Below are 56,145 nucleotides of genomic sequence, written 5' to 3'. Positions count from 1 at the left end.
GGAAGAGGTCTTGGCCGAGGATAGGGCCCTCAGGCTAGTCCGTGAGCAGATCACGATCTGCCGCCGAGACATCTGCAAGATGATCGCGACGGGCATGGAGGAGGGGGTGTCAACTCACTCTGAAGGCCAGGGCCCAGCCGACTGGACCGAACTGCACGAGCTCTATCGCAACATTGTCGGCCGGATTCCGCGTTCCGCCCCGCGAACGGTTCTCGAGGGGATTGCAACGGAGCTGTCACTGCTCGCCGATGAAATCCTCAGCCTTCTGGAAAATCATATTAAATCCCAGAATCCGAGCGGCAATGAGTCTCATTCTGAGCGCCACATACAGAATTCAAAACCAGACTCCCTCATTGATCTTGATCCTCGCTCTCCAGAGAGCCGGGGGGCGATTGTTGAGTTCGAACCTCAACCGGGGCGAATGCCAGACAGGGCGTACCCGTTGGGAATGGTTTTGGATGCCTGCCCCGATATCATCGATTACAGCCGGGGCGGCATCAGCAATTGGCGTGACTTCCAGGCAGCAGTAGCAGTCGTGCGGCCGATGCTTGGGATTAGCCCCAGCGCTTGGTTGGATGCGCAAAGCACCCTGGGTGAAACTGAGGCTGCGGTTGTGGTGGCGGCCATTCTGCAGCGCGCAGAGGCCATCACCAGCGCAGGAGGATATCTGCGCGGGCTGACACGAAGGGCCGAAGCAGGCGAATTCTCGCTCGGACCGATGTTGATGGCGCTGATCGGCAGCCGCAAGCGCGAGAAGCAACGTGCCTAGCCACGGCGAACCCGCAAACAGAACGTTTCATCGACGATGTGAATCGGTGGCGGCGGATCGATTCAGCCTTTGCGTTGGACGGGGGCTTGGACCAGGCGCGAGATGTGCGCATGGACAGCGTCATCGAGACGAACTCACCCCGCCTGCAGATGCTGGTGTTGGATCGCAGCGATCCGCGGCAGAACATGGCCTGTTTCTATGTGCTGGCCGTGGAACCAACGCTGTTCGGCGACGCGGCTCTGGTGCGCGAATGGGGACGACGGGGCAGCCTTGGCCGGCGCCGTCTTGATCTCTACGGAGATCTCGATGAAGCCGCTGAGGCGCTCGAGGTTTGGCTACTCAGAAAGACGAAGCGTGGCTATCGGATCGTGCTGCAGGCGGGGAGGGGCTGGGAGGATCTTGATCGAGCTCGACAGATCTAGGATTCCTCGGCCGCAGACGCAGGAAATGCGATTTGCCGCAACGGCAGCCGTGCTTCTTGATCGTGGTGATGGAGCAGCGATAGTAGCCTTTATGCCGTACCGCCTCCCACGCGTTGCCCGAAACGTGCTCTTGCACGGTCGCTATGCTCATTTGGGTGGGCGTAGCCTGGAACAGCGCGGTCAGAAGCTCAGCGAAATTGCCGCGGCCTATTCTCTGGGCGAATTGCTGAAGGAACCGGGTATTGGCCTGACCCGTGCACGCGAGATTGAGGCTTGGCTGAACCTGCAAGGCCTGGGGCTACGCACATCGGACCCGTCTGCAATGGCGGCATCCGCACCAGCGAACGTTGGGAGCTGAAAGAGGTCCCCGTCTCACTCTGGATGCGCTCATTTCGATCATCAGAGCAGGCTGACTCGCTTCAGCGAGAGGGATCAGGAGCCAATAATAAGGCGATAGTCCGGCTGCGGATTGTAACTAGGCTGAGGATGCCATATATTGCGTACAGATAATGTGGCAGTTGATATGGCGATAACGATGGCTCAAGCCATGAAGGCTTCATCTCAAAGCGAGTCGTTGGTCCTGTCCTATATGGATCGGGCTGGCAGGATCGCGATCGGTCAGCTCGCGGACGGCTTTGGGATGTCCAAGTCCCAGCTCGCGGAGACGGCTGGTCTTGCGCGGGAGACCCTCTACCGGGTCGAGCGCAGCAGTGCGCCAAAGGCCCAGGGGCGGCTTCGTGAAATGCTAGAGATCATCAGCCGCGTCACCGAATGGGCTGGTGGCAAGGAACAGGCTATGGCTTGGTATCGGGCTCAGCCATTGCCGGCATTCGGCGGGCGAACGGCCGAGGCCCTCGTCAAGGACGGCAAGGCTGCGGCCGTCCGGGACTATCTCGACCATATGGCTGTCGGCGGATTTGCGTGAGGTTCCTGGGGACCTGCTATCGAGCGCATGATCCGCGGTGGGGCTTCAAGCCGACGTTCGGGGACGGCGCGGCGATCAGGGGCGCTCGCTTCAACCCCAAAGGGGTTCCTGCGCTCTATCTCGGCTTGAGCCTCATGACGGCGATCAAGGAGGCCAATCAGGGCTTCGCGCATCGGATCGACCCATGCGTCCTATGCTCCTACGAGGTCGATTGCGAGGATATCGCCGATCTGACGACCGCGGAGGGTCGGCGGGAGCACGCGGTCGAATTCGATGAGATGGCTTGCGCCTGGGCCGACACCCTCGCCCATGGTCGTCGACCCTCGTCATGGTCGATCTATGATCGACTGTGTTCGCAGGGCATTGCCGGCATCTGCGTGCCCAGTTTTGCGCCAGGCGCGGAAGCGGATGATCTTAATCTGGTGCTGTGGAAATGGGGACCGGAGCTGCCGCACAACGTGACCGTCGTTGATCCAAGTGGTCGACTTCCGAAAGATCAGCTGTTCTGGCGTTGACCTGGGGACAGGGGAGGGGCTTACAACCCCGCAGCCTTGGTCAGGTTCACGCGGAAACGATCACGCCGTCGCTGATAGCGGCGAGTCATCTCGGCCGAGGCGTGGCCGAGCTGTTTTTGGACGTAGCGCTCTTCGACCTCGGCCGAGGAGGCCAGGCCGGCGCGCAGCGAATGCCCGGCAAACTTCGCCTCCCGCTCGCCTTCCGATAGATCGCCGCGGACGCCGGCGGCAAGGGCAGTGCGCTTGACCAGACGGGCGACCTGCTGGTCGGTCAGCCGGTCCGGCCCGACTCCCTTGCCTTGCCCCGTCACCCGCCGGAACACTGGCCCATGGGCGATCCTGGCGAGCGTGAGCCAGGTCTGCAGCGCGACGACAGGGCAGGTCGCATCCGACGAGCCGCGGCCGATCTCGACCTGGCGCCAGCCATTCTTGCTACGCAAGGTGACGAGCATGCCCTTTTCGAGGATCTCGACCCAGCCGCGCCCATCCTCGCTTTGATCCCGACCGACGTCGAGCGCCACGATCTCGGAACGCCGCAGACCGCCTGCGAAGCCGATAAGCAGCATGGCGCGGTCCCGCAAACCACGGAGCGTGCCGCGATCCAACGTCTCGAGCATGGCGATGACGTCTTCCGGCAGCACCGCTTCCTTCTGCACCGGTGGCCGACCATGGGTATTGCGGATGCCCGCCAGCACCGTGGCGATGTGCCGATCCTTGCGGTCGAGCGGCTGGCCACACTGGACATAGTTCCATGTCAGCGCTGACAGGCGACGCTCGATCGTTGCGACAGAGGAGGGTTTGCGGTTCGCGGTCGCGGCGCCGGAGGCCTGGGCGGTGATGTAGAGGCCGACGACCTCCGGATCCGGAGGAAGGGGAGGGAGGTTCTGGCGCCGACACCAAGCGGCAAAATGCTTCCAGTCGTTGGTATAGGCGCGCCGCGTATTGGCGGAGCTCGCTGCTTCGGCATAGTCGCGGGCGCGGTCGGCGAGGCCTTCGAGATGAGCTGGCAGGGCAGAGGAGCTTTGCGCTCCAGCCTCGATGACGCTGGACGGCAGAAGCGGGGAGTCCTGCTCGTCCTGACCGGCGTGTGGGCTCGGCTGCGACGTCATCGCTCAGGCTACCTGGATGTCGGTCTGGGCGAAATCCTCGCCCTTGAACAGCAGGGGCTCGCCCGTCAAAGCGGCGAGGGCATAGGAAAAGCAGTCGCCGTAGTTCAGGCTGGCCGGGTGGCGGCCCTTGCCGTAGCGGCGCCAGGCACGCCGAGCCTGATCGGCGTGCTCGGCGGTCACCGCGACGATCTCGACCTCGGCCTTGTGCAGCCACAGATCGAGCTCTGCGCCGCCGGCCTCGCCGAAGCGCCCCTCGATAACCATCGCGGCCTCAAGGAGCGTCGCTGCCGACATGAGCCGGACGGGATCATCGGCGATGCGCTCGCGATAGCGCGGGGCATCCGGCTCATTGAAGAAGATCGCGACGATCGCGGACGTGTCGATCACCATTAGTTCGGAACGCCGTTCTCGTCGTAGCCGATGATGTCATCGGGGCTGCGGGGGTCGAGCACCGGCAGCGCATCCAAACGCCGTTGCATGGCCTCCATGTCCTCGAGGAGCGCTGCCTTGCGGCCTTGCGACGCCATTCGCTTCAGGCGCTCCTCGATCGCCCGGCGTGTCGCGACGGTGATGGTCTCGCCCGTGCGCTCGGCGAGGGCGCGCGCCAGCTTCTCGGTCTTCGGGTCTTTGATGCTTAGCGCCATTTTTGGAATCCAGGTTCCTTTTCGTCTATATTCTACCTGAACAATCCATTGCGGGCAATTTCGACGACACCTGCGGCCTCCGAATTCTCGGCCGATTTGGCGGCCCGGAGCCTGACCGAAGCCCGCCGGCGGGCTTTTGGAGCGCCAAATCGCGCGTCTCACTATAATGAGCATAACGAGCGATAATGCAACATTATCGTTCGTTATTAACGGACGACAGGCCCGGCGCTTTGTTGCGATTATGATGGCCTTAAGCGCCGCTGCGCGCTAGTGTAAGCGCATGCTTCGCCGCGCTGCGCCCTTGGCTTCATCGCCCTCAGCCATCCGTCCTGTGCCCGGCTGGGCGCGTCCAAAAGTGCAGTCTTCTCAGGGATTTGACGCAGCCTTTCGGGCCGGCGCCAATCTCGCCGCGCTCGATCCGATCGCCCGCGATATGCCGCTGTGGGCGGGCGTCTGGCGCCAGCGCCTGGCACTGCAGGCGGCAGCCGCCAGCCTGCGCCTGCTTGGTCGCCGCGAGGACCAAAGCCAATTGCGCGATGTCGAGCTGCTGCGCCGGCCCGGCGACGATCCCGGCCCGGCCGGGCGCGCCCTGCTGGCCTGGCGCCAGCTCGTCGCGCGCTCGCCGGATGTTTCGCCAGATGCGATCGCCCGCGCCGCGGCCGGCTTCGGCCTGGTTGTGGGCGCGGCCGAGCTCGCGGCATTGGCCGATCTGGCCGTCGCAGCCGCCCGATCGGACCGGACGGCCATCACGGTTGTTGCCGCGCTGGCCGAGCGCGTCGTCAGGGTTTTGCCTGAGGCCGAGCTTTTGGCGCTCTGGCTGGCCGACGCCGTGCTCGCCCACAAGCTCAAATGGCCAGTGCCAGTGCCGCTGTTGGCCACCGCCATCTTGGAGTCAGGTGCCCGGATCGGGCAGGCGGGCAAGCGTCCGCGACCGGGCGGGGCGGGCTGGCAGCCGGCGGTTGCCCTGGCTTATGCGCAGGCCGCGGCCCGCGCGGTCGATCTGGCCGGCGAACTGGCGCGCCGGGCTGATGTCCTCGCGGCCGCGGCGCCAAAGCTGCGGGCGAAGGGGGCGAGCGCGGTGATTGACGCCCTCCTGGCCGAGGATGCCCTGATGAGCTCGGCCAGAATAGGTGGCATCTCGGAGCGCGGCTTGCGCCGCCTGTTCGACCGTCTGGTCGCGCTTGGCGCGCTGCGCGAATTGTCGGGCCGCCCGACGTTTCGCCTCTACGGGCTCTGAGCGATGGCGCGTCGGCCCAAAGCTGAGATCGCGCTCGACAGGGAGCTCACGGATCTCCCGCCCGAACTGCGCTGGCGTGAATGGATGGGCCGGGTCGAGGCCGTGATCTTCGCCGCGCCCGCGCCGGTGCCGCGCGATGTGCTGGCCCAGGTCGTCGGCCGCGATTGCGCCCTCGACCTGGTCATCGCCGACATCCGCGAGGAACTGCGCGGGCGGCCCTATGATCTCGTCGCCGTGGCCGGCGGCTGGCACCATCGGACGCGCAGCGCCTTCGCGCCGGCGATCCGGACGGTGTCGGGCGTGCCGCAGCCGACGGCGGGTCTGTCCTCGACCGAGATCCTGTTCCTCTCCGGCATCGCCTATCTCCAGCCGATCACCCGCGGCGAGCTCGGAAAAGTGTTTGGCAAGGAGATGAGCCGCGACACTGTCGCGGCGCTGAAGCGCGCCGGCGTCATCGCGCCCGGACCGCGCAGTCCGGAGCCTGGCGCGCCTTACACCTATGTGACGACGGAAAAATTCCTGTCGGTGTTCGGCCTCGCCAGCCTGCGCGACCTGCCCGATATCGAGAAGCTCGAGGACGCCGGCTTGCTGACGAAGGACAATCTGCTGGCCGCCGAAATCCCGATCGGGATCGAAGGCGAGGAGGACGAAGAGGCCTCCCAGGATGCTCTCGATGAGCCGAATGCGGCGAACGGGCTAGAATTTTGATCGGCAAGCGCTGTTACGACGCGGCGTCCGGCGCCAGAGCCTCACTCGGCGCGCAAATTGTCCGCCGAGGCCTTGCCCGACCGCTTGTCCTGAACGAGCTCATAGGAAATCTTCTGACCGTCCCGGAGGTCACGCAGACCGGCCCGCTCGACGGCGCTGATGTGAACGAAGACATCCTGGCCGCTATCATCCGGCTGGATGAAGCCAAAGCCCTTCGTCGCATTGAACCATTTCACTGTACCTGTCGCCATGACGCACCTCTCGATCATCGGACCTGCCAACATGGCACGACATATGAAATCGGCAAGGCGAACATGGCCGTGATGGTCCACTCGCCAATGAGGGGCGTCTACTTCCGAGTTTGGCCCAGAGCTGACGTTCGGAGCGTCCGCTTCTGGGTACGCTGCTAACCGCATTTGGGCCAAGAACCCGTATCAGCACATGGAAAGGGCCGCTTCGAACCGCAGCGCGATCGCGCCCCTTCAATCGCGACCCAAATTCCCAGCGAAGCGCGGGAGCGGGAACAAGTCGGGACCCGAGCATCAGCTTCACGAGCCGTAGCTCGCTGACGACTGTCGATCGAATAGAGCGGCGTCCTGCACGGACCTCCTGATCCGTCGAACGATCTGGTCCCTATATTGGCCGCATCTCTTCGGGAAGTGTGGCGAGATTGGCGGGGGTCACCTTCCAGCGCAATGGATTGGCATAGTCGTAATCGATCGTGAGCTTGCCGCTCGCGCGGCGGATCTGCACCAGAGTCGTCTTCCAGCTGTCACCATCCGGCTTCTGCATCGCCTTGCAGAGTTCCTCGAACCTGTCGGCGAGCGGGCCGGAGCCGACCCGTGCGGGGCGAGGCCTGCCGCCATCCTCATAAGCGTAGCCGCTGATCTGCACCGAGCCGCCGGCGACGATGGCCGTGACGGCAAGGCTGTCCCAGGTATCGTCGCCGGCGGCCTGTTCCTTGACGATCTGCGCGCCGATCTCGTGCACGAGCCCGGTGGCGCGGTCATAGTCCGTCTCGATCGACATGCTCACTGCTCCAGAAGCCGCCGCATCTCGGCGGGAACGTCGACCTTGCCGCGCCGGGTTCGGGCGACGTTCGGATTGGTGCCCACGGCCTCCTCGAAGCCGTCGAAGCTCTGGTCCTGCTCGTTCTTGAACCGGGCGAAGTTACGATACACCATCTCGCCGGTCTCGGGATTGATCACCTCATAGGTGACCTCGACATTGTCCGGCCGGGCTCCGCCCCATTGCAGCTCGTCGTTCGCGCCACGCGCGCCGACCTCGACCTTGACCCTGACCTCGCCGCCGGCCTCGACCCATTGGCGCATCTCTGTCTCGAACTGAGTGTAGACCTGCTGGTTGAACTGCGAATTCTGCGGGAACATGTTGACCAGCCCCTGATCATGCAGGAACTGGTAGCCGACGATGTGGCCGCCATTGTCGTTGGCCGGGAATTCACCGGTGCGCCCGCCCTCATGGCCGACATTGGCGGTGAGCTCGTTCTCCTCGTCCGGGCGCTCCTTCTTCGGCGGGATATGCCGGATGGTGGCCTCGGCGCGAACGGTCTCGTGATTTGCGTTGACCGTCCAAGTGACCTCGTTCTGCGTCGCGGGGGCATCGCCGATCGTGCGCGTCGTCGCTCCGACCGGAAGCTGCTGGCGCTCGGCGGCGGTATCACGCTCGGAGAAGTTCGTGTTCCGCGCCGCGATATTGGCGTGGGCCGGATCGCGCACCATCGATTCGACATCGGCCGCGAGCTCGTCGAGATGCTGCCGGTCGACGTCGTTGGCCTGGCTCAGTTCGGCCCGTCGCGCCGGTGACAGGTTCGGCTCGTCGAGCTCGGTCGCGCGCTGGCTCATGCGCTGGAGCACCTTGCCGATATCGATCTGGGCGGCCCAGCCGAGCGTGCCCGGTGGCGGTTCGCCATGGTCTGCGAAGATCGCACCGAGCTGGCCTTCGAGCGTCAGGCTGCGCTGGATGTTCTGCGCAGTCGCGACATGCAGATCGATATCGGCCTGGCTCGCCTGCGGCCCATGGCGGATGCCCTGCACGACGCCCGTAGTCGGGTCGTAGTCGATCCGAACCTCGTTGCCCGGCAAGGCCGGGTCGGGCGTGACGCCTGGCGGCAGCCAGCGCAGCACATTGTCGCGAATGGTGACGGGGTTGAACATGTCGCCCGGCCGCGAGCCGGTGGCGCGCGCACCGGCGACGGTCGCCGTCGCCCAGAAGCCCATGGAGAGCAGGGCGGTCGCCCGCTCGCCGCCCGACATCTCGTTCCAGTTGCGGGCAAGGTCGACGCCCTGATTGGCGATCGCGGCGGTGTCGACGATGGCGGCGCTGGCCTGGAGGTAGCCATGGGCGGAGGCCTCGAGCGGCGCGATGGTGCGCCCGGCCCGGCCGAGCTGGGCGAGGCGCGCGGCGCTGCCGAAGGCGCCGACCGAGAGCGCGCTGGCGCCGAGATTGAGCCAGAGATTGCGCGCCTGCGCGTCTTCGAGCGGATTGATCGACTGGCCGTGCTGCGAGCGGTCGACGAGCTCGCTGCCGCTGCGATAGGCGCCCCAGGCGCCGGCCCCGACCGCGACCGCCCCGGCCCCAACGACGACCGGAGTCGCCAGCCCACCCGAGCCGACGATCAGCACGCCGCCAGCGATGACGCCGCCTACCAGGGCGGCGGTGTCGAGCGCGCTCGAAAGATGCTCGCCGAAGCTGTCGACGGTCTCCGGTGTGTTGCCTTCGCCGAGCCTGACCGCGCCGTTCTCATCGGCGCTCAGGTGCCCGCCCTCGGGGTAGGTCATATGGCCGGGCGGCAGCTTGTTGTTCTCGCGCCAGTCGTCGAAATTCTCGTAGCGCCGGCCGGTATTATCGACGAAACGCTCGGCGCCGGAGGCATCGGTGACACGGAACAGCGGCAATTGTACCGGCCCGGTCTCGCCGCTCGAATAGCTCACCGGCAGTACGGTGACATTGGGCGCGTCGCTCCCGGCGACTGCACGGATCTGGTCGGTGACGGCGCGGATTGCAGCCGCCTGGTCGCCGCTGCCATAGTAGGAGAACTGCCCACGCGCCGCCCCAGCCTCGGCGTTGGCGGGGCTGGTTCCGTCCGGCACGGCCGGCGGCAGGCCCATGGCGAAGCCGACCGTGTTGTCGAGGTCGCTGCCGGCCAGCTGCCGCGGCGCATCGCCCCTAACGGTCAGATATTGCCGCGCGATGTCCTGCGCCTCGGGCCGGACGATGGCCGGATTGGTCCAAGGGTCATCGGTCGCCTCGAGCGTTTCCGCCGTGATGCCAGGATCCATGCGGATACGGGCGAGGGCGTTGACGCGCGCCGCCAGCGGCACGCTCTCGCTGGCGGCGAAGAGCTGGCGGCCCTGGCTGGTGTTGAGGATGCCGGTGAGGCGATTGGCATCGGTGTTCTGAAGGGCTGCATCGTCGGGATGCCATTCGCGCGACAGAGCCCGGCCGAGCTGCTGTGGCAGGTCGCCCGACATCTGGCCGTAGTCGGTCAGGCTGGCGCCGGCGAAAGCATTCTGGACGAAGGCGCTGGTCGCTTCGCTCGGCGGGCCGTGGTTCAGCGCCTGCAGCGTCCGCGACAGCATCGGCGAGCCGCCTATGGCCGGGGCGTTCGGCGCTGTCGCGAGCGCGCGGGCGAAGTCGCCGGCGGCTTGCGGCGGCAGCCCGCTCACCATGTCACGCAAGGGGCGCAGATCCTCAGGCTCGTCATAGGCCGGGCCGGAGAGAGCCGTGACGGCGCTGTCGGCGATGGCACTCGCCTGCGCCCGCTCACGCCAGCTCTCATCGGTCGGCCGGTTCGCGAGTGCGCGGTTCATCTCGCCGGCGCGCACGGCGAAACGCTCGGCCACGACATCGCGCAGCTCCGGCGTATCGCCGAGATTGGTCGCGAGCCTGTGAGCCCCGCCGGGACCGTCGCCGCGACCAGCGGCCCAGCGATCGAGCATGCGGTCGACTAAATAGGCCTGCTCTGGCCGATCGAGGCCACCAAGACGGCTGCCGCCGCGCAGTGCTTCGACGACCTTGTCGTTGCTGTCGGTGCCGCCGATGCCGAGGAAGCCGCCGCTATGGTCGGAATCGTTGTCGACCCAGCTGTCGATCTCGCGCCGGCGCGTCTCGTCGGGGCCGGCTTGGGGCGCTTCTGCTGTATCCGGCTGTTCGGGCGCCGGCTCGACCTGCCGCGCCGGTGCGGCATTGGGAGCGAGCGCCGCCTCGTTCACGGCACGTTCGAAGGCGGCGGTGCCATGTGCAGCCGTATCGTCGGATGCCGCAGCACCGCCGCCTGCAGGGCGGGCGCGTTCGGTGTCGGCAGCGGCAACGGCGGAAGCGGTCATGGCCCGTATCCTTGCGATCCATTCGGCGGGTCCGCTTCAGTCTAAGGAGCGGACCTGATCGCAAGCTGACCCGGCTCAGGTGCCGGAGGCGCGCTGCCTTTCCATGGCGAGCGCAAGGCTTTCCCTGGCGGCGGGAGGTGCATTCGGCTCACGTGCCAGCGGACGCAGGATCGCGATCGCCTCCTGGGCGTGACCATCGAGCGCCAGCGAGCGGCCGAGATTGTGGCGCACCATCTGGTTCTTCGGCTGGCCGAGCAGCGCCTGGCGATAGAGCGCCTGCGCCTCCCTGTGCTGTCCGCCGCGGTCGAGGATGACGCCCTTGGCGTTCAGCAGGCGCAATTCGCCGGGGGCGGCGGCGAGCGCCTTGTCGAGCGTCGCGATCGCTTCGGCCGGCCGCTTGCGCGCCAGCTCGACCTGGGCGAGCCCGACCCAGGCGTCGACATTGTGCGGTTCGAGTCCAGCCGCCTCCCGGAAGGCGGCCTTCGCGCCGTCGAGATCCTGCTTCTGCTGCAGAATCCGCCCGAGCGCGACGCGCGGCTCGGCCGCATTTGGCCGCTCCTGCGCAAGCTGGCGATAATGGCTTTCGGACTCCGCGCCGGCGGCGGGCCGCTCGACGGCGCGGGCGATGCGCTCCCGCATCGCGTCGTCGATATCCTTCGCACCCAGCAGATCGGGGGGCGGAGTCTCGGCGACGGAGAGTTGCGGCTTGTTGTCCGAGCCGAAGCAGCCGCCGAGCGCCAGCGTGAGCATCAGGCTGGCCAGCAGCCGGACAGGGAGTTTGAAGCGCGACGACCTAGAGCATTTCCGCGTTTCTCCGAATCGGAGAAACGCTCCAGGTCCTTGTCTAGTGCGCTCCGCAGCGACCGCTCCTGCAATCAATATGCTCTTGTCCTTCCAATCGGCAGCCGAACCCCTGCCTGTCAGCCTGCTGCTGCCAGGACGTTGCGCCCGTCTTTGGGAGGCAGCGCCGGCGTCTGATCCTTGCTCGCGGCGAGCTTGACGGAGCCGATCGGCTGGACGGTGAAATCGGAGGCGAGATCCTGATAGGACAGGACCGCGAGATCGATCCCGTTGCGCATCAGGAAGCCGCGCACGAACCGCCTTATGTCCATCGACGCCAGGATGACCGGAGGAGTCTGGCCCGGCTTTATGGTCGCATGGATTTGACGCATATGTGACAAGAGCTTCTCGCTCTGGCGGTCGTCGAGCACGAGATAGGGCCCGACGGCGGTGTCGCGCACCGCGCCGCGCACGACATCCTCAGTCTCGCGCTCGATGATGTAGGCTGGCACCACGCGGTGGGCATTGGCATAGCGGTGGCAGATCTGCCGCTTCAGCCCGGCGCGGACATATTCGGTCAGCAGTACGACGTTCTGCTCGCGCTCGCCCCATTCCGCCAGTGCCTCGAGCACGAGGCGGGTGTTGCGGATCGGGATGCCCTCGTCGAGCAGGCGGCGCAGTACGTCGGCGATGCGCGGGACCGGGACGATGCGCACCACCTCCTTCACCAGATCGGCATATTCCTGCTCCATCCGGGCGAGCAGCAGGCGCGTCTCCTGGATGCCGACGAAGCGCTGGGCGTAGCGCACCAGCGCCGCGTGGATGCGCATCGCCAGGATCTCGCCGGCATCGTGGTGGCCGATGCCGGCCGCTGCGAGAGCCGGGCCGTGCCGGTTTTCGATCCAGATCTTCTCGGTCTCGGGATCGTGGCGGAATGGAATGCCGCTCAGTTCCATATTGGCGAAGTCGTCGGTGAGCAGGAGCTGGGTCGGCTCGATCGTGTCCTGCTCGACCGGCACGCCCTCGACGTCGATGCGGAACTGCGCCGCCGGCAGGCCCTGGTCGAGCTGGACCGGGATGCGCGGGATCATGATGCCGAGATCGGCGGAAACCAGGCTCGAGATGCGCGCGATGTGCCGCTGCAGCCCGTCCGTATCGATGGCGCGCGCCAGATCCGGCGCCAGGAAGAGCACGATCGGCAGTGCTTCGGCCGGCAGCGGCGATGGCTTGTTGCGCTGGGCGGCCACTCCGCCAGCAGGCATTGCCGCAACGCCGGCCGGACCCTCCTTCGGCTGCTTGTTGATAAAGCTCGCGGCGGCAAAGATCGCGGCGAGGATCAGGAAGACCGCGATCGGAAAGCCCGGGATGAAGCCCATGGCGACTAGCACGCAGGCTGCGACGCGCAAGGCACGGGGCGAAGCCGTGAGCTGGACTGCGATATCGGCGCCGAGATTGAGCTTGGCCGAGCCGTTGACGCGGGTGACGATCGTCGCGGCGGTGATCGACAGCAGGAGCGCCGGAATCTGAGCGATCAGCGCGTCGCCGATGGTGAGCAGCGTATAGTGATGCAGCGCTGTGTCGAACGACATGCCCTTCGAGAGCATGCCGATCGTGATGCCGCCCAGCATGTTGATGACGATGACGACAAGGCTGGCGATCGCGTCGCCTTTCACGAACTTCATCGCGCCGTCCATGGCGCCGTAGAGCTGGCTCTCGCTTTCGAGGTGCGAGCGCTTGGCGCGCGCGTCGGCCTGGTCGATGTCGCCGTTCCGAAGCTCGGCGTCGATCGCCATCTGCTTGCCCGGCAGCGCATCGAGCGTGAAGCGGGCCGCGACCTCGGCGACGCGTTCCGCACCTTTGGCGATGACGATGAATTGCACCAGCGTCACGATCAGGAAGATGACGATGCCGACGACGATGTTCCCGGCGATGACGAAGTCGCCGAAGGTGTGGATGATACTGCCGGCATCGCCCTCGGAGAGGATCAGGCGGGTGGTCGCGATCGTCAGCGACAGCCGGAACACCGTCGAGATCAGGATGACGCCCGGCAGCGAGGAAAAATCCATTGGGCTCGCGATGTAGAGCGCAACCATCAGCAAGAGGATGGCGAAGCCGAGATTGAAGCCGATCAGAGCGTCGATGAACATGACCGGGATCGGCATGATCATCATCGCGATAGCGAGCAGCAGCAGCAGCGCGACCATTAGGTCGGGATTGGCCGGGACTCTGCTGATGAAGCTGCGCAAGGTCGCGATCATCGGCAGCTCCCGGGCAAGGTCTCTGATCCGGCGCTGGCGCGCAGGGCGACATAGTCGCGGAAGGCCGACTTCGCTTCGTCGATCCGGCCGGCGCGGCGCAAGGCATGACTGCGCAGCAAGGTCAGCTGCAGGCGCGATCCGGGCTGGTCGTCGAGCGGCTCGAGGCGCTCGAGCACGCTGAGCGCCTCCTCGCCGGCGCCGTCGGAGACGAGGCCATAGGCGAGGATGCGCAGCAATCCGATATCACGCGAATCCTCGTGGTCGAGCAGCCGCAGCAGAGCAAGGCCCTGCGCATGCTGGCCGCAGGCGAGATGGACATAGGAAAGGGCACAGAGCAGATCGCGCTCCTGACCTGAAACCGGCACGACCTCGCCGGCGAGCGCCGAATGAACCTGGAGGTCGGCTTCGCGCGGCGGCGGGAGGTTCCGGCCGGTCATACTCAGCCCTCGATCAGGCTGTTGCGATGCTGGCGCAGCAAGGCGAGCCGTCTCAGCTCCTGCTGGATCACGAACACGCCCTCGCGCACGACCGAGTCCTCGGAGGCGGCCGAGAAGGTTCCGGCAAGATGCTCGAGCAGCGCGTTGTGCTTTTCGGCGAGCAGGACGTCCGGGTGACGCAGGCGCGGCATCACGAATGACAGAAGCCCGGCTGCGAGATTGCGGCCATAGAGCGAGGCCAGCGCCGCGCGCGGGTCGAGCTGGGCGAGCGAGGCGCGCATCTCGTCGAGATGCACGCGGGTGACGGCATCGACGTCCTGCGCGGCCAAGGCGGCCTCGATGGCGAGATCGAGCGGCATCTCCTGAGGGTCCGCTTCGCGGAGCTGCGAACGCCCCCTGTCGCCACCACCCGGCCGAACGCCGTTGACGCGCGATCCCTCGCCGGAGGAGGGGAGGGTGTCGGAGCGCGGCGTATGGTCCTCGAGACCCTGGCGCGGCGGGCTGTCTGTCCGGATCGGTCGGCGCGGCAGCTTGACCATGGCGGGCGTCTCCCGCGGTGTTCAGTAGCGGACCGCGGCGAGCCGGCCGTCCCGGCTCAACAGCACCCGGTCGCTCTCGATCCGGTGAATCGTCCAGCCGTCATCGAGCATCGCTCCGACAAAATATTTCTGCCCGCGCACGAGAAGATGCGGCTGCGTGCCCTGCCAGACCGCCTCGACCGCGATGGACGAGGGCAGTTTCTCCTCCTTCACCGCAACGCCGTTCACCAGTGTCAGCGCGCCGGTATAGCGCCGGTCGAACCATTGCTGGAGCTTCTGCCATTCAGGCACCAGTCCCGGCTCGATCGTGCCCTCGGCAGCGACGACGCCCGGCCCGGAGCCGATCCTGATGTTGAGCAGGCCGGCCTTCTCGACCTCCGCCTGTAGGGACTGCGCTGCCGCCGTCGAGCCGCCTCCGTCGGGCCGCGCCGAAGCGAATTTACGCGTTGATGCGGCTTCGCTCACGTTAGCTGCGCTGGTCGTCGGCGCGCGAGCGTCGGCGGTGGCGCCGTAAATGAAGGTCATGGTTCCTGCAATCGCCACGAACGCGATCAGGGCTGCTGCGACTGTGGTCGCGGATGCCAGGTGCGCAGTGTTCGCAGGTGCGGGCAGGGGGGCCGATTCATCGGCCCAGCGCATCGACATGGTGCCGACCTGAACCAGCGCCGGAAAATGCGATTCGACGGTTTCGCCCGGTGCGATCTCGCCGACGCTGTCCAGCAGCACGCCAGGCGCCAGTGCTTCGATCGCGATGCGCCCTGGCTCCAGGGTGACGCGCAGATGCTGCGGTTCCAAGCCCTGCTCGACGAAGACGAGATCGGCATCCAGGCTGCTGCCGATCACGCGTACGCCTGCGCTCATAGTCTCGCTGAGGCCGGCATAATGACCTGATTGCACTTCGAACTTGAAGGACGCGGTCTCGCTCACGACGGTCTCCTCAATGCCGATACGAGCACGTACAGCGACTGTACGGCTCGGTTCGCATTCACAGGGTCGTTCATGTCTGGCGCGATTGGGTGGGCCGACACGGGCAGATGGGAACGGGGCGGCCGGAGCCGCCCCGATATAGGCTTACTGCACGCGCTCGTCGGCGACCTTCTTGTCTGAGGCGAGCTGCGTCGAAACCATGCGCATCTGGATGCTCTTGGCCTGCGCCTCCTCGCTGACGCGCTTCAGCTCGGCGATCTGGGACTCGAAATTGCCAGCGCCGCCGGCACCACCGGTGCCGCCGGCCTGGCCGCCACCATTGCCGCCGACCAGACCGTTGAGCGCCCCGCCGACGAGGCCGCCAATGTTGAAGGACATGTTGTTTCTCCTGGGTTTGAGTTCGAATTGGCCGCTTGAAGCGGTTGCAATGACCGTTCGCCGGACGTCAGGCGTCCTCTTCCGTTTCGGCCATCACCTCGTCGAAGTCGGCCATGGCATCGTTCGCGATCTGCATCGCGAAAGAGCCGAGGGCCTGCTCGAAGGCTTCGGCCTGACCCGAATCCTTCGAATCACCACCGCCTTCGATTGCACCGCCGACCGCGCCGCCGATGGCCGATCCGATCGGGCCACCGAAAATGCCGCCGACCACGCTTCCGATTGCTCCCAGCATCGGGCGCTCCTTCGTTCGCTTATGCGAGCCGCGGGCGCGGTCCGCATTCACCATGCTCACGAGAGGGAAGGTAGGCAGCCCAGCTTTCGAGAAGCTGACGAGTTCAAGGAAAATGATTTGCCGGCTAATTTAATGGATGCCGATCGCGCCTGCCCTGCCGACGACATTGCTGGCTATTGAGCGTTCTGCCTCTGCTCCAGCGCCGGCGCGCGCACGATGCCCTCCGGGCGCGGCGTCTCGGTGGAGTACTGTCCTTCGATCCGGCCGTTGCGGAGGACCGTGGTCGAGGCGCCGCGGAACAGCGTCAGGACACTGTCTTGCGGTGGGCGCTGGACCTCGATGGCGCGCGGACGGGCCTGCGCCTCGGCGACCAGGCCGTTCAGTGTCTGCTCCGCCAGAGCGACGAAGCGCGGCGGGCCGGAGGTCAGGACCAGACCGTTGCCCGGGGCCGGGCGGACGACGAAGCGGTCATCGGAAATGCTCAAAGCGTCGAGCGTGCCCTTGAACGTGTCGAAGCTGATGGGTGCTAGCACCAGAAGGCGACTCTGCGATTCCTTGGCGGTGGTGACGTAAAGGACGATTCCGTCAAAATACCATTGCAGATTGTAGAGCTTGGCCAGGTGATCGAGAAATTCGCGCGGCTGCAGCTCTGGCATGCGACCGCGAATGCGACCCTTGACCTCGCTGCTGACATTGACCTTCAGGTTGAGATTGCTGCCGAACTCCTGAAGCGCGCTGGATAGTTCCTGATCCAGGACCATATAATTATACGGCGTATCCGGAAGATTGAGTGGCGCTGAGTTTGAAGAATTACTTGTGGAGATAAAGGGTACTCCAGCTAAAATAAAAGATACCAAGGCCTTCATCGAAATTGATTTCAAAATCATTTCAGAGTTCCGCCAAAGGCCAGATCCCGTATGTCTGCCACCGGAGTTTGCGGCGCGATTATGGTCTTCGGATGACAGAAAGGCAGGCACAGCCTCGTCAGCTTCCCGTCAGCTAGGCAACCTAGTGTCCAAAGCGTTAACGAGGGGCGTCCACCGCCTCTCGCCCTAACCCAAACGAGCAAAAGGGCTTCCATATGCTCATTGGTGCATCGGGGCTGGCTGGCCTGGTCGATAATCTTCCACGGGTCGCGTCGACGCCGGCCGTAGGGCAGCAACTGCAATTCGAGCAGACTCTGGTGCAGCCGGCCGCGTCCGGCAATGCCGCTGCGCAGCCGCCATCCGGCGTCACCACACCCGTGCAGCCGTCCACGGAAGTTGCGCGCACGCGAACCGAAACCGCGTCGCTCGGCGAGCGCATCCTGCAGAATCTCTCGGCTGTACACCGCGGCCAGAGCACTTCTGCTGCCGGCGGGGTGGAGTCGGCCTTGAAGGCACCCCAGCCGGGGCCTGCCGAGCAGTCGCTGGCCCAGCCGAACGGGCCGAGGCTGCCTGCAAAGGTCGCCAGCGCCGACAATTTCGACGCCATGATCGCCTCGCTGCAGGGCGTCTACAACAATGTCATCCAGGTCTCGCTTGTCTCGAAGAGCACCGGCAGCGTCAGCTCGTCGGTGAACAAGCTGATGTCGGCGAGCTGACCGCGATGGATCGGGTGCGGCGCATGCGCAACGACGGAAACCGAGGGCCGAGCCGCGTGTCGTCCCGGCGACGGCGCATTGCCGTCCTCATCGCGCTGGCAGCTTCGCTCGCGCTCGGGGGGTGCAAGGCCGACCTTTACACCAAGCTGCAGGAACGCGAGGCCAACGAGATGCTGGCCCTGTTGCTCAATCATGGCATCGAGGCCAGCCGCATCGCAGCCAAGGACGGTACCAGCACCATCCAGGTCGAGCAGAAGCAGCTGGCGGGTGCGATCGACCTGCTCAAGGCGGAAGGATTCCCCCGTCAGACCTTCAAGAACCTCGGAGAGGTGTTCAAGGGCTCCGGCCTGATCGCTTCGCCAACGGAGGAGCGCGCCCGCTACGTCTATGCGCTCAGCGAGGAATTATCGCGCACGATCAGCGACATCGACGGTGTGCTGTCGGCGCGCATCCATGTGGTGCTGCCGAAGAACGATCTGCTCCGGCAGGATACGACGCCGTCCTCGGCCTCGGTCTTCATCCGCCATGATTCACGGGCGCAGCTGAACGCGCTGATGCCGCAGATCAAGATGCTCGTCGCCAACAGCATCGAGGGTCTCTCCTACGACAAGGTGGCCGTGGTCTTCGTCCCGGTCGAGCGCTCGAATGCCGCGGCCGAAGCCTCGGCGGAGCGGCTGGGCGCGGCGACCGGAGCCTCCCAGCGCATGCTGGGGCCGGTTTCGATGAGCTGGGCAGCGGCAGGCGCTGGATTGGCCGCTGCGGGCGCTGCCCTCGGCGCACTGCTCTTCGGGCTCCTGCGCGGAAGACGGCCGGAACACCGGCCGCGGCCACCATCCCGTGAGCTGACCACCGTCGACAACCGTCTCGGCATTGCCAGCGGAGACATCGAGCGAAAGCCCACCATGCGTGAGGCGGCATAGCTCTGGCCGGAGCATTCGCAATGCCTGCCACTCAAGCTGAGTCGGATCACGGCGGAATCGCTGCAACCGGCCTTGCGGCGCTGGTTCCGGCGATCCATCCCGCACGCATCGCCGCCTGCCTCGACGGCTCGCTGTCGCCGACGACGCTTGCACGGCTCCAGGCGAGCGGCCGGCTGCACGAGCGTCTCGCTCGCCTGGTTCTCGGTGATGCACCCGAGATATCGACCGCATCCTCGGCGGCGGATCCGCTTCTCGGTGCAGCTCCGCGGCGCGTGGCCCTGCTGGCAGGCGCCGTCTGGCATGCCCGTTCGCTTCTCAAGCTGATCGCCGGGCAGGACATCGCCATCTTCACCGAGCGAGTCGGGGCCGAGGTCCACGCCTTCGGCATCCGCCATGTCGAGCAGGCCGTGTCGTCGACCTTGATCACCGGGCCCGAACGCCTTGCCGAGGCCGTCGAGCACGATGGGCATGGCTGCCTCGGCGCTTGGCTCGCGGCTTTGCCCGAGCCTGATCGCCGCCAGATCCTGCTGCGCCTGCCGCCGGGCACGGTCGCCGAGCAGTCGATGGCGGTTCACGCAGCGGCTGCTGGCGAGATTTTCGCTGCCGTCCTTCCTCATCTGGCGTCGGTGGGGACCAGGCCATGACGCTCGAGACCGACACCCTTCCCGCCAGCCCGGCACTTCGCCCGCTCGGCCCGCTCGTACGGGCGGAGGAGGTCGGGCTCTGGAACGATGCGGCGGAGGCGCGCGCCGCGACCGAGCGGCATGTGCGCCGGGTTCGAAGCTGGGCGCGCACGGCCTATGAACGCGAGCGCGCACGCGGCCATGCCGAGGGCCGGGCCGCAGGCGCAGAGGAAGCGTCGCGGCTGGTCGCCGGAGCCACGGCAGAGGCCGCCAGGCAAAAGGCGGTGCTCGAACGTGAACTGCCGGATCTCGTCATGGAGATCGTCCGCGATCTGCTCGGCGCCTTCGACCCGGGGGAGATGCTGATCCGCACCGTGCGGCATGCGATCGAGCAGAAATACGGCGGTGGCGAAGTCCGGCTGCGTGTCGCGCCCGTTCATGCCGATGCGCTCGCTCGCGAATTCGCCGGCTGCGACGGCCAGGAAGGGCGGCCGCTGGTGCGCGTCGAGGCCGATCCGGCGCTGTCGGCACGCCAATGCGTGCTGTGGAGCGAGTTCGGCAATATCGATCTTGGCCTCGATGCGCAGCTCAGGGCGCTGCGTCTCGGCTTCGGGCTGCCTTCCGAAGAGGAGGGCGCGTGACAATCCCGTTTCCCGCCGGCGGAGAGGCGAGCCCCGATGCAGGGCTGGGGACGGCGCTTTCCCGCCTGCGTGCGACCGCCCAGCGGATCGATACCCGTGCAGTCAGGGGCAGGATCACGCGCGCCGTCGGCACGCTGATCCACGCCGTGGTGCCGGATGTCCGTATCGGTGAGCTCTGTCTGCTGCAGGATCCGCGCACCGGCTGGTCGCTTGAGGCTGAAGTGGTCGGGCTGTCGCAGGATGGCGTCATGCTGACGCCGATCGGCGAGTTGCAGGGTCTGTCCAGCCGTACCGAAGTGGTCTCGACCGGCCGCATGCTCGAAGTGCCCGTAGGCAAGGCTTTGCTCGGGCGGGTGGTCGATAGTTTCGGCCGGCCGCTCGACGGCAAGGCGGCACTTGCCATCTCGGAAACCCGGCCCCTGCGCCGCGGCGCGCCCAATCCGATGGCGCGGCGCCTGATCGAGCGGCCGCTCTCGCTCGGCATCCGCGCCATGGACGGACTGCTGACCTGTGGCGAGGGCCAGCGCATCGGCATCTATGGCGAGCCGGGCGGCGGCAAGTCGACCTTGCTGGCGCAGATCGTCAAGGGTGCCGATGCCGATGTCGCCGTGGTCGCGCTGATCGGCGAGCGCGGGCGCGAGGTGCGCGAATTCATCGAGCGTCATCTCGGCGCCGACGGGTTGCAGCGCACGGTTATGGTGGTGGCAACCTCGGATCGCTCCGCAATGGAGCGGGCGCAATGCGCCCATATGGCGACCACAGTGGCCGAGCATTTCCGCGAGCAGGGTCTGCGCGTCGTGCTGTTGATGGATTCGCTGACGCGGTTCGCGCGCGCCATGCGCGAGATCGGGCTCGCTGCGGGCGAGCCGCCGACGCGGCGCGGCTTTCCGCCCTCGGTCTTCGCTATGCTGCCCGGGCTGCTCGAGCGGGCCGGCATGGGCGAGAGCGGCTCGATCACCGCCTTCTATACCGTGCTCGTCGAGGGCGACGGCACGGGCGATCCGATCGCCGAAGAGACGCGCGGCATTCTCGACGGCCATGTCATCCTCTCGCGCCAGCTTGCGGCACAGGGGCATTTCCCCGCGATCGACGTGCTCGCCAGCCGCAGCCGCGTGATGGACGCGGTGGTCTCTGCGGCGCAGCGCAAGTCAGCAGCCTTCATGCGCGACCTTCTCGCCCGCCACGCCGACGCGGAGTTCCTGGTGCGGGTCGGCGAGTACAAGCACGGCAGCGATCCGCTGACCGACCGGGCCATCGGCACGATCGACGAAATGCGCGGCTTCCTGCGTCAGGCCGAGGACGAGCACTCAACTTTCGAGGAAACGGTCGCATGGCTGTCGCGTCTGACCGGATAAGCTCCTCGCATGTCTCGGCATTGCGGCATGTGAAAGGTATGCGCGAGCGCCGCGCCCTGAGCGAGTGGCAGGCCATGGATGCGAAGCGCCGCGCAGCGGCTCTCGCCGAGGCGAGCGCGCACGAGGAACTGGTCGCTGCGCAAGCCGAACGGACGGCATTCGAGCGCGAGCTTTATCGCCGGCTGATCATCTCCGATCCGCTGCTCGGTGGCGAGCTGGAGCGCGGCCAGCGGACGCTGGAACAGCTCACCGCCGCGGTCGAGCGGCGTCGCACAGCGCTCGACGATGCCGGCGCCGCGCACCGGAAAGCGGAGGCGGCTGCGTCCGAGAGCCGGGCGCATTGGGCCAGGAGCTCGGCCGTGCTGCGCAAATGGCAATTGATCGAAGGCGACATCCACCGGACGAGGCAGCTGCGCAGCGAGCATCTCGGCGAGATCGAGATCGAGGACGATATCGTGCTCCGTCACGGGCGAGCGCTTGCATCGCAGACGACGGATGTCCGCGCTTGACGATGTCGGCTCCCATGCTGGCGCGAGCGGAACGCCTCGCCGGATTCTCGTCCGACGAGCTGGCAACGCATGCCGTTTTCAAGCCACGGCTTACACTCTCCAGCGCCGTGGCCGGCTGGATCAACGATGTCGTGGCCGCGAGGGCAGCCTGGTCGGGGCGTCTTGGCGAGCGCGCCGTCTCGTTTCGCATCGAGCGACTGTGCTGGGAGGATGTGCCCCCGTCGCGCCGATGCTGGATTTCCTCTGGGAGATCGCCGGACACAGGCTCGTATTGTCATTGCCGGCGGCGATCGTCGACGGGCTGCTTGCGACGATGCAGCCTGGTCTCGCCTTGCCGACCGAGCCCGGCCGCTCGCTTGTCCTCGAACTCGCGCTCGAGCCCCCTGCTGGCCAAGCTCGAGGCGCAGACGGGACAGGGCATGCGCCTCGTCGAGGTGCGCGAGGCGAGCCCGGGCGGGCCGCTTCTCGAGGTCGATATCGGCTTTGGCCAGGCCCGGGGCAAAGGTCGCCTGTTCCTGTTCTCCCTAGTGGACGGCGCGGTACCGCCGCCTTTCCTGGCGATCGCTTCGCTGTTGCGGCAGCTGCCGCAGCAGAAGCCCCCGCTCCCCGAGGACTTTCCGGTCATGGCGGCTGGCGAGATCGGCTCGCTGCGCATTGCGGCGGGCATCCTGCGCAGTGCCCGGCCGGGCGACGTGCTGCTGCCGGAGGAGTGCCCGCTGGCGCGCGGCCAGATCACCCTCGTTGTCGACACGCTATGGGCCCCAGCCGAGGCGGCGGGCGAACGGCTTCGTCTGCGCGGCCGCTTCCGCCCGCGGCCAAATCCCCTGGAGACCTCCCCGATGACAGCACCGACCGAGGCGACGCAATCGCCTTCCGACCTGGAGCTCGACGATGTCGAGGTCACGCTGGTCTTCGAATGCGGGCGCTGGCCGATCACGCTCGGCGCGCTGCGTTCCGCCGGCGAGGGACATGTTTTCGAACTCGGCCGCCCGCTCGACGGCCCGGTCGATATCCTCGCCAATGGCCGCCTGATCGGCCGCGGCGAGATCGTGCGCGTCGGCGATACGCTGGGCGTGCGGCTGCACGGCAGGCTGGCCGGCAATGCCTGAGATCCAGCCTGGAATCCTGGCGCTTCTCGCGGTCACGGTCGGCCTTGGCCTGCTCGCCTTCGCGGTCGTGACCATGACGGCCTTCGTCAAGGTTTCGGTCGTGCTCTTCCTGGTGCGCAATGCCCTCGGCGCGCAGCAGGTGCCGCCCAACATCGTGCTTTACGGCGCCGCGCTGATTCTCACGGTCTTCATCAGCGCCCCGGTGGCAGAGCAGACCTATAACCGCCTCACCGACAGCCAGTTGCGCTATCAGAGCTTCGAAGATTGGCAGCTTGCCGCCAAGCAGGGGCAGGAGCCGCTGCGCGAGCATCTCAAGCGCTTCACCAGCGAGGAGCAGCGGCGCTTCTTCCTGTCATCAACCCAGCAGGTCTGGCCGCCGGAGATGCGCGGCCGGGCCAATGCCGACGATCTCGTCATACTGGTGCCGGCCTTCCTGATCTCCGAGCTCAAACGCGCCTTCGAGATCGGCTTCCTGCTCTATCTGCCCTTCATCACCATCGATCTCGTGGTGACCACGATCCCTGATGGCGATGGGCATGTCGATGGTCTCGCCGACCGTGATCTCGATCCCGTTCAAGCTCTTCCTGTTCGTCGCAATCGATGGCTGGTCGCGGCTGATGCACGGGCTGGTGCTGAGCTACACCGTGCCAGGCGGCGGATGAGGGAGATTGCGCATGGATGAAGCGAGCATCCTGACCCATATGAGCCGGGCGCTGGTGGTCTTCATGATCTGGGTGCTGCCGCCGCTGGTCGCCGCACTCGTTGTCGGCCTGGTCATCGGCATCATCCAGGCGGCGACGCAGATCCAGGACCAGACGCTGCCGCTGACGGTGAAGCTCCTGGTGATCGTCGCGGTGCTCGGACTGTTCTCGCCGCTCCTGACCGCGCCGCTGCTGGAATACAGCAAGCAGGTCTTCACCGAATTTCCGGCGCTCACGGCGTCGCGGCGCTGACCGGCGCCCACTCATGCCGAACCTGTCGCCGGAAGAGATCCAGAAGCTGATCCTGGCGGCGCTCGAGCTCGTCGTCGCCGCGAGTCTCGGCTCGGCACGCGCCATCGGCATCATGCTGATCCTGCCGGTCTTCACCCGGCCGCAGATCGGCGGGCTGATCCGCGGCGGTCTCGCGCTCGCGATCGCGCTGCCGATTCTCCAGCATACGGCCGATGCGGTTGCGCTCCTCGATGGCGGCACTCGCATGGTTAAGGTGGCGCTGCTCGGCTTGAAGGAGGTGTTCGTCGGCCTGCTGCTCGGCACGCTGCTCAGCATCCCGCTCTGGAGCATCCAGGCGGTCGGCGAGATCATCGATACCCAGCGCGGCATCAGTAGCGAGGTCGCGCCGGTCGATCCGGCGACGCGCAGCCAGGCCTCGGCGACCGGGCTCCTGCTCGGCATCGCCGCGATCACGATCTTCGTCGTGACCGACGGACTGCAGACGATGATCGACGGCCTCTACAAGAGCTATCTGATCTGGCCGGTGACGAATTTCGCCCCGACACTGTCGACGCAAGGAGCGATGGAGCTGGTCGCCCTGCTCGACCACATCATGCGGGTCATGCTGCTTGTCGCCGGGCCCGTGCTGATCTTCCTGCTGCTGATCGACATCTCGGTCATGCTGCTCGGCCGCTTCGCGCCGCAATTCAAGCCGAACGACCTGGCGCCGACGCTGAAGAATGTCGGCTTCGCGATCTTCATGGTCGTCTACGCCGTTTACCTCGTCGAGTACATGCGTTCCGAGATCGAGCTGAGCCAGGGCGTGGTCGACCAGTTCCAGAAGCTGCTGAAATGAGCGATTCCGGCGAGGAGAAGAAGCTTCCGCCCTCGGCCAAGAAGCTCAGGGATGCTCGCAAGAAGGGCCAGGTGCCGCGCAGCCTCGACTTCGCGACGGCGGCCGGCACCTGCGCCGGCATCGCCTGGCTCTGGTCGGAAGCTGGTGAGATCGAGGACAAATGGAAGGAGGCGCTGCTCCTTGCCGACAAGCTGCAGCCCCTGTCGTTTGAGACGGGTGTCCGGCAGGCGCTCGGCATCCTGGCGGAGCTCAGCATGGGGACGGTGCTGCCGTTTCTGGGTGTGATGGTCGGCGCCGGGATCGCGGCGAGCTTCATCGCCAATCGCGGGCTGGTGTTCTCCTTCGAGCTGGTCAAGCCGAAATTCGAGAACATTAATCCAATCGAGGGCATGAAGCGCATCTTCAGCCTGCGCTCGCTGATCGAGCTGGCGAAGACGCTGTTCAAGGCGATCTTCCTCGGCATCACCTTCCTGTTCGTAGTCCTCGGAATGTGGAAGACGCTGGTCTACCTGCCGGTCTGCGGCATGGGTTGCATCGGTTTCGTGGTCGGAACCGAGACCAAGCTGCTGATGGGCATCGCCGCCGCCGCCTTCCTGATCGCCGGCATGCTCGATCTCCTGACCCAGCGCTGGCTGTTCATGCGCGAGATGCGCATGACCGAGACTGAGGCCAAGCGCGAGTTCAAGGAGCAGGAAGGCAATCCGCAACTGAAAGGCGAGTATCGCCGGCTGCGGCAGGAGGCGGCGAGCCTGCCCCCGCTGGGTATGCGCCGCGCCACGCTGGTGCTGCGCGGGCGGAACGGCCTGATCGGCTTGCGCTATGTCCGCGGCGAGACAGGCGTGCCGATCGTGGTCTGTCGCGGCAAGGGCGGCAGTACAGACCGGCTGCTGGAGGAAGCGCGTGAGCTGAGCGTCAGCATCGTCGAGGACGATGCTCTGGTGCGTGTGCTCCTGCGCAAGGCCAAGCTTGGGAACGCGATTCCGTCGCAGTATTTCCAGGCGGTGGCCAAGGCGCTCTACGCGACCGGCCAGGTTTGAAACACGCTATCGCGTCGTCGCCGTTCCGCTGCCGCCGGCTGCGGGTCGGGCTGCCCGTCGGTGAGGTCGAGATGCCGCCCGCCTGCGAGCGGTTGCCGGCCGCAAAGGTCCGGTAGTTCGCAACTGGGATCGCCGCCCGGTCGCCCTGGCTCGCGACCACGGCGTCATTGCCGAGTAGATGGCTGGGATCGGCAATCGTCAGCGCCAGACTGGATCGAACGGAGCAGCCCAGCGTCTGGTCGAAGGAATTGTCCTCGACCGAGGGGCCGACGATGTGGAGCGACGGGCAGACCGGCGGGATCGCCCTGTAGGCGACGACGACGACGCGGGCCCGGAAGCGGCCGAGCCGGTCGGCCTGACCAGCGAACTGGCGGATATTGTCGGGATCGACACCGAGCCGGCGCGCCAGGCGGGCGACGCCGGCGCGCAGGGACGGGCTGTCGCTGGTGATCTCGACATGGACGCCGTCGCGCACGTCGCGCCGTATCGTCGCGATCAGATCGGCGAGCCGCCGTCCTTCCGCCCCACCGAGCGCGTTGAGCAGGAGGACATTGTTCTCGGGCTCGACCAGGATCGCCTGCGCAGTTGGCTCGTAATAGGTCGGAAGGCTGCTGTTGCAGCCGCCGAGGACGGCGCCGGAAAGCAGCACGCCGAAGAGATATCGCAAGGGCATCGCTGTCCTCATTCGATGATGAAGCCGGCCTCGCCGGTGGCGCCTGGAACGGTGGTCGCCGGGGCGCGCCGACCGCGCGGGGGCTTCGCCAGGGTATTGGTCAGGGCGCGCTGCGAATCGGAAGGCGGCGCGATGCGATCGGTCGGGGCTCCGATCGCGTTTGGACCGGTGGCTGGGCGGACGATGAAGGGCGTGACGATGATGATGAGCTCCGTCTCCTCCTTCTGGAAGGCGGAGGAGCGGAAGAGCACGCCGAGCACCGGCAGGTCACCGAGCCAGGGGAAGGCGCTGATATTGGTGGTGAAATTGCGCCGGATCAGCCCGCCGATGGCAAAGCTCTGGCCACTGCCGAGCTCGACCACGGTATCGGCGCGGCGCGTCGACAAAGCAGGCACCGAGATGCCGTTGATGGTGACCGCACCCTGGGCGGAGAGCTCGCTGACCTCGGGCTTCACCCGGACATTGATCAGGTTGTTGTTGAGCACGGTCGGCACGAATTCCAGGCTGACGCCGAAGCGGCGGAATTCGACGGTGACCTGCTGATTGCCCTGCGAGACCGGGATCGGAAACTCGCCGCCGGCGAGGAAGCTGGCCGATTCGCCGGAGATCGCGGTGAGATTCGGCTCGGCCAGGACAGACACCAGCTTCTCGCCGGCGAGCGCATCGAGGACGGCGCTGATATTGGTGTTGCCGGCGCTGAAGCCGAGGCCGATCGTGCCGCCGCCCTGGGAGGCTCCGCTGCCGCTGCCGGTCCCGCGCAGGACGCCGAAGCTGAAATTGCCGCTCTGGCCGGAGGCTGTGAGGTTGACGCCGAGCGCCTTCATCGCGCTGCGCGAGACCTCGGCGACCCGGACATGCAGATTGACCTGCAGCGAGCCGGCGACCTTGATCCTGTTGACGATGATCGCGCCGGCTCCGAGGAACTGCTCGGTCACGGATTTTGCGGTGTCGGCGGTGTCGGCGTTCGGCACTATGCCGCTGAGGATCGCACCGCGCGGCGTATAGCTGACCCGAATCGGATGGTCGCCGACCTGCGCGCGCAGCAGCTCGCGCAGGTCCTCGATCGGCTGGGTGACGATGACCTGGTACTCGGCGAGGGCCTGGCCGGCCTCGTTCAGCGCGAACAGGCTGGTGCGGCCCGACTTCTTGCCGAAGACGAAGATCGTCTTGCTGGACGGCGCCTGGAAATCGGCGATCGTCGGATCGGCGACGAAAATGCTCGAGGCGGTTTGGGAGAGCTGGATCGTCTCGCCGCGCGACGAGGTCAGGGTGAGTGTCCCGCGCTGGCTTTCCGGCACGGCAGGTGGAGCCGATTGCTTTGCCGAAACCGGCTCGCGCCTGGTGGCCTGCGGCATCGCGGCATGGGAGAAAAGAACCGCCACGGCGCAGAAGGCGGCGGCGATCGGAGTCGACAGGCTCGATCTCACGACAGGTCTTCCGTCATCGATTTGATGGTCTGCGTGCGATTTGCTCGGCAAAGGTTCTGTCATCATGTCAGGCAGAGGCCGATGTCATCTGCGTGACACCGGCCGGTCGTTTCGAGGAACCGGGGTATCAGCGCGGGCTCTCGCTGGGCTCGAGCACATAGCCGATGCCGCGAGCGGTCCGGATGCGCAGATCAGCGCCCGACTGGCTGAGATGCGAGCGCAGCCGGTAGATTCCGACCTCCAGCGCATTGGTCGAGACCTCGTCGTCGAACCCGTAGAGACTGTCCTCCAGCGAAGCGCGCGTGACGATCCTGCCGACGCGGTTAAGCAGGAATTCGAGAATGCAGAGCTCGCGCCGCGCGATCTTCATCGGCGCGCCAGCGATCCAGGCCTGACGGCCGACCGGATCGAAGCTCAGATTGCCAACGGACATGATCGGGTCTGTCACCTGGTTCGACCGCCGCAGGACGGCCCGCATGCGGGCGATGAGTTCGTCGGTGGACAGCGGCTTGGGCAGGAAGTCGTCGGCGCCTCCATTGAAGATCTCGATTCGCCTGATGATGTCGTTGTGGCCGCTCATCACCAGGGCAGGGGTGGAATGGCCGTTGCGCCGCAGCTGCTTGAGCCAGCTCAGCCCGTCTCCGTCCGGCAGGCCAAGATCGAGCAGCAGAATGTCGTAGCTGGCGCAACCGAAGGCGACGGACGCCTCGTCCAGCGTGTAGGTCAGGTCCACGGCAAAGCCGTTGTCGGAGAGCGCCCCTCGACGGTGGAAGCTAAATCAGCGTGGTCTTCTACCACCAAAGTACGCATCCCTCGCCTCATATTTAATATTTTTAAGTAAATTATGTATCGCACGGGCGATGTGACGGTTTATTGAAGGCAGGTTTCTTGGCTGACTAAGCATTAGTTTAAAATTTCAAAGCAATATAGAATTTATATCCTCCAGCGGAACCTTTCGATCTCTGAGACGTTCTGCCGCCTCGCGCCATGCGTGCACGCGGCAGACTCGGCGGTCCTGCGCTTCAAAATCGCCGGCGCTGCATCAGGGCACCGTTGAAAAAAGTGCCCTGCGCCCGTCAGGTTCACGAAAGCTGGGTCGCCTAGGGTCGCAGCGTGGTTGGCGGTGCGATGCTCTTGGCGTGACCCAGGCATGCGCTGCTCGCAAGGTTCGATGCAAAAGGAGCGCGACCATGAACGGCATTCCCAATTGGGGTTACATCCCCGTAGCCCTTCCGTTTCCGGGCTTCGTCGGCGGCGCGTCGGCCGGGCAGCCCACGACCGACGCCTTTACCGCGCCGCAGCAGGCGGGCAGCAATGACTTTCTGGGCAGCGTCCGCTCGGCCGCGACCTCTGGCGAGAAGCGCGACCTGATCGATGCCTATGCCGCCGGTTTCATCGCCGCCACCCGCGGCAGCGGCAATGCCGGCGCGCCGAGCACTCCGACCTATATGCCGAGCGCGCCCACGCCCGGTCTTCCGGCGCTTCCGACCAGCCAAACCAGCCCGGTCGCCGGCGTTCCGACTATGGCCGGCATCGAGCAGGCCCGTCGCGAGGCGTTCGCCGGTGTGATGGAAGGCTTTCAGCATTTCGCCGGGCTGATCGAGGAATCGAAGATTCCCGAGCAGGCCAAGAACCAGATGCTCGACGGCCTTGCCGGCCTGATGTCGCAATTCGCTGGCCTGGCCAATATCGGCGCCGGCAATGGTGGCCAGCTGCCGCAGCTGCCGCGGCCGAATCTGCCGGCGCCAGGCAATGGTGGTTCGGATGGCAGCGGCTCGAACAGCGGCGCCTCGGATGTCTGGACGCATGAGAAGAAGGATGACGGCACCGCCCAGATCCGCCTCGGCGACAAGTACACGATCGACCTGAAGGAGGGAGACGAGTCCTTCACTGTCCGCAACAACGAGACTGGCGCCGTGACCCGCGTCTGGGGCGATCCCCATGTCGACAAGGATGGCGACGGCAAGAACGACTTCGACTTCAAGGAGAACATGACGTTCCAGCTCGACGACGGCACCAAGATCACCGTCAACACCGTCGATGGCGGCAATGGCAAGACCTTCTCCTCGGGGCTGACCATCACCAACGGCAACAATGCCATCCAGGTGACGGGCCTCGCCGGTGACAAGGACGGCAAGAACAATCTCGAGCTCATCCAGTCGAATGCCGGCACGACGCTGGACCAGCTCACCGCCGACGGCGCGCAGATCATCTACGAGCGCGGCAAGGACTGGGTCGGGGCCAATGGCCAGAGCATCAACCAGGCCGCGATCGAAGCCGCTGAACAGCGCTACGGCTGAAGCCTGCCAATATAGATCGACGATTTGCTTAACGGGTACGGGCGCTTGAGCGCCCGTATTTGTTGCTGTTATTACTTTGATATTTGCCTTAATTCACTCACTACGACTTGATGGTGCACTCGCATTATTGTGCAGTCGTCAGGTTGCTATCAGCTTCGGCCTTCATCCTGTCGCCAGCATGATCCGCGTCCGACCTCCCGGCGGCGCGAGGCGACACGAGGATACCCGCGATGGCCCAGGCTGCAGCGAGCATTTCCGGAGCGAGTGAGGCGACGAAGCGCCGGTCCGAAGCCGATAGCGCCCAAGGCGCGTCAGGCACGAATACTGGCTCCAGCGGTGCCGATTCCTCGTCGGCGCAGGATTTTAACGCCGAGATGGCGCGGGCGCGTGCCACGGAAGAGGAACGGCGCGCCACCCGGCCGGCGTCGACCTCGACCAGCGGCGAGGCCCAGAACGACAATCAGTCTGTCCCGGCGAGCGATTCCACATCGGCAAGCGGCTCGACCACGCCGGTCGAGGGCGGCTCGAGCAGCTCAGGCGTCGAGACCGGCATCGGCGATGCGGCCAACACATTGGTCAATCCAGGCGACGAGATCGGCAAGCTGAACAGCGACGGCGATCAGGTGGTCATGAGCATGACCGCCGAGGGCAAGTTGCAGGTGCCGCTCGCGCGCATCCCGGTCGGCGTCGGGGTCAAGGGCCAGTACGGCTACGACATCACGGTCGCCCAGCGCGGCGATGGCGGGGAGGGGGAGCCGGCTCCGACCTATGACGTCACCTTCGACAAGCGCCTGCAGGGTGGACTGACGGGCGAGCTTGCGACACCGGGGATCGACCCGGCCGCCGAGTTCAACCTCGGTAGCTCCGATTCGGTGACGATGAACTTCGCCACGCAGGAGGAGGCGACACGCGCAGTTGGAATCCTGCAGCGGCTGGGCGCCTCGGAAGCAGTACGCGATGCGATTAACGCGCCGATCCCCGGAGTCGGAACGATCGGCGCCGCCTCAAATCCGGTGCCGGAAGATGACGGCAGCCTGAGCGACACGCATTCCTGGCCGACGCCGGGCAATCTCGCCGCGGCGCCGCTGCGGCCCCCGGCCGAGGACATGGCCTTCCTGCGCGACAACATCACGAGCTACTCGCAGGAGCTCAATGCGCAGGAGCGACTGAAGCTCGGCGCCAAGGCGGTAAATCTCGGCATCGAGACGCGCCTCGACCAGAACCAGCGCGTCATCCGTACCGTCGAGGTGCCGCGTAATGGCGAGCCGGGACGGCTGACCTATACGCTCGCCGGCGATCTCGATTCGAGCACCAAGGAAAAGCTCACCATCGGCCAGCAGCAGTTCGACCAGTTCGAGCTCGGCTACATCCCGCAGAACATCGTCGACCATGGCACGCTGCGTGGCGAACTGAGCCTGTCTTGGGACATTCCGGCCGATCAGGCGCTCAGCGAGGTCGCCGGTCGGCCGATGCCGGAGATCGATGGGCTCGGCGCGCCGGACGAGGTCTCGGCGCGCATCGAGCTGACCTATCAGGATCAGTCTCTGGCCGACCTCAGCCGCACCGACCAGCGCCGCGTCTCGATCGAGGCGACGACGCGCAATCCGGCTGAGCATGCCGGCCCAGTGATTTCCTCGCTGCTGCAGGGCGATTTCCGGGCGGCCGCGGCGGGGATGGGCGAGGATTTCAGCGTCACGACGCAAGACGAGCGCATCGCGCGCAGCGGCGTCAACCAGCAGCACGAGCTCGGGCTCACCGTCGCCGATGTCGGCAAGTTCGGCGTCTCGCTGATCGGCAATGTCGGCCGCGACGACATCACCGACCGGCGCACGCGGACCTTCACCGGTGCCGATCTCGCCCAGCGGCCTCAAGAGGTCGACCAGCCGCAGGATCAGCCGGAGCAGCCCGTCGAGCCGCAACCCGAGCAATTCGTGGTCGTTCCCCATGACGGGCTCAACCTGCGCGCGGACCCATCGACCGAGGCGCAGAAGCTCACCGTCCTGCGCAACGGCACCTTCGTCGACGCGACCGGTCAGCGCCGCATCGATGCAAATGGCGACGAGTGGGTCGAGGTCAGCGGCCGTGGCGTCGATGGCCGCGATGCGACCGGCTGGGTCAACGGGCGCTATGTGCAGCGCAACGAGATCGGCGAGATGGGCCCGACCGGCCGCATCAACCCCGATCTCGAACAGCAGGGCTATCGCGCCGTGACCATCGCCGAGGGCGAATCGGTCTGGCAGGCGGCCGAGCGCGCCGGCGCCGACCCGCGCGAGACGGTGCGGCTGAACAGCGGCCATCTGGTCGATCCGAACCTGGTCTTCGCCGGCGACAAGGTCTACCTGCCCGGCACCGCGGCACCGCCGGTCGATCCGCCGCCGCAGGAGCCACAGCCGGAACCACAAGCGCCGCCCGCCAATTCTTCGGCGGAGTCGCAGGCGCCGAGCGGCGAGGGGATTCTCCCAGCACGCCGTCCGGCGACAGCGAGCAGCCGAGCACGAGCGGCACCAGCCCGTCGCCGCCCCAGCCGGTTCCGCGCGGTGAGGAAAGCGGCTCGCAGTCCGGGGACGAAACGCCAAGCCCGGACCAGCCCAGCGGCGACCAGCCCCAGCCGCCGCCGGCCACCTCCGGCGAGTCGTCCTCGGACAGCGGCTCGTCCTCCTCCGGCGACCAGCCGACGCCACCCACCGAGACGACCGAGCAGCCGGCACCTGACGAGCCGCTGCCGCCTCCTGACGAGCCCATCGGGCGCGATCCCAAGCTCGACCGCATCCTGCACGACTATCAGATCCAGGAGGATCCGCGCGGCACCGTGATGTGGAGTCCCGGCGGCTTGGCCGGTCTGTTCACCGACGAGAAGCGCAAGCTGACCGCGACCGAGGCGGATATGATGGACAGCCTCAGCGTGTTCGGCCTCCGGGACATGCGCGATATCAAGGGCAAGGCTGAGACGGTCGCGCTCGAGCGCTATCCAAGGCCGGAGAATCTGCGCGACGGCTTCCCGCAGAACCCGCAAGTCACCGATGATTTCGACAGCTGGGCGCAGAATGACGGGCATTCCGATGCCTTCCGTCACGCCTACTGGAATGCGCTGATGACCAAGCAGTTCGGCAACGACTTCACCGAACGGTTCACCTCCGCGCATGAGGGTGTCGAGAACCCGGCCGATCGTGAGGCGATGGATCTCTACAACAACGAGGTCGGCCGCCGCATCGCCGAACAGAATGCCGATGCTTCCGACGGAGAGCTCGCCGACCTGGTGCAGCGCGCGATCGAGAACGGCGAGATGATCGTGATCGACCGCGATGGCGAGCTCGCCTGGAGCGATGACGTTGCTTACGGCCAGCATGGTGAGGCCGATGACGGTTCGGTACGAGGCGTGAGGCCGACGCCGGAGGTCAGCACGTCATAGTCTTGTAGCACCGGCGGGTTTGGCTCATCCCCGACTGGACATGAGATGAAAGACAGAGGCGCGCTTCGGGGCGGCGCGCCGGCAGAGGCCGGAATGAAGACAATTCTGCTCGTGGTGTTGGGCGTCATCGTGCTGGCCGGCATAGCGCTCGGCGCACGCAAGCTGCTCGCGCCCGACCCGACGGTGTTCAGCAAGGAGCGCTGGATCGCCGAGGCTCGCGCCAAGCCGAGCGAGAACAAGCGCTCACTGATGACCGATGATCTCGGCAAGCGCCTGCGTCCTGGCATGTCGGAGGCCGAGGTTACCGAGCTGCTGGGCCCGCCCGACAGCCGTCGTGGTGAGCGCCTGATCTATAATCTCGGCATGCCAGGCTTCGGCGTCGATTATGAGCACTATGTCGTCGAGCTCGACGGCGCCGGCAAGGTCGCGCGCTACTTCACCGACAGAGGTTGAGTGACACGGCTGAGCGGCAAAGCATCGAAACCCTCGAATACGTTTTGCGTGCTGCGTCCGCTTTCGGGCGGCCTTCCAATATCCGCTCTTGACGGATTGTGTTGAAAAAGTTGGCCGCAATACTTTGGGCAGGGTCGGCCAGCGCGAAGGTAGAAATTTCATCCCTCTGCGGCCGATGAAGCCTCCTATGGAGCACGTTTTTCTGAGCCGAGCAGCAGGTTCTTCTTCGTCGAGCGGGGCTGATGCTCAACTTTGGAGCCGATCGGACTTTTTCAACAATCGGCGCTCAGCTTGCAGGTTCGTGGCGGCGCAGTCCGATGAGGATGACGTTGGTCATCGCCGTCGCAGCCACGGCCGCATCCCGTTCAGCGATGGCGTAGACGATGCGCTCATGGGCCGCGACGGTGGCGCGATAGTCGTCGGAATCCTTCGGCGCGCTGAGCTGGAACGACGCTCGCAGCGCCGCTGCAATCACGGCGCCGATCGAGCGCATGAAGGGGTTGCCGGCGGCGTTGGCAATCGCGACGTGCAAGCTGAGATCGGCCTCGGCAAAATCCGCCGTCTGTCGAGCGGCCTCGGCACGCATCCGCTCGATCGCGGTGCGCATCAATATGAGGTCGGTCTCCGTCCTGCGCTCGGCGGCGAGCGCAGCGGTGCGCGGTTCGATCGCAAGCCGGATCTCGGCGAGGTCGGTCAGGAAACGTTTGTCGATGCCGGCGTCGAGATGCCAGGCCAGCACGTCGGGGTCGAACATGTTCCAGGCGGCGCGCGGCCGGACCACCGTCCCGACACGCGCCTTGGTGCTCAACAGCCCCTTGGCGACGAGGGTCTTCACCGCCTCGCGCAGCACCGGGCGCGAGACGCCGAAGGTGAGGGTCAGCTCGGCGTCGCCGGGCAGCTTTGCTCCATTGGGATAGCGGCCGACGATGATGTCGATCCCGATGCTGCGCGCTATCTCCGCATGGTTCGAATGGGACCGGCGCGCCCGAATGACGATAAGGGGGAGGTCATCGTGTTCCGGCTCCGAACGCACGCGGGCGTCGCCGACGCGCCAGAAGCAGCATCAGTTGTTGCAGGGCGATGAAGCCGAAGAGCAACAGGCCTGTCGCGATCTTGGCCCACCAGCTCGAGAGCATGCCGTCAAAGCTGATATAGGTCTGGATCAGGCCCTGGATCAGCACGCCGACGAACGTGCCGAAGATGAAGCCGTGGCCGCCGGACAGAAGCGTGCCGCCGATGACGGCCGCGCCGATGGCGTCGAGCTCGACCCCGACGGCCGAGAGCGAGTAGCCGCTCGAGGTATAGAGCGAAAAGACGATGCCGGAGATGCCGGCAAGCACGCTGGAGAGGGTATAGATCAGCACCGTCGTGCGCCCGACCTCGATGCCCATCAGCGCAGCCGCGCTGCGGCTGCCGCCGAGCGCGTAGACATTGGCGCCGAAGCGCGTGAAGTGCAGCAGCATGGCGCACAGTGCCACCACGGCCAGCATGATCATGGCCGGCACCGTCAACCTGAAGCCGCCAGGCAGCAGGAGCGCATGTTCGGCGAGCTCGCCATAGAAGGGCGCCGTGATCGGGATCGACTCGGTCGAGAGCAGGAAGCTCGCGCCCCGGGCCAGAAACATGCCTGCCAGCGTCACGATGAAGGGGGGCAGTTCGAAATACTGGATCGCCGCGCCCATCAGTGCGCCGAACAGCGCACAGAGCAGCACGACGACGACGAAGGCGGCCAGCGGCGGCATGCCGGCCCGCTCGATGGCGAGCGCGAGGAAGACGGTCGTGAACCCGATCACCGAGCCGACCGAGAGGTCGATGCCGCCGGAGATGATGACGAAGGTTATGCCCACCGCGACGATGCCGAGGAAGGCGTTGTCGGTGAGCAGGTTCATCACCACCCGCGGCGAGGCGAAATTCGGATAGATCAGCGAGCAGATCGCGAAGCCGACGGCGAATACGACCGTCGTGGCGAGCACGGGCATGAAACGGCTCACGGGCGCCGCCTCCACAGCAGCAGGCCGAGGCCGGTGAGTCGCGGCGACTGGGCGAGCAGCACGGCCAGCACCACGATCGCCTTGACGATGAGATTCATCTCCGGTGGGAAGCCCGACAACAGGATGCCTGTGTTCATCGCCTGGATGATGAGGGCGCCCAGCACCGCCAGGACCAGGCTGAAGCGGCCGCCGAGCAGCGAGGTGCCGCCGATCACCACCGCGAGGATGGCGTCGAGCTCCAGCCAGAGGCCGGCATTGTTGGCATCAGCTCCCATGATGTCGGCCGCGGCGATGATTCCCGCGAGCGCGGCGCAGAGCCCGCACCAGGCATAGATTGCGATGGTGATGACACGGGTGCCAACGCCAGCCAACGCGCTCGCCCGGCTATTGCCGCCGGTCGCCTCGATCAGCAGTCCGAGCGCGGAACCGCGCACGACGAGCAGCGCCAGCACCAGCATGGCGAGTGTCAGGACGATCGGAGTCGGCAAGCCCAGCAGCGAGCCGCTGCCGAGCCAGGCCAGATCGGTGTTGGCGAAGGTGACGATGCGCCCCTCGGTGATGAGTTGCGCGATTCCTCGCCCGGCCACCATCAGGATGAGCGTCGCCACGATCGGCTGGATGCCGAGCAGCGCGACGAGCACCCCATTCCACAGGCCGCACATGAGGCCGGCGCCAAGCGCGCAAACAAGGACGAATCCCAGGGCATGGCTGTCCGCCAGGCTCGCCGCGATAGCGCCGGCGATCGCCATGACAGCGCCGACTGAAAGGTCGATGCCCCGCATGGCGATGATCGGCGCCATGCCGAGCGCCAGCAAGGCGACCGGCGCGCCCCGGTTGAACACATCGACGAGACTGCCGAAAAGTCGGCCGTCCTGTACCCGCAGCTCAAGGAAATGCGGCGAGAGGAAGCTGTTGATCGCAAAGATGACGATCAGCGCGACGATCTGCGGCATCCCAAGCCGCGGCAAGACAAACGACACGGCCTTGCGCGGCATCAGACGGCCTTCGCAGCTTCGGCGGCGATCACCGCCAGGATGGTCGGCACACTCACCGCCTCGCCCTCCAGCCGCGCGACATGGGCCCGGTCGCGGAGCACCACGATCTCGTCGGCGTAGGTGACGATCTCCTCCAACTCGGACGAGGCAACGAGCAGGGCCATGCCTTCGGCGCAGAGCGCGCGGATGAGGTGGATGATCTCGGCATGGGCGCCGACGTCGATGCCGCGCGTCGGCTCGTCGAGGATGAGGATGGCAGGCTTCGTCGCAAGCCAGCGCGCCAGCAGGGCCTTCTGCTGGTTGCCACCGGAGAGCAGGCCGATCGGCCGTTCCGGGTCGGGCGGGCGGATGTCGAGCAGCCGGATCAGGCGGCCGGCGATCTCGTCCTGCTCGCGGTGCGAGAGCGGACGCAGCACGCCGCGTCTGGCCTGCAGGGCGAGCACGATATTCTCGCGCACGGTCAGCTCGGCGACGATACCCTCGGTCTTGCGCTCCTCCGGACAGTAGCCGAAGCCGAGCCGCATCGCCTGGCGCGGCGAATGGAGCGTGACCTTCTGCCCTCGGGCGGTCACGCTGCCGCTGTCGGCGCGCTCGGCGCCGAAGACGAGACGGGTGGTCTCGGTGCGACCGGAGCCCAGCAGGCCGGCGAGCCCGACGACATGGCCGGCCCGCAAGGTCAGATCGAAAGGCTCGACATAGCCGGCCTTGCCGAAGCCGCGGAAGATTGCGACCGGTTCGCTCTCGCGCGGTGCCGATACCGGACGCGCGGCCGTCGCCTCGCGCAACTCGCGCCCGAGCATCGTCTGGACGAGCTCCATGCGCGGCAGTTCCGCGGTGGCGGCCGAGGCCGCGAGCCTGCCATTGCGCAGGACGGTGATCCGGTCGCAGATCGCATAGACCTGATCCAGGAAATGGGTCACGAAGATGATGCCTATGCCGCGCGCCGCGAGCTGACGCATGACTGCGAACAGGATCGCGACCTCGTGCGCGTCCAGGCTCGCCGTCGGTTCGTCGAGGATGAGGACGCGCGCCGAGAGATCGACCGCACGCGCAATGGCGACAATATGCTGGATCGCGACTGAATAGCTCTCCAGCGGCACGGCGACGTCGATGCCGAGGTCGAATTCGGCGAGCAGCGCCCGGGCCCGGCGACGCATCTCGCCTTCGCGGACCAGACCGAAGCGTGTCGGCTGACGACCCAGGAAGAGATTTTGCGCCACCGACAGGTTCGGCGCGAGATTGACCTCCTGATAGACAGTGGCGATGCCCGCCTTCGTCGCCTCGCCGGTCGAACGGGGAGCAATCTCCACGCCGTCAAGTTGCATCGTGCCGGCATCGCGCGCGACGACGCCGGTCATCGTCTTGATCAGCGTAGACTTTCCCGCGCCGTTCTCGCCCAGCAAGGCATGGATTTCGCCGCTCTGCAGCGTGAAGTCGACGCCGTCCAGCGCGTTCACGCCGGCGAACGACTTGGAGAAGCCGCGCAGCGCCAGCAGTGGAACGGTCTCGGGCGGGATCATGCGACCTCTGGATGTGTGCCGCGCGGGGTGGGCGCCGCGCGCGGTGGCGCCCACCCCGAGCTTCGGCTCAGTAGCCGAGGTCCTTCTTGCTCTCATAGACCGCCTGCGGATTGTCGGCGCCGGTGTAGAGCTTCGACACCGTCTGGATCCATTTCGGCGGGGTCGTGCCCTTGGTCTTGTAGGCGATGACGGCATCGAAGGCAGGTCCGGCCATATCCGGGGTCAGTTCGACGGTGGCGTTGGCCTCGCCGGCCGCCATGGCCTTGAAGATGTCGGGCACCGCGTCGATCGAGACGGTGAGGACATCGGAGCCCGGCTTCAAGCCCGCTTCCTTCATCGCCTGGATGGCGCCGACCATCATGTCGTCATTATGGGCATAGACTGCGCAGATCGACTTGCCGCCGCCGTCGGCCTTGATGAAGCTCTCCATCACTTCCTTGCCCTTGGCTCGGGTGAAATCCCCGGTCTGGCTGCGCACGATCTTCAGGTTGGCATGCCCGGCGATGCCCTGCTCGAAGCCCTTCTTGCGGTTGGCTGCGACGCTGGCGCCGACCGTGCCTTGCAGTTCGACGACGTTGCAGGACTTGGAGCCCACGGTCTTGACCAGCCACTCGCCGGCGACCTTGCCTTCATGGACGCTGTCGGAGGTGACTGCGGTCAGGTAGAGGTCTTTCCCGGACGGATCGATGTCGCGGTCGAGCAGCACGACCGGAATCTTGGCCTCCTTGGCCTCCCTCAGCACGGCGTTCCAGCCGGTGGCGACGACCGGCGCGAGGAAGATGGCGTCGACGCCCTGGGCAATGAAGGAACGGATCGCCCTGATCTGGTTCTCCTGCTTCTGCTGGGCATCGGCGATCTTGAAGTTGATATTGCGCTTCTTGGCTTCCGCCTTCGACACTGTCGTTTCGGCGGCACGCCAACCGGATTCGGAACCGATCTGGGAAAACCCGATCGTCAACTCCTTGGCGCCTGCACCCGAGCAAACGAGCGCGCCGCAGACCACGACCGCGGCATTCAAAGCCTTGAAATTCATTGGCGTTTCTCCGTTTCGTCGTTCACTACGCGCCTCTGGAGAGCGCTTGTTGCAACGGGACCATGCCACAACCTTTGAGGGCTGAATAGTCATATTGTTTGACTTATCAGCACCACTCCAGCCCTTAGACGAGCACCCCGAACTGCGACAAAGGCGTCGTTCCTCTATGTCCAGGTGGACACGGCGGCGACGACTTGAGTGGGATCCAAGGCCGGAAGAATTGCGGATGAACGATTCTGATTAGAGGTCCGCTTTCGGCCGTTGTGCCAAAGTCTGCTTGTGGCGCCAGGCTGCCTTGAGACGTCCGGCCGCTGCAACGACCGGCCTAGGGTGGCTAGCTGACGTTAGTTCAAGCTAGGCCGTGCACTCATAAATCGGGGCTGGGGGCAAGCGCGCCTGATGTCCGATTGTCGGCGAGCAGCGGCGGAAAGCGGACGTCGCAGAAAGTCGATCAGGAGACGCCGCCGCCGTTGACAACCTACCGTTGGTGCGGGCACCATGTGGTCGCTGCAGTAGGGCGCGTCGGCTGAGGCCGAAGGGGCAATGCCCACCTACGAAGTGTAAACCGTAGTTGCGCCCATGCCGAACCTCGAAAACCTGAAGAAGCAGGCCAAGCAGTATCTACGCTGGCATCGTGAGCGGTATCACCCGGTTGCCGCCGAGATCAGAGCTACGTTACCTCGGTTTCATTGCCTTGACGATTATCAGGTGCTGGAGGCGACGTTCAAGCTCAGCGACGCGCAAGAGCTTGTCGCTCGCCAATTGGGCTTCGAGGGATGGCAGGCGCTTAAGGCAGGAACCCCAGCCATGAGCACTCAAGTCAAACAGGCAACGACAGCTCCGATACTCAGCGGGACCGAGGCTCAGCTCTACGTCGCTGACGTCAGGGCCTCGTGCGATTTCTTCACGTCGAAACTCAGTTTTACAACCGACTTTGTATACGGTGATCCGCCGTTTTACGGTGTGGTCAAGCGCGACCGTGCGCGACTTTGCCTGCGGCTTGTTTGCGAGCCGGTTTTTGTCGGCGACATTCGCCAGCGCGAGCAACTTTTGTCGGCCTCGATCACCGTGGATACCGCAGCGGAGATCAAGCAACTCTTCTTGGAGTTCCAATCCGAAGGCGTGAGCTTCCATCAAGAACTGAAGAAAGAACCTTGGGGCGCGAGGAACTTCGTCGTTCTTGATCCTGACGGCAACCTAATTCTGTTCGCGGGCCCTGCTGACTGAGCGCGGCTCTTTGAAACAAACTCAAGTCTGGGCGATAGCAATTGCTTCGCCTTCGCTTTTGTCGGCGCCTAGTCATGAATAACAAAACTCAAAGAGGGATAATAAATCTGCGTAGTGTGAAAGGGACCAAGCTACTTCTTGGTAAGCCAAGTTGTGTCTGACTGCCGAGCCATGATTCAAGCCTCTGATTTGAGGGGCGAATCATGCGCTATGAACTCGCGAATTATGAATGGGCTGCCATCAAGCCGATGCTGCCGAATAAGCCGCGTGGCGTTCCACGGGTTAACGACCGCCGTGTCCTCAATGGCATTTTCTGGGCTTGCGCTCCGGAGCGCCGTGGCGTGATCTGCCCGAGGCGTTTGGGCCGTACACCACCTGTTACAACCGATTTGTAAGGTGGCGGCGGGCTGGTGTCTGGAGCCGCATCATCGACGCACTTGCCGGTGCTCATGATGCTGCTATCCAGATGATCGATACCTCCGTTGTCCGCGTGCATCAGCATGGAGCCTGCATCACGAGGAACCAGCGTCAGTCGATTGGAAGATCACGCGGCGGCTTGACGAGCAAAATTCATGCTGTAGTCGATAGCAGAGGTCTGCCGGTGCGACTGGCGTTAAGCCCCGGCGAGGCCCACGACGTCCGACTTGCTGGAAAGCTACTGTCTCGTCTGAAATCCGGATCAATGCTGCTTGCCGACCGTGGCTATGACGCCGACTGGATCAGAGAGCTGGCCATGAAAAAAGGCGCGTGGGCCAATATCCCGCCGAAAAGAAATCGCAGCGATCCGATCTGCTTTAGCCCGTATCTTTACCGCGCTCGCAACCAGATCGAGCGGTTCTTCAACAAGATCAAACAATGTCGTCGGGTGGCGACGCGCTACGACAGGCTCGCCGCCAATTACCTTGCCTTCGTCCAACTCGCATCTATCCGGCTATGGCTGGCCGCGCGTTATGAGTCCACGCCCTAGTCAGCGGGTCCGGGCGGAGGACATGGCAGACGTCTGGAAGACTGTTGACATGGTGTTGTAGAGATTCATCAAGCAGTAAATGGCAGTTCACCGAAGGGGTGACTACACAATTGAGGACGCATTGCTGGACCAATCGAAACAGGAAGGATTTTGGCGCAGCCACATCGATGAGCCTTCCGCTCTGCCATGGCCCGTCCCGGCTCCATCATGGGCTGGAAGAGTGGCCTTTCTGCAGGCTCTTGACCGGCCGATGACGCACGCGGAGAAAATTCGATATCGTGGCTTCTCTCTCTGTCGTTTGTGCGCTTGCCAGAATGGGAGCGTTGAATATCGGCTCGAGGGGTGGAAATGGCCGGAAGGCTACAAGCACTACGTCAACGTCCACGGTGTGAGGCCCAGCACCGACTTCGAGCACTTCATAAATACTTGGCGCGGCGCCCGGAGGCTTTGACCGCGCCAGCTGAAGTCCTGAACGGGTAGGAAGCGGCCAGCTCCGGGCGTTGTGGTTTTAGCACCTCGAATTACCGCAATGGGCCGCCAACCGACCCCGCATCTGCTGGCGGCTGAACGTCCGCTTGCTGGCACAGACCCCGAGCCCGCAGTTGATGCTGTGGACGGCTCTCCACCCCTGCCGGAGGCGTAAGCTTCCGGTTTGAGCCGGAGGAGAGCCATGGGTCAGGTCGTTACGATTGGGTTGGACATCGCCAAGTCGGTGTTTCAGGTGCACGGAGTCGATGAGAGTGGTGCTGTCGTCATCCGACAGAAGCTCACGCGCGGTCGCCTGTTGTCGTTCTTCGGCAAGTTGGCGCGGTGCCTGATTGGGATTGAGGCATGCGGCACGGCGCACCATTGGGCTCGGGAGCTGAGCGACCTTGGTCACGACGTGCGACTGATGCCGCCCAGCTATGTGAAGCCGTACGTGAAGCGTCAGAAGAACGACATGGCCGATGCAGAGGCCATTTGTGAAGCTGTGCTGCACACAAATACCCTTGTGCGGTTGCCTAAGGCGTGGCTCGCTCCAAAGAACCCAGAAGAGCTTGGTAACGAACTTGCCCACAGTCAGCCCGGTGACGTATGGAACCCTGCCTGTTCAGACGTGGAGACCTAGTCGATGTCGATCCGAATCGCTTGGCCATCTGGTCTGATCTGCGGGCAAGTTCTTGCCTGCATGCTACTCGGCGCCGGGCCGACCATGGCCGAGCCCGCGCATCGCACTCGCTACGCCCAAGCCGCGCCGGGCGCCATCCTGCTGCCGAGCGCGGATCAGCGGCAGGAAGATCAGCTCTTCAACATAGTTCGCGAACTGAGCAGTGCCTGCGGCAACGCGGCCTGGAGCCTGTGGTACACCAATGACTACGACAGTTGGCGCAATCGCAAGACGCCGGCGCTTTCGCTGAACTATTCCGTCCGCTCCTATCAGAGCCTGCCGCCGCTCCCGGCCTCGCTACCTGAGCCGTTGAAGCTGAGGGCGGAGCCGGCAATCAGAAGCGCAAACGAGGTGCTGCGCGGCAGCGGAGAAGTCTTCAAGGATCTCGCGACCTACATCAATGCCAAGGATTACGAGGACGACAAGTTCAAGAAGGGCGACGAGCTGAACGCGAAACTTCTCGCTGCTGGCAAGAGCTGCCATCAGCTCGACGCCGAACTCACGGAAATCTATCGCGATCTCGCCGTGCAGGTGATCGACCGCCGCAAGGCTGCCGCGCCTCATCCCGAGATCGTCGCGACCATGATCGCCGACTGGCAGAAGGCGCGTGCCCTGTCACGCGAGCTCGCACGTTTCGCAGCTGCTGATCGCGCCACGCTCGAGGGCCTCGTTCGCGATATTTCGGCCTTGTCGGAGGAGCGCAAGGCGAGCTTCGAGCCGCTGAAGCAGGCGCCGCAAGTCATGGTCAAACGCTTCTATGAAGCGATCCTGCAGGACGACGTCGCGGTCAAGATGCGCCGTCTCCTTCGCGAGGCCAAGACTCCCAAGGCGTTCAAGGAGGCGTCGGAGGATCGGCCGCGCTCGTCGTTCTGGAGCGCTCGCCGCGAAATCGACTATGCCATGCCGGATGCGATCCTCTCTTATCTCCGCAACCCGGACTAGGCGCGCCGGCTCACGGGAAGGTCGAGGCCTTCGATGCCAAGGGCGTCTCCTTCGTCTCGATGACGCAGGCCTTCAACACCACCAGCAGCATGGGGCGCCTCACGCTCAACCCCACCGGCGCGGCCGGGCCGAACAACATATGTTTAGGGCGGGCTAAGGTGGCGGGTGCCGCTAAGCGTTCTGAATGCTTGACTTGATCTCTGCGGGCGTCATCCGACTTTCTCCTCGTCATTTTCGTGGGATCGGGCGTGGTGCCGTGCCGTCGTGTTCACCTTCCAAGACTCGGTCGGAACTGATCGTCAGGCGCTTGAAGCAGTCAGCCGCGCGGGCCGCTTGTCTGCAAGATTCGACTCAGGGCCTACGAATCCCACAAACGCAGCTATCGTGCTGACCCTATCCCGATCTGAACGCCCTGGTGAACCGCTCCCACAGATAGTCTGCGGCCTGTTCTGGCGTGAGCTTCTTCATGTCAGTCCGCCGCTCGAAATCCAGGTAGCCCATCGCCATGGTCGCCGACAGCGACAGCTCGTTGTCGGCGGTGGCTGGCATCAGAATTTCGTTGCAGCCGTTGCCAGAAATGCGGCCTTCCGCGAAGCAGATGTTGTTATCGCCCATCATCCCGCCCAGCCAGATTCGGCACGCTCCCTTGCTGGCCCCGTCTAGAAAAAGCTCTGCCCGGAAATCGGCCGCCGTCGTATCCGTGACGTCGAACTCCACCCGATCGTTCTCCCTCGCGACCTGCTCTAGGTTAGCGCCGAAGATGGTCCGGATGGTCCCGAACGCGGATTTCGCGAAACGACGCTGATCGACGTCGGTCAACGGTACCTTGAGTTTCGGGAGCAAGGGGCGGATAGGCTGCCTCGACACAGTATCCGGTCCGGGGAACGCCTTATGAGCCGCGGGAGAGGCCGAGCCTGGGAACGCAGGGCGATTGGACGGCTTGGCGCGGGCTCGGTTCGCGCCAGCCAGGATCGCCTCCCGCGCATTAGCCTCGTCCATTCCGACGATGCGGACTTGGACGATCGTCTTCAGCAGACCTTGGGGTTCGCAAGCGCGCGCCGTGATTGGAAGCAGCCGCCGCTCCAATCCCTGCGGGTCGCGGCCGAAGGCGCTCGCCCATTCCGGCGCCGCCATCCCGGATTTGAGGTAATCCGCGGTCAGGACCATGATGGTTCGCTGGGCGGCTTCGGAGGCCTTTTGCATCTCCAGAACGAAGTTGCTGCCGGGCCGGAAATCCCATGCCTGCAGAATCGTCGTGAAGCCTTCCTCCTCGAGGACGAAGGCAATCCACTCGGCCCACTGCCGATCGACGCCTGTGTAGCTGATGAAGAAGTCGGACATCCTGATCCCACATCGGCTCCGACGAACGATTCTACGTCGCCCCCGGGGAGCAGACAGGGGCCACCGAATCTCTACTCCAAGCCCGGCACTTCTGGCCAGATTGGCTCTGGAATCGCCTAGATCGCGCTGTAGTTGCCAGAGGGATTGCGCGAGCAGGTAGCCTGCGGACGCGAAAAGGAGAGCCTTGGGTCTGGAAGCCTATGTCAGTCAGGGTATTTTCGCGCGAGTTGCTCGTACAGATCACTGTCGACCTTGTCCGCAGCTTGAGCTCTTGAAACCTCTGCAAGTGTCTCCAGGGTTCCGCCGTAACAGCGTCGAAATGCATACGCGGCGCGTTCATCCGCGAATCGGATCCTCAATGTCGTTGTAATCACCAGAACAGAGCCGATCTCTGCGTCAACTTCCCAATCGGCGAGCCAAGCCTCGATCTCGCGGAGTTTGGAGTGAAACCGAAGGCCATCGACTTCCAGCAGAACGTGAAAAGGCCGAGGATCGGTCACCTTTAGCCCTTCTGTAAATTTTGGTCCTCGACCTATTTGCTTCTACGTCAGCCGCTTGAGCTTGCCGAAAGCATAACCTAGCCTGCTTTGGAAGCAAATCTGGGCATAGATACGATGGGGCGGGCCCAAGTAGGATTGATTGTCGGTGTCGCAGTGCTCGCCGCAGCCATCTTCGGCGAGAAAAACAAATCTGCGCCGACGAGCAAACCCGTCGCTGCTGTAGGTCTTGAACTCCCTTCCTCTCCGCCTGCGGCTCAGGCTTATCTACCCGGTCCAGTTTCCCGACCTGCGCTCGTGAACCGATCTCTGGCGCCAACCGATCTCCGGCTTCCGGAACGTCGTGCCGTTCCGCCCAAACCGAACATTCGCAGCCTCTATGTGACGGGCAAGGAAGTTCCCCTTCGCGAGGCGCCGGATGGCAACGCGCGGATCCTCGACCGGCTACCCACAGGCATGGAGGTGGCCGAGCTCGCGCGGCGCGAGGGATGGGTGGAAGTTCGTCATCCCATCACCGCTGTTGAAGGCTGGATGAGCACGCGGCGCTTGACGACAGTGCCCCCGCGTGAAGTTGATAGCGAGAAGCGCCCACCGAACGTTATCGCTCCCCTTGATACAGCGGCGATCGTTGCAGCCCTGATCGCGCGAAGCATGGCAACCTATTCAGGCAATTGCGCTTGCCCCTATCATACCGACCGTGCCGGACGGTCCTGTGGGCGCAGAAGCGCTCACTCACGCGGTGGCGGGAGGGCGCCACTTTGCTTCGCCGACGATGTTACGCCGTCCATGATCGCGAACTACAAGGCGCGCGGCGGACGATGACGGCGAGCGCCGCCAGCGCGCCGGCCTGGTCGCTCGCCCTCACCAGCGCTGTGTCCGGCTTCCGATACATCTATAGATTTAAGAACGGACATATTGCACGCCGTTTGAATTGACGTAGAGTTATTGCTCGAAAATCGCTTCTACGGAGGACCAACATGGCCTTTCCGCTGGCTTTCGTGCCATCGCAGTCTTGGAAAACTGGCATCCGCCGGTTCGGTGCCTATCGAACCCGGACACGCGTGCATGCAGGATGCGACCTCTATGCGCCCGATGGTACCCCCATGCATGCCGTTGCGGATGGCGAGATCATCATCTTTCGACTGTTTTATAAGAACGCCTGGGCGGTGACAGTCGACCATGGAGATTTCATTGTTCGTTACGGTGAGTGCAAGCCGCAATTGCCGGCGGGACTCAGAGTCGGGTCCGTAGTTTATAAACGACAGGTAATTGGATGGGTCACCAAGATGACTGGGATTGTGAATACAATGATTCACTTTGAGATGTACGACAAGACCGCGAGTGGCGAACTCTCCAACGGTAGCGCCCCCTATAATCGGCGCAAGGATCTGGTCGATCCTACGCCTTTCCTCGACAGGTGGAGCTTAGAACTTCCGCCATCGCCGTGACGAGGGTCGGTCCCCCGCACTTGGCGGGTGCACGCGAGAGAGGAGACGCCAGCCCGTTTGGGGCCCGGCGGTGACGGTCGGCCAAGGGAACGGCGCTGGCGCCAATCGTTATAGCAAGGGGAGGGCGCGATGAGCACGGCTCAGCAATTGGATGCCAAATGGAATGACACCCTGGGGGAGATGCGCGCGTTGCACGACCAACTCAATGTCGAGCTGCCGCAGGCGCCGGCAACGGAGCCAACCTTTAAGGATGCGACGCTCCAGACGCTGCTCGACAACATCAAGGCGGATGACTTCATTGGATGGTCCGAGCTCCACGAGATTGATCTGCGGCTGATCGGACTGATGCCCGACCCGCTCGTCGGCGCCCAGTTCGCCAGCCGCCGTCCACTGGCCTCTGCGGCCGGCCTAGCCTCGGCAGCGGCGCTCGAGACCGAGTTCACAAAGAACGGCCAGACGCCGGATGGACGCAGGGCAGTGCTCGCGGAGCTGGCCAGAGCCATGCAGGCCGTTGCGACCTTGAAGCGCGTAAACCGCCGGGCGAGGAAGGAACTGACCGGGAAGCTGAACCGGCTTGCGCTAGGGTTGTTCGTTGGGCCAGTTGTGGTTCTGGCGCTTTATCTGATGGTTTTCGGCATGGCCGGCGCCGTTGGCCGCGTTCACCTCATCGTTGTCGTCTGGTTTGGGATCATCGGCGCCTGCATGTCGCGCATGATTGCGATCCAGGGTGCCGACATCGACTATGACGATCTGGTCTCGGGGTTCTCGACCTGGGGCGTCGCCGTGAGGTTGATCTTCGGCGGCGCGGCCGCGCTCCTTCTCTATCTGATGATCGCTGGCCATCTGCTGGGGGGCGATATCTTTCCGGCCAAGGAGTTTTCGGTCTTCACGCGCAAGATCCCGGACGGACAGGGCTGGCTCGCGGTCGTTCCATCGATTGACTTCGCCAAACTGCTCGTCTGGTCGGCCATAGCCGGATTCTCGGAGCGTCTCGTGCCGGAGCAGTTCACGCGCCTTCAGGGCACCTTGAATAAATGAATCGCCGTCGCGCGAAACCATAAGAGCAACCGGGGAAAGGGGCGGCCATGCCCATCAAGGAACACTGGATCGTCGGCATCCCGAAACAGCCGCTCGACCACGTCGGAGGCCAGCAGGCCAATCCAAAGCTCGTCGTCATCCACTATTCCGTGACCGATACAGTGGCGGCGGCGGTGGCTGCCCTCAACAGCCAGAAGCTAAGCTACCACATCCTGATCGCTAAGGACGGCAAGGCCTATCAAACGCGGCCCTTCACCAAAACGGCGGCCCATCCGGGGCGGAGTAACTGGAAGCGTCCTCAGAACGTACGCGATGCCGGCAGCGAGCAAATCGGCTCGATCGGCGTCTGCCTCATGAACATGGGGTATGCCCATGGCGATCGGCCGCACGCGAACGCCAGGCTGATCTACAATCCCAACGACCAGGGCATGAAAAGCTGGGAGATCTATCCCAAGGCGCAGATCGAGGCCTGCAACAGCATTGTGGCCGACATCATCGGCGCCTATGCCATCACCGAGGTAGTCGGGCATCATGACGTCGCGATCATGGGCAAGTTCGATCCAGGCCCGCTCTTCGATTTCGCGCCGCTCAACGCGCTCATCGCATCAGCGCCAAGCCTTGGCCTGAAGACCACCGTCGATGCGCCGGGCGGCACGATTCCCCTGCGCGAAGACCGCCGGGGGAATGGCAAGATTATCGCCAAACTGCCGCATGGGACGAGGGTGCATATCCGCTCGGTCGTATATGGGCCGCCCTTGCTCAGCCTGGACGGTGTCGCCAATACCCCCGCGAACAAGAAGAAGCGCTGGCTGACCGCTTGGGCCTCGGTCGGCCTGGACGAGACCAACCGCCATGCCGGCTATGTCCACATGAAAGGGCTCGCGGCCAACCCGCTGCATCCGGACCTGAAGCAAAAGCTGAAGCAGACATCCGGCGACTGAGCATAAAAAAGGGGCGATTGATGGCGAGTATGACGTTTTCTAAGGATGGGCTGCGCGAGCTGATCGGCCATGAGGCAATCGTGCAAACGCGCTATCGCGATTCAAAGGGCATCTGGACGATCGGCGTCGGACACACGGCCAATGCCGGCGCGCCGGACCCAAAGACCTATCGGGGCGAGATGTCGATCCCGGAGGTAGTTGAGCTCTACCTCGACGATCTCAAGAGCTACATCGCGGCGGTTAACAAGGCGGTCAAGGTCAAGGTTTCGCAGACCGAGTTCGACGCGCTGGTCTCCTTCCACTTCAATACCGGCGGAATCGCCAAGGCGGCGCTCGTCACGTCGCTCAATGCGGGCGACCGCAAGAAAGCGGCCGCCGAGTTCCTGAACTGGAAAAAGCCGCCCGAGATCCTCAAGCGCCGCACGAAAGAGCAGACGCTGTTCGCCACTGGAGCCTATCAGAACGGCGGCAAGGCCAATCTCGTCCCGGCCGACACGACCGGAAAGGTCGAGTGGAGCAAGGGCAAAGCGATCGATCTGACGAAGTGGCTGTAGCATTTGCCCGCGACAGCTATTCCGGAATTGCCGGATATGGACGAGCAAACGGCGCCGGACTCTCCATATAATAGGATCTCCGATTCGGGCCGCCACTCCAAGCACCAAGATCGTCGATGATCCAGCCAGGGGGCCATTGCACCTCATCGAGAAATGGCATGAACTGGCATTGGGAGTTCGTGGTAGGGTACGCGCTGCGCTCATTGATCTTGTTTTTACATTCCGCAGCCGTCGGGAGACATCTCACCGAGAAGGGAAAAACAGCCCCTTCTTCGCGACCTTGGAAGCACCACGCCGCGACGGGTTTTGTCTCGCGCCAGCGGTCAGCTGGAACGGGTGTGCTGACCCAGACTTCGATCGGCCCCTTGCCGTCGATATTCGGAGTGCTCACCGGTTGGCCCAGAACCGGAACGCCGGCTGCGAGCAAATCCAGAGCCAGCCTGCGAGCCGCAGGACGATCCTGGGGTGGGCCATATCGGACGGCGTTTACGCCGACGGCCGCGGCGGTCGTCACCCGAGTTCCGTCAAGTCCCAGTACCTTCCAGGATAGGGCCGTCAGCACCGCCTGAATGTTGCCGGCATCGGCGCGGCTCATCGAGCCACCATATTGTTGGTTTGAGAAATTCAGGTTGGTAGACCGAGTCTCGGCCGGGGCGAAGACGCGGCCACGCAGGCTGTCGACGACGGCCTGCGTCTGTGCGCCGATCTGCATGCCGCCCGACGTGGCATCCGCCTGCAGATCAAGCAGGGCCCGGCGCAGCCCGGCCCGAGTTTCGGCCCAGTCCTCGTCCTGCCACGCGTTAGGCTCGACCTTTGCCAGCAGATAGAACGCGTTATAGCGTCCTTCTGCCGAAAGCCCATCGCGCGACGGCTTCATCGCGAGCCGGGTCAGTCCCGATGCCAACCGCTGTCGCTCTACCGGCTGCAGCCCGCCGACGTTGCCGAGCGCTGCCTCCAAGGCGGCGACTGCCCGCCGGCGTCGATCGCTGTCGTCGGCATTGATGTCGCCGATGCGCGAGAGCAGGGATGTAAGGTCGGCCGACGTGGGATCGGCCGCGATGGGATTGGGCGGAGGCGAGACGACCCGAGGATAGACGGTGAAGACACCGAAGGCGATCACGCCGGCGACGGCAGCGAAGCGCCGTTTTGTCCGCCCGGCTTTCGGCCTGGATATTGGCGCAGGCGACTCCGGCAACTTTGCGATCTCGGCCGGCAGGAAAGGCGGCCTCGGAACCTCTGGAGGTGGCGCCGGCTCTTGTGGTTCGTCGATTGGATTCAGCCGCACCGGCGATCCCGGCAGGGAATTGTGCCAGGGCTGCTGTTCGAACCCGGTCCATTGCTGGAGCGTGGCGGAGACATGGCCGACCATGTCGGAGATCGAGAGCCCCGGCGTTTTGATGTGTTTGAGCAGGGCGGCCGTGAACGGACTGTTGTTGCCGATCTCCTGGAGCAGCGCGGCATCGCTGCTGCGCACCATGTCGGCCGCCGTCGCGCCGTCGCTGGTGGAGAAGATGATGTGAACCGTGCGCGGATTCTGGCTCTTGCTGCCCTTCGGCAATGAGATGCCTGCCAGCCCGGTCGGCGGGAGGGTCACGCCTTTCGCATTATCGTCCTCGTCCTTGAGGAATTGGCCCCTGAACGGGTCGTTGCGGCAGGCGTCGAGGATGATGATGCTATTGCTGGCGCGATTGCGCATGCGCTCCAGGACGCTCGACAGCGGCAGGGTCAGGTCGTTCAGCAGGGCTTTCTGCGGGACGCTGGAATCCTTGAGCAGGAGATAGTTGGCGCCGTCGACCTGAACGGCGTGGCCGGAAAAGTAGAAGAGCGCGATGTCGGCGTCGCGCGTGCGATCGAGAAAGTCCTCGCGCGCGGTGAGCGCCTCGCCGCGTTCGGGATCGCGAATGAAGTCCTCCCCGCTCGCGCTGCGCTCCAGCTCGAAGCCGAGCTCCTTCAGCGCCGCGGCGACGGCGCGCGCATCCGAAACCGGGCGCTGCAGCGGCCGAAGCGCCTCGTAATCCTCGACGCCCATCACCAGCGCGACGCGTTTGCCCAGATTGCGCGGCATGGCTTCAGGTCTCTCCGCCCGGAGTCAGATTGTGATCGTTACGCCGCTTTCCCCCTCGCCCGGGAAGACGCAGTCGTAATGGTGCTTGTCCTTCAGGGCGGGTATGTCCCAGCAGGCTGTACGTGGCTGGCGGAAATTGAAGATCAGCTCCGTCCGCTCCTGCTGCGGCCGCGCCTTGCGGCGGCGTTCCTCCTGCTTGAGGATGCGCGCGATGGTTGCCGCATCGGGATGGTCGTGCCTCGTCCCGTCCGTCGAAAAGGCGTAGCGGCGGCAGTCGACCAGGGAGAGCAACTCCGGGGAAGTGTTTGCCTGGCTGCCATGGTGGGAGACCTTGAACAGGTCGATCGGCATCGGATCGTCGGTCGTCGCGCCAAGGTCGCGAAGCGATTTCGCCATCAGGCCCGGATGCGCGTCGCCTGGCATCAACACGCATTTTCGGTCGAACCTGGCAAGGAACGCGATGCTGGAGCCGTTCGGCGCCGCCGTGTCTTCGTTGAAGGGTTGGCGAGCTAGGGCGTCCACGTCGAGCATCGCGAACGACTCGGTCGCCTCCCCGTCCTCCTGCACCAGATCCGGGTCGAGCGGGCGCAGATTGGCCTTCTCGAGCTCGTCCAACCATCTCGGCACCAAGGCGGCGAGCTTCTCGTCGTCGGGCGAGATCAAGGTGAACTCGATGTCGCCGAACTTGATAGGCTCTCGCGCCGCGGGATGGTTGATGGAGACGACGCGCCCGGCAAAGGCCTTGTTCCAGCGTGCGCGCCAGTTGAACTTGAGGATGCCGGCCGACAATTTCTCGCCCTGCACGGCGCCATAGGCCTCGTAGTCGTCCTGCGCCCGGTCCCGCGCCTCGATCAGATGATGATATGCATTGAACCAGACGTCGCCGGGGTCGAAGGAGGGCGCATCCGCGCGTACCAGCGGCATCGCCCCCTCGATATGGTCGGCATCGACATGGGTGATGACGAAGAGATCATAGCTCTTCCTGGCCTTCAGCTCCGGCAGGAGCGCCCGATAGTCCTTGGTGCGGCCGAGGTCGACCAGGGCCCGGCGCGGCGCGCTTGCCTCGCCCCATTCGAGCGTGGCGCAATCGCCCTCCGAGGCCGGATGCATGGTGAGCTTGAAAACAGGCGCCATAATCAGTCCTCCCCCGGTATTGCGCGCAATGTCGTGAAAAGCTGGCCCTGAATTGTGCGTTGCGCCACAGCGCGGACGCGCTTGGCCATGCCGCGGGCGTCGTCGTCGTCGAACAGCGAAAGCCCGTGGGCGAGCCAGTCGAGCGCGATGCCGAAGACCGGCACGCCGGCGCTGTAGGCGGTTTCGAGCTGCGCCCGCATCACTTCGGGGCGGTCGCTGAAGGCATCATCGTTCCACAAGCGTCGCGCCGCGATTATGGCGGCGTCTGGTAATGACGGGTGCTGCCCGGCAAAGTCGTCATGCCATTTCGCGGACAGCCCCGGCGCCTTGTAGCGCGATGCCAGCGCCGCGATAGCCACGGCCGCGCTGACGAGCGGGTTCTTGCTGCCGACGATGGCGGCGCGGTCGCTGCCGGCAAGCAGCGCGGCCGTGGCTATCGCGGCATTGCCGAAATCGCGGCGGCCGAGGAAGGCGAAGAGGGGCGCAGCGGGGCCGGGCTCGGCGAGCGCCGTCACCTTCTGCGATCCCTTATAGGAAACCGCGACGAGATGCGGCCTCCAGCCGAGATCCGTCCAGATCATGCCCGGCGTCGGCACAGCGACATCGAAGGCTAAGCCATCGACCGCACAGCGCAGCCAGAGCGGCCTCGCGCGCACCGATCCATCCGGCTCCCTCCTGAAACGCTTCTGGACCAGCTCGACGATGTCGAGCCTGGCGACGGCGCCGTCGTTCATCGCATGGTCGCCGAGGCGCGCGCCGACATCTTCCGCCGTCGCCGCCGTCGCCTCGAAGCGCAGGGGCATTCGAAGCTCGGCGGTAAAGGAGAGTGGCCGGGAGGCCCGCAAAGCCGGCTGGTCGCGCAGCGGCAGCGGCAGCACGCCGGCCGCAGCCGCCGTAGCGAGCCATTCATGCGGGGAGCCGCCGGCATCGAACGTCACCGTGGTCTTCTTACCGGCGACGGTCATCACGGTTTCCTGCAGGCTCCGCCCGTCAGGCAGCGCCAATGCGACCCTGTGCCGGCCGGGTGCGACTGCAATGCCGTCCATGACGTCCGATAGCAGCCTGATCACCGGCGGCGCGTCGTCGCCAGGCTGCACCGTGACGATGCCGGCCGGAGCGGGCATCGAGCCGCTCGATGTCGCGACGACGGCAAGCTCGGTTGGCCGCGGGTGCTCCAGAATGACCACGCCTCTTCTGGGAGCCGGCGTTCCTCCCCGGGGGGCGTCGAAACGGTCGGCCCTGAACGGATCGAAGATCGCGCCGTCGCCAGGGGTCCCAGGAGCGGGGAACGGCATGGGAAATGGGTCGGGCAGTGCAAAAGGGGCGCCGAAACTCTCGTTGATGCCGCGCGATACTGGCAAGGGGGCGGCGGCAACGGTCGCGAGGCTGGGTGCGCCGATGCGCGCGAAGAGCACCGGCCTGTCGGGCTCGACCGGCAGCGAGCTTGTGCCATTCCCCCAATCCGCGATCAGCGAGACCGGCTCGTCGCGCTTGAGCTTGGTCGCGATGAAGCGCTGCCCGGCCGGTTTGGCGAGCGGTGTGGCGAGCCCGCTGGATGGCTGCACCAGGATCGTCGCCTTTTCCCAAAGCGAGGGATCGGCAAGGCTGATATAGGCGTGAACCTCGCTGGCCGAGATCGAGGCTTGGTGGATTGGGAAATCCGCCAGGGCGCTGGCGTCCATGCGTTGGAACTGATGCTCCGAGCGCGCGAACAGTTCGAGATAGCTGTCCATTGCCCGGAAGATGCCGAGCGAGCTGACGATCCACGACCCGGTCATCTTCGACGCCCCGGCATGGCCGAGTGCCGCGATCAGGCTCTCGGCAAAGAGCGAGTTGCGTCCCATCCGACCCCTGGCCTCCATGCCGGGCTGGGCCGCGAACATCGCCATCTGCTCGATATCGGGGCCCGGCATCGCCGCTAGGGGGAGAAGGTCGGTGCCGATCTGGAACCGATCGGGGAGGCCCAGCGAGATATTGCTCCGGCAGCAGTCGAACAGCAGCAGCTGGGAGCGGACCGGCTGCCGCTTCATGAGGTCGGCGAGGACGTCGAGCCCGATCAGGCCGTTAACGAGGTTGGTCGTGCTGGCGCTGTCCCGGTCTTCCAGGATGAAGGCGGTATGCTTCTCGTCGCGCAGGCCGTGGCCGCATAGATAGAGGATGGCGATGTTGTCGCGGTGTCCGGTCGCGCGCGCCAGCCAGGCCCCGAAGGCCAGCTTCAGGTTGGCGGAGGTGGCGCGCGGTACGTCGATCCCGGCAAAGGTAGCAGCCCGGTCCGCACCCTCCGAGAGCAGGATGGCGAGGCTGCCGAGAGGGGCCCCGCCGTTCGCGAACCCCTCGGGCGCCGGCAGTGGGGTGATGCCGTCACCTTGGGTGCGCAGGAACCAGCCGGCGATCTCGCGCGCCGATCTCGTTGACGAGGTCAGCTCCGCGAGGCCGGCCGCCGCTCCGTAATGCCCGACACCGACGACGAGGACATGCGCCGAGGACGCGGACGGCGCGCGTGTCGTGTCGTTGAACACAAGCCCAATCTGCTGATCCTGCTGAGAGTTCAATGTCGGCCCTCAAGGCTAGGCAGCCAAAAGCTCCAAATAAGGAGTCCGCCCCCATTTCCAACGCCTAACATTACGTAGAGTTAGGTGCGCTACAAGGATAAAGTGCAGAACGGAAGGTTCAGTTCAGAAGCGCGTGGGGGCTACTACGCCATGCTGGATGAGCCAGCCATGGCGGCATGACTCGAACCAAACGGCCTTCCGAACAACCCGAGGCCGTTCACCCCACGCCCGTGTAAAGCTAGCTCGCTTGCTTGCCCGGCCCGTGAAGGCGCGCCCTTCCCGGCAGCTCTATTGGCGTAGAGCGGACTTCAAACTCGTATGAAACGACCGGAAGCCCGTTGCTTGAGCCGTTGTGCGATAGCCCCCGCGGACGCGCTCTTCCACCAAAGTTTGCGCGCGCTTCGATTCTCGAATGTAGACGTCAAGATCCGCGCTGTTCCTGAGATACGGCCACTTCTCAAGGTACTCGGGCACCTTGGCCTGGTTTGCGACAAAAGATGCCAGAAACCGCTCTTTCTCGGTCGCTACGCCGATCTCCCATGGCACCCACCAGGAAGCCTGGGTTTCAGGGCTGATGACAGCAAGGAGCTGCGTGCATTTCTCAAGCTGTGCTCGGATGTAGTCAGCCAGATCTGGGCCGC

55 protein-coding genes and 4 pseudogenes (2 of these 59 running past the window's edge) are annotated in these 56,145 nt (G+C 65.0%); 31 read left to right on the top strand and 28 right to left on the bottom strand.

What is annotated here, in order from left to right; genetic code table 11:
• The 5 genes from repC to QO058_RS30505 form a co-directional block, all read left to right on the top strand.
• A protein-coding gene (gene repC, locus QO058_RS30525; RefSeq protein WP_284173195.1) for a plasmid replication protein RepC crosses the window boundary here: on the top strand, positions 1-769 show its 3' portion. It extends 461 nt beyond the left edge of the window; only the last 769 of its 1,230 coding nucleotides appear in the window; the start codon falls outside the window, past its left edge; the stop codon is at positions 767-769.
• 110 nt (positions 770-879) lie between these two features.
• Positions 880-1,191, top strand: a complete 312-nt coding sequence (locus tag QO058_RS30520; protein WP_284173193.1) for a WGR domain-containing protein — start codon at positions 880-882, stop codon at positions 1,189-1,191.
• A complete protein-coding gene (locus QO058_RS30515; RefSeq protein WP_284173192.1) occupies positions 1,169-1,549 on the top strand; it encodes a hypothetical protein in 381 nt (126 codons plus the stop codon). Before QO058_RS30520 ends, QO058_RS30515 begins: the two co-directional genes overlap by 23 nt.
• A gap of 177 nt (positions 1,550-1,726) precedes the next feature.
• Entirely contained in the window at positions 1,727-2,116 is a 390-nt protein-coding gene (locus QO058_RS30510) for an MbcA/ParS/Xre antitoxin family protein (RefSeq protein WP_284173191.1), read from the top strand.
• A complete protein-coding gene (locus QO058_RS30505; protein ID WP_284173190.1) occupies positions 2,113-2,631 on the top strand; it encodes an RES family NAD+ phosphorylase in 519 nt (172 codons plus the stop codon). Before QO058_RS30510 ends, QO058_RS30505 begins: the two co-directional genes overlap by 4 nt.
• Before the next feature lie 20 nt (positions 2,632-2,651).
• On the opposite strand, the gene QO058_RS30500 is transcribed toward QO058_RS30505, so the two are convergent.
• Genes QO058_RS30500 through QO058_RS30490 form a run of 3 tightly spaced genes read right to left on the bottom strand, consistent with a single transcriptional unit; the run spans position 2,652 to position 4,384 of the window.
• Entirely contained in the window at positions 2,652-3,740 is a 1,089-nt protein-coding gene (locus QO058_RS30500; RefSeq protein ID WP_284173188.1) for a site-specific integrase, read from the bottom strand.
• A gap of 3 nt (positions 3,741-3,743) precedes the next feature.
• The gene (locus QO058_RS30495) at positions 3,744-4,130 is read right to left on the bottom strand and encodes a type II toxin-antitoxin system VapC family toxin (protein WP_284173187.1); all 387 of its coding nucleotides are present in this window, start codon (positions 4,128-4,130) and stop codon (positions 3,744-3,746) included.
• Positions 4,130-4,384, bottom strand: a complete 255-nt coding sequence (locus QO058_RS30490) for a type II toxin-antitoxin system VapB family antitoxin (RefSeq protein ID WP_284173185.1) — start codon at positions 4,382-4,384, stop codon at positions 4,130-4,132. The genes QO058_RS30495 and QO058_RS30490 overlap by 1 nt, the downstream gene beginning before the upstream one ends.
• 331 nt (positions 4,385-4,715) lie before the next feature.
• On the opposite strand from QO058_RS30490, the gene QO058_RS30485 reads away from it, so the two are divergent.
• Positions 4,716-5,621, top strand: coding sequence for a DUF1403 family protein (locus QO058_RS30485; protein WP_284173184.1), 906 nt, complete (start codon positions 4,716-4,718; stop codon positions 5,619-5,621).
• Between the two features lie 3 nt (positions 5,622-5,624).
• The gene (scpB, locus tag QO058_RS30480) at positions 5,625-6,329 is read left to right on the top strand and encodes an SMC-Scp complex subunit ScpB (RefSeq protein ID WP_284173183.1); all 705 of its coding nucleotides are present in this window, start codon (positions 5,625-5,627) and stop codon (positions 6,327-6,329) included.
• A 41-nt stretch (positions 6,330-6,370) separates the two neighbouring features.
• Here the strand turns inward: scpB and QO058_RS30475 are convergent, their stop codons facing one another.
• The 11 genes from QO058_RS30475 to QO058_RS30425 all read right to left on the bottom strand — a co-directional run bounded on the left by QO058_RS30475 (position 6,371) and on the right by QO058_RS30425 (position 17,173).
• Positions 6,371-6,580: a cold-shock protein gene (locus QO058_RS30475; RefSeq protein ID WP_284173182.1), complete on the bottom strand. Its 210-nt coding sequence runs from the start codon at positions 6,578-6,580 to the stop codon at positions 6,371-6,373.
• Positions 6,581-6,962: 382 nt separating this feature from the next.
• A complete protein-coding gene (locus QO058_RS30470) occupies positions 6,963-7,358 on the bottom strand; it encodes a hypothetical protein (protein ID WP_284173181.1) in 396 nt (131 codons plus the stop codon).
• A gap of 2 nt (positions 7,359-7,360) precedes the next feature.
• Positions 7,361-10,675: a DUF4781 domain-containing protein gene (locus QO058_RS30465; RefSeq protein ID WP_284173180.1), complete on the bottom strand. Its 3,315-nt coding sequence runs from the start codon at positions 10,673-10,675 to the stop codon at positions 7,361-7,363.
• A gap of 75 nt (positions 10,676-10,750) precedes the next feature.
• Positions 10,751-11,425, bottom strand: coding sequence for a tetratricopeptide repeat protein (locus QO058_RS30460; RefSeq protein WP_284173179.1), 675 nt, complete (start codon positions 11,423-11,425; stop codon positions 10,751-10,753).
• Between the two features lie 170 nt (positions 11,426-11,595).
• Positions 11,596-13,713 (bottom strand): type III secretion system export apparatus subunit SctV, encoded by a 2,118-nt coding sequence (sctV, locus tag QO058_RS30455; protein WP_284173178.1) that lies wholly within the window; start codon positions 13,711-13,713, stop codon positions 11,596-11,598.
• A complete protein-coding gene (locus QO058_RS30450; protein WP_284173176.1) occupies positions 13,710-14,150 on the bottom strand; it encodes a tetratricopeptide repeat protein in 441 nt (146 codons plus the stop codon). Before QO058_RS30450 ends, sctV begins: the two co-directional genes overlap by 4 nt.
• A 2-nt stretch (positions 14,151-14,152) precedes the next feature.
• Positions 14,153-14,689, bottom strand: a complete 537-nt coding sequence (locus tag QO058_RS30445) for a hypothetical protein (protein ID WP_284173175.1) — start codon at positions 14,687-14,689, stop codon at positions 14,153-14,155.
• A gap of 21 nt (positions 14,690-14,710) precedes the next feature.
• Complete coding sequence (locus QO058_RS30440) at positions 14,711-15,616, bottom strand: SctD/MshK family protein (RefSeq protein ID WP_284173174.1); 906 nt, start codon at positions 15,614-15,616, stop codon at positions 14,711-14,713.
• Positions 15,617-15,760: 144 nt separating this feature from the next.
• A complete protein-coding gene (locus QO058_RS30435) occupies positions 15,761-15,994 on the bottom strand; it encodes a hypothetical protein (protein WP_284173173.1) in 234 nt (77 codons plus the stop codon).
• Positions 15,995-16,061: 67 nt separating this feature from the next.
• Entirely contained in the window at positions 16,062-16,265 is a 204-nt protein-coding gene (locus QO058_RS30430; protein ID WP_284173172.1) for a hypothetical protein, read from the bottom strand.
• Between the two features lie 194 nt (positions 16,266-16,459).
• Complete coding sequence (locus tag QO058_RS30425; RefSeq protein ID WP_432212095.1) at positions 16,460-17,173, bottom strand: nodulation protein NolW; 714 nt, start codon at positions 17,171-17,173, stop codon at positions 16,460-16,462.
• A 194-nt stretch (positions 17,174-17,367) separates the two neighbouring features.
• Between QO058_RS30425 and QO058_RS30420 the strand changes: the two genes are divergently transcribed.
• The 11 genes and pseudogenes from QO058_RS30420 to QO058_RS30370 all read left to right on the top strand — a co-directional run bounded on the left by QO058_RS30420 (position 17,368) and on the right by QO058_RS30370 (position 25,850).
• Positions 17,368-17,868: a nodulation protein NolB gene (locus tag QO058_RS30420; RefSeq protein ID WP_284173171.1), complete on the top strand. Its 501-nt coding sequence runs from the start codon at positions 17,368-17,370 to the stop codon at positions 17,866-17,868.
• Positions 17,869-17,891: 23 nt separating this feature from the next.
• Entirely contained in the window at positions 17,892-18,788 is an 897-nt protein-coding gene (sctJ, locus tag QO058_RS30415) for a type III secretion system inner membrane ring lipoprotein SctJ (protein ID WP_284173169.1), read from the top strand.
• A 20-nt stretch (positions 18,789-18,808) separates the two neighbouring features.
• Positions 18,809-19,432 carry a nodulation protein NolU gene (locus tag QO058_RS30410; RefSeq protein WP_284173168.1) on the top strand — a complete coding sequence of 208 codons (624 nt, stop codon included), beginning with the start codon at positions 18,809-18,811 and terminating at the stop codon, positions 19,430-19,432.
• Positions 19,429-20,052 carry a type III secretion system stator protein SctL gene (gene sctL / locus QO058_RS30405; protein WP_284173167.1) on the top strand — a complete coding sequence of 208 codons (624 nt, stop codon included), beginning with the start codon at positions 19,429-19,431 and terminating at the stop codon, positions 20,050-20,052. The genes QO058_RS30410 and sctL overlap by 4 nt, the downstream gene beginning before the upstream one ends.
• Positions 20,049-21,407, top strand: coding sequence for a type III secretion system ATPase SctN (sctN, locus tag QO058_RS30400; RefSeq protein ID WP_284173166.1), 1,359 nt, complete (start codon positions 20,049-20,051; stop codon positions 21,405-21,407). Before sctL ends, sctN begins: the two co-directional genes overlap by 4 nt.
• Positions 21,383-21,916 (top strand): hypothetical protein, encoded by a 534-nt coding sequence (locus QO058_RS30395; protein ID WP_284173164.1) that lies wholly within the window; start codon positions 21,383-21,385, stop codon positions 21,914-21,916. The genes sctN and QO058_RS30395 overlap by 25 nt, the downstream gene beginning before the upstream one ends.
• 356 nt (positions 21,917-22,272) lie before the next feature.
• On the top strand, positions 22,273-23,025 hold the full coding sequence (gene sctQ, locus QO058_RS30390) for a type III secretion system cytoplasmic ring protein SctQ (RefSeq protein ID WP_347976695.1): 753 nt from the start codon (positions 22,273-22,275) through the stop codon (positions 23,023-23,025).
• A pseudogene (gene sctR / locus QO058_RS30385) lies at positions 23,018-23,687 on the top strand (type III secretion system export apparatus subunit SctR). Before sctQ ends, sctR begins: the two are co-directional and overlap by 8 nt.
• 12 nt (positions 23,688-23,699) lie before the next feature.
• Positions 23,700-23,978 (top strand): EscS/YscS/HrcS family type III secretion system export apparatus protein, encoded by a 279-nt coding sequence (locus QO058_RS30380; protein ID WP_284173163.1) that lies wholly within the window; start codon positions 23,700-23,702, stop codon positions 23,976-23,978.
• Positions 23,979-23,991: 13 nt separating this feature from the next.
• Complete coding sequence (gene sctT, locus QO058_RS30375; RefSeq protein ID WP_284173162.1) at positions 23,992-24,813, top strand: type III secretion system export apparatus subunit SctT; 822 nt, start codon at positions 23,992-23,994, stop codon at positions 24,811-24,813.
• Positions 24,810-25,850, top strand: a complete 1,041-nt coding sequence (locus tag QO058_RS30370) for an EscU/YscU/HrcU family type III secretion system export apparatus switch protein (protein WP_284173161.1) — start codon at positions 24,810-24,812, stop codon at positions 25,848-25,850. The genes sctT and QO058_RS30370 overlap by 4 nt, the downstream gene beginning before the upstream one ends.
• A gap of 121 nt (positions 25,851-25,971) precedes the next feature.
• Here QO058_RS30370 and QO058_RS30365 read toward each other — a convergent pair.
• From QO058_RS30365 to QO058_RS30355, 3 genes and pseudogenes are all read right to left on the bottom strand, one after another.
• Positions 25,972-26,523: pseudogene (locus QO058_RS30365) on the bottom strand (CpaD family pilus assembly lipoprotein); the annotation flags it as partial.
• A gap of 8 nt (positions 26,524-26,531) precedes the next feature.
• A complete protein-coding gene (locus tag QO058_RS30360; RefSeq protein WP_284173478.1) occupies positions 26,532-27,878 on the bottom strand; it encodes a type II and III secretion system protein family protein in 1,347 nt (448 codons plus the stop codon).
• 199 nt (positions 27,879-28,077) lie between these two features.
• Positions 28,078-28,760 (bottom strand): annotated as a pseudogene (locus tag QO058_RS30355) (response regulator).
• Positions 28,761-29,140: 380 nt separating this feature from the next.
• On the opposite strand from QO058_RS30355, the gene QO058_RS30350 reads away from it, so the two are divergent.
• From QO058_RS30350 to QO058_RS30335, 4 genes are all read left to right on the top strand, one after another.
• The gene (locus QO058_RS30350) at positions 29,141-30,250 is read left to right on the top strand and encodes a DUF1521 domain-containing protein (RefSeq protein ID WP_284173160.1); all 1,110 of its coding nucleotides are present in this window, start codon (positions 29,141-29,143) and stop codon (positions 30,248-30,250) included.
• A gap of 230 nt (positions 30,251-30,480) precedes the next feature.
• On the top strand, positions 30,481-33,063 hold the full coding sequence (locus tag QO058_RS30345; RefSeq protein ID WP_284173159.1) for an SH3 domain-containing protein: 2,583 nt from the start codon (positions 30,481-30,483) through the stop codon (positions 33,061-33,063).
• Between the two features lie 17 nt (positions 33,064-33,080).
• Entirely contained in the window at positions 33,081-33,659 is a 579-nt protein-coding gene (locus QO058_RS30340; RefSeq protein WP_284173158.1) for a DUF6973 domain-containing protein, read from the top strand.
• Between the two features lie 93 nt (positions 33,660-33,752).
• A complete protein-coding gene (locus QO058_RS30335) occupies positions 33,753-34,112 on the top strand; it encodes a hypothetical protein (protein WP_284173157.1) in 360 nt (119 codons plus the stop codon).
• A gap of 286 nt (positions 34,113-34,398) precedes the next feature.
• Here QO058_RS30335 and QO058_RS30330 read toward each other — a convergent pair whose 3' ends face one another.
• The 5 genes from QO058_RS30330 to ytfQ all read right to left on the bottom strand — a co-directional run bounded on the left by QO058_RS30330 (position 34,399) and on the right by ytfQ (position 39,651).
• On the bottom strand, positions 34,399-35,145 hold the full coding sequence (locus QO058_RS30330; protein WP_284173155.1) for a FadR/GntR family transcriptional regulator: 747 nt from the start codon (positions 35,143-35,145) through the stop codon (positions 34,399-34,401).
• Positions 35,120-36,091 carry a galactofuranose ABC transporter, permease protein YjfF gene (yjfF, locus tag QO058_RS30325; protein ID WP_284173477.1) on the bottom strand — a complete coding sequence of 324 codons (972 nt, stop codon included), beginning with the start codon at positions 36,089-36,091 and terminating at the stop codon, positions 35,120-35,122. Before yjfF ends, QO058_RS30330 begins: the two co-directional genes overlap by 26 nt.
• 8 nt (positions 36,092-36,099) lie before the next feature.
• Positions 36,100-37,083, bottom strand: a complete 984-nt coding sequence (locus tag QO058_RS30320; protein ID WP_284173476.1) for an ABC transporter permease — start codon at positions 37,081-37,083, stop codon at positions 36,100-36,102.
• 14 nt (positions 37,084-37,097) lie between these two features.
• The gene (locus QO058_RS30315) at positions 37,098-38,618 is read right to left on the bottom strand and encodes a sugar ABC transporter ATP-binding protein (RefSeq protein ID WP_284173154.1); all 1,521 of its coding nucleotides are present in this window, start codon (positions 38,616-38,618) and stop codon (positions 37,098-37,100) included.
• Positions 38,619-38,685: 67 nt separating this feature from the next.
• The gene (gene ytfQ / locus QO058_RS30310; protein WP_284173152.1) at positions 38,686-39,651 is read right to left on the bottom strand and encodes a galactofuranose ABC transporter, galactofuranose-binding protein YtfQ; all 966 of its coding nucleotides are present in this window, start codon (positions 39,649-39,651) and stop codon (positions 38,686-38,688) included.
• Between the two features lie 579 nt (positions 39,652-40,230).
• Here ytfQ and QO058_RS30305 point away from each other — a divergent pair.
• The 4 genes and pseudogenes from QO058_RS30305 (at position 40,231) to QO058_RS30290 (ending at position 43,934) form a co-directional block, all read left to right on the top strand.
• Entirely contained in the window at positions 40,231-40,878 is a 648-nt protein-coding gene (locus QO058_RS30305) for a VOC family protein (RefSeq protein WP_284173151.1), read from the top strand.
• 203 nt (positions 40,879-41,081) lie between these two features.
• Positions 41,082-41,845, top strand: a protein-coding gene (locus tag QO058_RS30300) for an IS5 family transposase (protein ID WP_284173150.1) whose coding sequence is annotated in 2 segments (ribosomal slippage) — positions 41,082-41,196 and positions 41,196-41,845 — 765 coding nt in all. Because the reading frame shifts where the segments join, the coding sequence is not laid out codon by codon here.
• A 670-nt stretch (positions 41,846-42,515) separates the two neighbouring features.
• A pseudogene (locus QO058_RS30295) lies at positions 42,516-42,830 on the top strand (IS110 family transposase); the annotation flags it as partial.
• Between the two features lie 126 nt (positions 42,831-42,956).
• Positions 42,957-43,934, top strand: coding sequence for a YiiG family protein (locus tag QO058_RS30290; RefSeq protein ID WP_284173148.1), 978 nt, complete (start codon positions 42,957-42,959; stop codon positions 43,932-43,934).
• A gap of 393 nt (positions 43,935-44,327) precedes the next feature.
• Here QO058_RS30290 and QO058_RS30285 read toward each other — a convergent pair whose 3' ends face one another.
• Both QO058_RS30285 and QO058_RS30280 read right to left on the bottom strand, forming a co-directional pair.
• A complete protein-coding gene (locus QO058_RS30285; protein ID WP_284173147.1) occupies positions 44,328-45,275 on the bottom strand; it encodes a toll/interleukin-1 receptor domain-containing protein in 948 nt (315 codons plus the stop codon).
• Between the two features lie 203 nt (positions 45,276-45,478).
• Positions 45,479-45,775: a hypothetical protein gene (locus QO058_RS30280; RefSeq protein ID WP_284173146.1), complete on the bottom strand. Its 297-nt coding sequence runs from the start codon at positions 45,773-45,775 to the stop codon at positions 45,479-45,481.
• An 87-nt stretch (positions 45,776-45,862) separates the two neighbouring features.
• Here QO058_RS30280 and QO058_RS30275 point away from each other — a divergent pair, with 87 nt between their 5' ends.
• The 5 genes from QO058_RS30275 to QO058_RS30255 all read left to right on the top strand — a co-directional run bounded on the left by QO058_RS30275 (position 45,863) and on the right by QO058_RS30255 (position 49,753).
• On the top strand, positions 45,863-46,594 hold the full coding sequence (locus QO058_RS30275) for an SH3 domain-containing protein (RefSeq protein WP_284173144.1): 732 nt from the start codon (positions 45,863-45,865) through the stop codon (positions 46,592-46,594).
• Between the two features lie 155 nt (positions 46,595-46,749).
• A complete protein-coding gene (locus tag QO058_RS30270; protein WP_284173143.1) occupies positions 46,750-47,220 on the top strand; it encodes a M23 family metallopeptidase in 471 nt (156 codons plus the stop codon).
• 129 nt (positions 47,221-47,349) lie between these two features.
• Positions 47,350-48,258, top strand: coding sequence for a hypothetical protein (locus QO058_RS30265; RefSeq protein ID WP_284173142.1), 909 nt, complete (start codon positions 47,350-47,352; stop codon positions 48,256-48,258).
• Positions 48,259-48,305: 47 nt separating this feature from the next.
• Positions 48,306-49,199: an N-acetylmuramoyl-L-alanine amidase gene (locus QO058_RS30260; protein WP_432212094.1), complete on the top strand. Its 894-nt coding sequence runs from the start codon at positions 48,306-48,308 to the stop codon at positions 49,197-49,199.
• A 29-nt stretch (positions 49,200-49,228) separates the two neighbouring features.
• A complete protein-coding gene (locus QO058_RS30255; protein ID WP_284173140.1) occupies positions 49,229-49,753 on the top strand; it encodes a lysozyme in 525 nt (174 codons plus the stop codon).
• Between the two features lie 16 nt (positions 49,754-49,769).
• On the opposite strand, the gene QO058_RS30250 is transcribed toward QO058_RS30255, so the two are convergent.
• From QO058_RS30250 to QO058_RS30235, 4 genes are all read right to left on the bottom strand, one after another.
• Positions 49,770-51,818, bottom strand: a complete 2,049-nt coding sequence (locus tag QO058_RS30250) for a caspase family protein (protein WP_284173139.1) — start codon at positions 51,816-51,818, stop codon at positions 49,770-49,772.
• A 24-nt stretch (positions 51,819-51,842) separates the two neighbouring features.
• Positions 51,843-52,952: a ComEC/Rec2 family competence protein gene (locus QO058_RS30245; protein ID WP_284173138.1), complete on the bottom strand. Its 1,110-nt coding sequence runs from the start codon at positions 52,950-52,952 to the stop codon at positions 51,843-51,845.
• A 2-nt stretch (positions 52,953-52,954) separates the two neighbouring features.
• The gene (locus tag QO058_RS30240) at positions 52,955-55,471 is read right to left on the bottom strand and encodes a caspase family protein (RefSeq protein WP_284173137.1); all 2,517 of its coding nucleotides are present in this window, start codon (positions 55,469-55,471) and stop codon (positions 52,955-52,957) included.
• A gap of 321 nt (positions 55,472-55,792) precedes the next feature.
• Positions 55,793-56,145, bottom strand: the 3' portion of a protein-coding gene (locus tag QO058_RS30235; RefSeq protein ID WP_284173135.1) for a toll/interleukin-1 receptor domain-containing protein. It continues 124 nt past the right edge of the window; 353 of the gene's 477 nt are visible here — the last part of the coding sequence; its start codon lies off the right edge, out of view — the gene reads right to left on this strand; the stop codon is at positions 55,793-55,795.

The sequence above is a fragment of the Bosea vestrisii genome (assembly GCF_030144325.1).
Classification (GTDB): Bacteria; Pseudomonadota; Alphaproteobacteria; order Rhizobiales; family Beijerinckiaceae; genus Allobosea; species Allobosea vestrisii_A.
This window is presented reverse-complemented; position numbering and strand designations above follow the sequence as displayed.

What these genes read in the sequence shown, in the direction of transcription:
- yjfF (WP_284173477.1), bottom strand. Translation starts at nt 36,091, where the DNA reads ATGCCCGTGCTCGCCACGACGGTCGTATTCGCCGTCGGCTTCGCGATC.
- QO058_RS30270 (WP_284173143.1), top strand. Translation starts at nt 46,750, where the DNA reads ATGGCCTTTCCGCTGGCTTTCGTGCCATCGCAGTCTTGGAAAACTGGC.
- QO058_RS30470 (WP_284173181.1), bottom strand. Translation starts at nt 7,358, where the DNA reads ATGTCGATCGAGACGGACTATGACCGCGCCACCGGGCTCGTGCACGAG.
- QO058_RS30255 (WP_284173140.1), top strand. Translation starts at nt 49,229, where the DNA reads ATGACGTTTTCTAAGGATGGGCTGCGCGAGCTGATCGGCCATGAGGCA.
- QO058_RS30290 (WP_284173148.1), top strand. Translation starts at nt 42,957, where the DNA reads ATGTCGATCCGAATCGCTTGGCCATCTGGTCTGATCTGCGGGCAAGTT.
- QO058_RS30510 (WP_284173191.1), top strand. Translation starts at nt 1,727, where the DNA reads ATGGCTCAAGCCATGAAGGCTTCATCTCAAAGCGAGTCGTTGGTCCTG.
- QO058_RS30520 (WP_284173193.1), top strand. Translation starts at nt 880, where the DNA reads ATGGACAGCGTCATCGAGACGAACTCACCCCGCCTGCAGATGCTGGTG.
- QO058_RS30315 (WP_284173154.1), bottom strand. Translation starts at nt 38,618, where the DNA reads ATGATCCCGCCCGAGACCGTTCCACTGCTGGCGCTGCGCGGCTTCTCC.
- QO058_RS30495 (WP_284173187.1), bottom strand. Translation starts at nt 4,130, where the DNA reads ATGGTGATCGACACGTCCGCGATCGTCGCGATCTTCTTCAATGAGCCG.
- QO058_RS30370 (WP_284173161.1), top strand. Translation starts at nt 24,810, where the DNA reads ATGAGCGATTCCGGCGAGGAGAAGAAGCTTCCGCCCTCGGCCAAGAAG.
- QO058_RS30380 (WP_284173163.1), top strand. Translation starts at nt 23,700, where the DNA reads ATGGATGAAGCGAGCATCCTGACCCATATGAGCCGGGCGCTGGTGGTC.
- QO058_RS30425 (WP_432212095.1), bottom strand. Translation starts at nt 17,173, where the DNA reads ATGATTTTGAAATCAATTTCGATGAAGGCCTTGGTATCTTTTATTTTA.
- QO058_RS30360 (WP_284173478.1), bottom strand. Translation starts at nt 27,878, where the DNA reads ATGCCGCAGGCCACCAGGCGCGAGCCGGTTTCGGCAAAGCAATCGGCT.
- QO058_RS30460 (WP_284173179.1), bottom strand. Translation starts at nt 11,425, where the DNA reads ATGCTCACGCTGGCGCTCGGCGGCTGCTTCGGCTCGGACAACAAGCCG.
- QO058_RS30475 (WP_284173182.1), bottom strand. Translation starts at nt 6,580, where the DNA reads ATGGCGACAGGTACAGTGAAATGGTTCAATGCGACGAAGGGCTTTGGC.
- sctV (WP_284173178.1), bottom strand. Translation starts at nt 13,713, where the DNA reads ATGATCGCGACCTTGCGCAGCTTCATCAGCAGAGTCCCGGCCAATCCC.
- QO058_RS30450 (WP_284173176.1), bottom strand. Translation starts at nt 14,150, where the DNA reads ATGACCGGCCGGAACCTCCCGCCGCCGCGCGAAGCCGACCTCCAGGTT.
- QO058_RS30250 (WP_284173139.1), bottom strand. Translation starts at nt 51,818, where the DNA reads ATGCCGCGCAATCTGGGCAAACGCGTCGCGCTGGTGATGGGCGTCGAG.
- QO058_RS30345 (WP_284173159.1), top strand. Translation starts at nt 30,481, where the DNA reads ATGGCCCAGGCTGCAGCGAGCATTTCCGGAGCGAGTGAGGCGACGAAG.
- QO058_RS30445 (WP_284173175.1), bottom strand. Translation starts at nt 14,689, where the DNA reads ATGGTCAAGCTGCCGCGCCGACCGATCCGGACAGACAGCCCGCCGCGC.
- QO058_RS30410 (WP_284173168.1), top strand. Translation starts at nt 18,809, where the DNA reads ATGCCTGCCACTCAAGCTGAGTCGGATCACGGCGGAATCGCTGCAACC.
- QO058_RS30395 (WP_284173164.1), top strand. Translation starts at nt 21,383, where the DNA reads ATGGCTGTCGCGTCTGACCGGATAAGCTCCTCGCATGTCTCGGCATTG.
- QO058_RS30285 (WP_284173147.1), bottom strand. Translation starts at nt 45,275, where the DNA reads ATGTCCGACTTCTTCATCAGCTACACAGGCGTCGATCGGCAGTGGGCC.
- QO058_RS30265 (WP_284173142.1), top strand. Translation starts at nt 47,350, where the DNA reads ATGAGCACGGCTCAGCAATTGGATGCCAAATGGAATGACACCCTGGGG.
- QO058_RS30500 (WP_284173188.1), bottom strand. Translation starts at nt 3,740, where the DNA reads ATGACGTCGCAGCCGAGCCCACACGCCGGTCAGGACGAGCAGGACTCC.
- QO058_RS30245 (WP_284173138.1), bottom strand. Translation starts at nt 52,952, where the DNA reads ATGGCGCCTGTTTTCAAGCTCACCATGCATCCGGCCTCGGAGGGCGAT.
- sctJ (WP_284173169.1), top strand. Translation starts at nt 17,892, where the DNA reads ATGCGCAACGACGGAAACCGAGGGCCGAGCCGCGTGTCGTCCCGGCGA.
- QO058_RS30335 (WP_284173157.1), top strand. Translation starts at nt 33,753, where the DNA reads ATGAAGACAATTCTGCTCGTGGTGTTGGGCGTCATCGTGCTGGCCGGC.
- scpB (WP_284173183.1), top strand. Translation starts at nt 5,625, where the DNA reads ATGGCGCGTCGGCCCAAAGCTGAGATCGCGCTCGACAGGGAGCTCACG.
- QO058_RS30350 (WP_284173160.1), top strand. Translation starts at nt 29,141, where the DNA reads ATGAACGGCATTCCCAATTGGGGTTACATCCCCGTAGCCCTTCCGTTT.
- QO058_RS30490 (WP_284173185.1), bottom strand. Translation starts at nt 4,384, where the DNA reads ATGGCGCTAAGCATCAAAGACCCGAAGACCGAGAAGCTGGCGCGCGCC.
- sctL (WP_284173167.1), top strand. Translation starts at nt 19,429, where the DNA reads ATGACGCTCGAGACCGACACCCTTCCCGCCAGCCCGGCACTTCGCCCG.
- sctT (WP_284173162.1), top strand. Translation starts at nt 23,992, where the DNA reads ATGCCGAACCTGTCGCCGGAAGAGATCCAGAAGCTGATCCTGGCGGCG.
- ytfQ (WP_284173152.1), bottom strand. Translation starts at nt 39,651, where the DNA reads ATGAATTTCAAGGCTTTGAATGCCGCGGTCGTGGTCTGCGGCGCGCTC.
- QO058_RS30305 (WP_284173151.1), top strand. Translation starts at nt 40,231, where the DNA reads ATGCCGAACCTCGAAAACCTGAAGAAGCAGGCCAAGCAGTATCTACGC.
- QO058_RS30465 (WP_284173180.1), bottom strand. Translation starts at nt 10,675, where the DNA reads ATGACCGCTTCCGCCGTTGCCGCTGCCGACACCGAACGCGCCCGCCCT.
- QO058_RS30420 (WP_284173171.1), top strand. Translation starts at nt 17,368, where the DNA reads ATGCTCATTGGTGCATCGGGGCTGGCTGGCCTGGTCGATAATCTTCCA.
- QO058_RS30260 (WP_432212094.1), top strand. Translation starts at nt 48,306, where the DNA reads ATGCCCATCAAGGAACACTGGATCGTCGGCATCCCGAAACAGCCGCTC.
- QO058_RS30435 (WP_284173173.1), bottom strand. Translation starts at nt 15,994, where the DNA reads ATGTCCTTCAACATTGGCGGCCTCGTCGGCGGGGCGCTCAACGGTCTG.